This window comes from Coleofasciculus sp. A1-SPW-01, from assembly GCF_040217205.1.
Taxonomy (GTDB): domain Bacteria; phylum Cyanobacteriota; class Cyanobacteriia; order Cyanobacteriales; family Coleofasciculaceae; genus Coleofasciculus; species Coleofasciculus chthonoplastes_A.
This window is the reverse complement of the sequence record NZ_JAVJNP010000231.1, coordinates 1-48,175: the sequence shown is the minus strand read 5'-3', so window position 1 is coordinate 48,175 and position 48,175 is coordinate 1. Positions and strand designations below refer to the sequence as shown.

Genomic DNA, 48,175 nt, shown 5'->3' with positions numbered 1-48,175 from the left:
GTTGCGGTTGAGTTGTCCAGTTAGGTGTAAGGCGTAGGGTATATTATAGACGGCACTTTCCTTTTCAAACTGGTCAATAAACCACAATCGCTGTTGGGCAAAGGATAGGGGAATCTCTTTATCTCTGGTTACGGGTTGAATTGGGGTGGGAATGCTGGGATGAACTTGTTCCAGAAATGTGAGAAGTTCTGGTTTGCGCGATCGCATCTGTGCCAATATGTCAGGCGTGATGGTTCCCTGAGGCGCACTGTAGCGTAAACGATCGCCATCAAGCCATAGTTTAATCTGACGATGGCGCAGTTCGGATACAAAGTCTTTAATCGGTTTCATAGTTCTCCTTGTTCGTCATCGCTGATGGCGATGATGTTGAATTATCCTATAAAGTTATCTCCATACCCCTAATTACAAGGCTTGAGCAGCAAGGATTTTAGGCATTTTTATTAATGGGACTTGACGTAACCTGTTCTAAGTATATAACATTGATAATAATAAGACAAATATTTTACCTGTAACTTTAACTTTTACAGTTCAGTCCGAAACCAGTTATAGAAAGCATGATGGACTTGAAAAATTGTCAAGTCTAGGAGAGAAACTGGAGAACGTGCAGGACGGAAGAGGTTTTCAGCCTCTTTATGGGTGAAAAACTATATAATTAAAACGAGTAAGTGTGATTATTTTAAATGAGATTTAAAAATAAGATAGCGGTGATTACGGGAGCGTCTTCAGGGATTGGCAAAGCGACAGCAACGTTGCTAGCAAAAGAGGGAGCAACCGTAGTTTTGAATGCCCGAAAAGAAGAACAGCTAGAAGCCGTTGCAGCGGAAATTGCTCGGAACTATACATCGCCTTTGGTAATTCGGGGAGATATTTGTGAGGCTCTAACCCTGGATCGGTTGGTGCAAAAGCCTCTAGAACAGTTTGGACGCATTGATATTTGGATTAATAATGCAGGAGGGGGGGCACCAGCGAAACCCCTGGAGCAGATTACGATGACAGAATGGAATGAGATATTAAACCGCAATCTAAGTTCAGTGTTCCGTTGCTGTCAGAAAGTAGCTACCGTGTTTAAACAACAGCAATATGGGCGGATTGTAAATGTATCTTCCTTGGCTGGGCGAGATAAATCTCTGTTGGCAGGAGTAGATTATTCAGCAAGTAAAGCCGGTTTGATTGGGATGACTCGGCATTTAGCCGCACTTCTGGCGTCGGATAATATCACGGTAAATACAGTTGCCCCAGGTGCAACATTAACTGAACGCATTGCTCAGAGGTGGTTAACCTTATCCCCTGAAGCGCAACAGAAAATCATCGATACTATTCCTCTCGGGCGACTGGGTAAACCCGAAGACATTGCGCCCGCGATCGCGTTTCTCGCCTCAGACGAAGCCTCTTATATTACGGGTGCCGTGATTGATGTGAATGGAGGATGCTTTATGTCATGATTTATACCAATAGCGACTACCTTGTTGATCAGCTTACTCAAAATCAAACTCAATTCGTTTTTACAATCCCTGGAAAATTGATTGATCCGTTGTTTGAGAGCGTCGTTAATTCATCCCAAATTCAGCCCATTATCGCCAATCATGAATTGGGTGCAGGCTTTATGGCAGATGGCTATGCGCGTGCTGCTCAAAACCGGGGAGTTTGCCTATGTATCGGTGCGCCTGGTGCTAGCAATTTACTCACGGCGGCGATTACGGCTCGTCTTGATCGCAGTTCAGTATTGTTCATTGTTGGTAGTATTTCAGTTGCACAAGAGGGTTTCGGGGCATTTCAAGATGGAGGGATGCAAGGAACCAGAGATTATGAGCTTTTTCAACGCGCCGTGGACTATGCGGCGAAAGTGACTCAACCTGAACGATTCGATGAGTATTTAAAACAAGCCCTAACCGCTACGGCTTTTGAGTTACGTTGCCCAGCTTTTCTTTCTATCCCCCTTGATGTTCAGCAAGCCGTTTATTCCCCAAAAAAACCGATGGCTGAGTCGAATCCGGCGCTCCCGATACTGCCAAAGCCGTCAGACATCAATTGGACTAACCTTTGCCAATTTTTAAATCACAATCAGAACATTCTCTTGCTCGTGGGTCAACTTGCCTCTACTCAAGAAGCGCAATGGCTGCTTGCCTTAGCCGAAAAATTCTGCTTACCCGTAGCAATTGTTGCTTCGGCTAAAGGCATTATGCCAGAACACCACCCGCTTTGCTTAGGAACGTTTGGTTTCAGTGGCAATCAACGGGCAACTCACGCTTTAGCTCGTGATGATATTGATGCTATTGTGCTAATTGGTGTAAATCTGAGCGAGCCAGATTGTCTGGGCTGGACTCCTCAAAACTATTTAGAAGAGCGTTTATTTTTAATTAACCAAAACCCTCTCCAACGATTTACCCTAAGCTGTGAACGCCAATTACTGATTTCCAATTACAGTGCATTCTTACAAAACTTTTTTGAATTAGATCATCAGCAGTTAGCCGGATTGTGGCACTCAAAACCATTACGTCAACAATGGCTTCAGTCATTACAAGCGGTAGCGTGGAACCCGAATCTAGGTAGCGAAGGGTTTGACTTGGCGATTCCCCTTGAGCCGTTGTTAAACACGTTAAATCAGCAACTCCCTGATGATACCCTGCTCTGTGTTGATGCTGGTGTAGCTAGAAGAGTGGCAGGGTATGCGTGGCGATGTAAGATACCCTTTTCCTTTTTTTCAGCCCATAGTACCGCACCAATGGGCTGGGCGATCGCGGCGGGAGTGGGGGTGCAACTTGCCCATCCGGAAAAAACAGTATTAGTTGTCACCGGAGACGGTTCAATGCGAATGCACGGATTTGAAATTGCCACCGCTGCCCGCTATCAATTACCCATTATCTATGTGGTTTGCAATAATCAGGCTTACGGTAGTGTTTATGCCCGTTATGCTCCGCAATCTGCCGCTAGTCAACACACCAAACTTCCTCCAATCAACTGGGTTCAGTTGGCTCAGTCTCTAGGAGTAGCAGGAACAAAAGTTTCTACCTTGCCAGCTTTGAAGTTAGCGATTGAGCAAGCCCTATCCCGTCGTCAGCCCTTTGTCATTGAAGCGATTACCCCGATTATTCAACCCCTCTATCCCTAAACCAGAACCTATCACTAGAAAAGCATTAGCGATGAATGATCAACCGACGACACTTTGGCAAATTCTGAAAGCGCAAGCCGCAATTTACCCCGAACACCTGGCACTGAGTTCTTTAGCATCACCTCCTTTAACCTATCAGCATCTTTGGGAATTAGTTGATCAAACACAACGCCAATTGAGGCAATGGGGGATCTGCCGAGAACAGCGCGTGGTAATGGTTGCACCTGCCAATAGTGCGGTTACTCTCAGCCTGAGTTTCGCCATTGCGTCGAGTGCCATTTGTATCCCCCTCAACCCCAACTTCACCCAATCCGAATTTCTGACCTATCTCCAGCAACTACACCCCCAAGCCCTTGTCATTGTTTCTAACTGTGCTGACGCCGCCGCTAAAGCCGCCGTACAACTCGATCTACCCATTATCCTGGCAACTCCTCTCCCCAACCGCACTGGCTGGTTTCAGCTTCAAGAAACAACAGAAATTAAAACTCAGTCTGTATTGTCTCCTCCCTCTCCAGAGGATATTGCCTTTGTGTTTCAAACCTCTGGCTCAACAGCACAACCAAAGTTCGTGCCAGTGACTCACAAAGGACTCTGCTACTCTAGCTCTAACGTTAAAGATTGTCTTCAATTGGGGACAGATGATATTTGCCTCAACGTTTTGCCGTTGTTCCATGTTCATGGATTAGTCACCAATGGGGTTGTCCCCCTCATCGCAGGTAACCTGATTTGCCTTTATGGAAACTTTGAAGCGAGTGTGTTTTGGCAGTGGCTAAACCAATCACAAGCAACTTGGTTTTCTGTCCCACCCACCATCCATCAAGCCATTTTACAAGCCGCCCCCAAAATTCCCCCAAAACTCCCTTTGCAGTTCATTCGCTCCGGTTCCGCCGCCTTATCTCCTCACGTCAAAAAAGAGTTAACAGAACTCTTGAATGTGCCTTTTTTAGAAGCCTATGGCATGAGCGAAGCTTTAACCATTACCAATACACCCCTTCCTCCCTCGGTTGATAAACCTGGCTCTGTGGGAAAAGTGGTGAATGGAAACGTTGCCATTATTAACGAATCGGGTGAACCTTTACCGCCCCAACAAGTCGGTGAAATTGCTGTACGGGGAAACCATGTCACCCCAGGCTATCTTGATAATCTCGAAGCCAATCCAACCGCTTTTATCAACGGTTGGTTTCGTACAGGAGATATCGGATATTTAGACGCGGAAGGGGATCTATTTTTAGTGGGACGCTCAAAGGAAATGATTAACCGAGGTGGAGAGAAGATTTCTCCCCAAGAGGTTGATGCTGTTTTATTGAAACATCCACAAGTGCTTGAAGTGGCAACTTTTGGTATTTCTCACCCCTCCTTGGGAGAAGATATTGCGGCGGCGGTTGTTTTGAAAGAGAATGACGTATCACTTCAGCACCTGCGCGATTATCTTTTTGACCATTTAGCACCTTACAAAATTCCTAGTCAGATCCTCATCGTCGAATCAATCCCCAGAGGAACGACAGGCAAAATTATACGGCAAGAATTAGCTGCTTACTTTTCTGATAAACTGACTCCGATTTATGCGACGCCACGCACTGAGACAGAAGTGAAAATTGCCCAAATTTGCTCAGAAGTCTTGGGGATAGAGACTATCGGATTGGATGATAATTTTTTTGCCTTAGGCGGACATTCACTCTTAGCCACTCAGGTGATTTCACGCCTACGTCAAGCCTTTGGCATAGAACTCTCGTTTCTAAGTTTTTTCGCTACGCCTACGGTAGCCGGATTGAGTCAGGAAATTGAGAAATCCTATGGGGTTAAAGAGGATTACGAGGAGGGAGAGATATGACTGACTCACACAGTTACAGGGATCAGGGATTCAGTTGTGGGGTAATAGCGAACATTAGTACTATGTCATAGTTCTCCTTGTTCGTCATCGCTGATGGCGTTCTGATCCTTAGATGCAAAGGGTTGTATGACCCAACGAATTGTTTCAATGCGTTCGGCTAATTCAGCTACTGTCGGCGCTTCAAACAAAGCACGCAACGGTAACTCTACATTGAAAGCTTGGCGGATGCGAGAGATAACTTGAGTGGCTAATAAAGAATGTCCTCCCAACTCAAAAAAGTTATCGTGGATTCCTACTTGCTTGATGCCTAACACTGATGTCCAAATCTGAGCTAATTCTTCCTCTGTGACAGTGCGAGGCGGGACAAATTGAGTTGAAAGCGTATCTTCTATCTCAGGTTTAGGTAAAGCACGACGGTCAATTTTGCCATTGGGCATTAGAGGTAATGCTTCCAACCGGACGAAAACTGATGGCACCATGTAATCTGGGAGTTTTGTCTTGAGTAATGAGCGTAATTCGTCGGTAATCGATTGTTCTGAGTTAGAGACAAAATAAGCAACCAGACGTTTATTACTGAGTTGGTCTTCTGTGGCAATAACTACAGCATCCTTGACTTGATCCTGTTGACGTAATACCGCTTCAATTTCCCCTAGCTCAATCCGGAAACCCCGCAGTTTAATTTGATTATCGATACGACCAATAAATTCGATACTGCCATCAGGCATATACCGCGCTAAATCTCCAGATTTGTAAAGATTTGGAGATTTAAATTCATCAATAAATGGATTATTAATAAATCTTTCTGCTGTTAACTCTGGACGATTTAAATAGCCTCGTGCTAACTGTATTCCACCCAGATGTATTTCTCCCAAAACTCCAATGGGAACGGGTTGTAAATGGGCATCTAAAATATAAATCTGAGTATTGGCAACAGGACGACCAATGGGTACACTTGACCCTTGAGTCCCAGGTTGACAATGCCAGTAGGCGACATCAATAGCCGCTTCAGTGGGACCATAAAGATTGTGCAATTCAGCGTTGAGACGAGCAAAAAAGCGTTCTTGTAGGGCAATAGATAACGCTTCTCCACCACAAAATACCTGTCTCAAACTGCTACAAGACTCAACATTAGGAGCTTCCAGAAAAATCTGAAGCATGGATGGGACAAAACTAAGGATCGTAATTTGTTGCTCAGTAATGAGCTTAACTAAATAGTTAACATCTTTATGACCTTCTGGTTTGGCTACCACTAAATATGCCCCCATAGTTAATGTCCACCAAAATTCCCAACCGGAAACATCAAAACTAAAGGGAGTTTTTTGTAAAACGCGATCGCTTGGAGATAAGTGGTATTCATCTTGCCTCCAAATAATATGATTGACTATCCCTTTATGGGTGTTCATTGTCCCTTTAGGGTTTCCAGTGGAACCAGACGTGTAAAGGATGTAGATTAAATGATCTAGCGTTACTCTACTAACCAGATTTTCTTGACTTTCACTGGCAATACTATCCCAATCTGAATCTAAATGTAGGACACGCACTTGATACTTTGGCAAAGTTAATCTTAGATGTTTCTGAGTGAGTAAAACAGGGACTTTCGCATCTTCAATCATATAAGCAAGACGCTCAGCCGGATAAGTTGGGTCAAGAGGGACATAAGCTCCTCCCGCTTTCAAAATTCCTAACAGTCCTACTATCATTTCTAGGGAACGATCAACACAGATACCTACTAAGACTTCGGGTTGAACGCCCAATGTTTGCAGATAGTGTGCTAACTGATTGGCTCGATTATTTAAGTCTCGGTAAGTGAGTTGTTGCCCCTCAAACACTACCGCCACAGCATCGGGTGTTTTCTCGACTTGCTCTTCAAATAACTGATGAATACATTTATCTTTGGGATAATCGGTTTGAGTGTTATTCCACTCCACTAATAACTGATACCGTTGGGATTCCTTTAAAATGGGTAATCGACTGATTACCTGTACTGGCTGAGTAATGATTCCCTCTAACAAGACTTGAAAATGATTGGCGATGCGTTGGATCGTTGTTTTATTGAATAAGTTTGTGTTGTATTCAAACTGACAAAACAGTCCCTCAGTTTTATCGATAATGTCTAAGGTCAAATCAAAAGCGGCAATGCCCCGATCAAACTGGCAATCAATAAATCTTAAATCCTGTAGTTTGACAATTTTATTCGGAACATTCCTTAACTGAAACAACACCTGAAACAAAGGAGTATGGCTTAAATCTCGTTCAGGTTGCAGTTCCTCCACTAATTTCTCAAAGGGTACATCTTGATTTTTATAGGCGGCTAACGCCACTTCGCGTACCCGACTCAACAATTCCCGAAACGTTAGATTTTCCTGTATCTGCGTTCGCAAGACTAAGGTATTGATAAACACACCAATCAGTGGTTCTGTTTCCGTGCGATCGCGTCCAGCAATTGGAGTCCCGACAATAACGTCTTTTTGACCCGTGTAGCGATAGAGTAATGTTTGGAAGGCTGCTAACAAGGTCATAAATAATGTTACCCCTTCCCGTTGACTTAATGCCTTAAGTGCATCACTTAGTTGCTTGGGTAACAGTAGAGAATGCCTCGCCCCCTGAAAGGTTTGAATGGCTCCACGGGGTCGATCCGTGGGTAATTCTAGAACAGGTAATTCACCCCCTAGCTGCTGTTTCCAGTAAGCTAGCTGAGACTGTAACCCTTCTCCCTGCCACCGTTGTCGTTGCCATTGAGCAAAATCAGCATATTGAATGGGCAACTCTGGTAAAGGATTGGATTGACCTGTAGAAAACGCTTCATAAAGTGCGACAAGTTCCTGAATCAAAACCCCCATTGACCAACCATCAAAAATAATATGATGGAGGGTAATCAGTAAGATATGTTCTTCCTGGCTGAGTCGCAATAAAATGGCGTTGATTAAGGGTAATTGAGATAAATTAAAGTGCTGCTGTGCCTCTTGAATTGCCAGACGTTGAACTTCAGCCTCTCGCTGGTTTTGGGGTAAATGGCTTAAGTCTATAATAGGCAATGTTAAGGTCAATGTCGGCATAATTACCTGAGTCGGTTGCCCATTGACTGCCGGAAACCTAGTCCGTAATATGTCGTGGCGACGTATAATTTCGTTGAGACTTTGTTCCAAATCAGAGACATTCAACTGACCCGTGATGTGAATATTAGAAGGGCGATTGTAGGCAGCATTCCCCGGCTCCAATTGGTCAAGAAACCACATTCGGGTTTGCGAAAAAGACAGGGGAGCTGAGTCGCGATCGCGGAGTTGGGGGATAGACTGTGCAAAAGCCGCCTGGACTGCTTTTTGTTTCAGCCTCTGCTCTAATAATGCCCGTTTCGCTGATGAGAGTTGAGTAATATAGTTGTTAATACTGTTATTTGTCATTTGTCATTGCTCACCAAATTTTGATTCAACAGCGCCGTACATTCCCCTACCCCTATTTTGTTTTTTAGCAAAAACCCATCTTGTTCTCTCAGCCGTTTCATTGTCTCTTCTAGGGCAGTCTGAGCGGCAAATAAACAAGGGGTACTATAATTAACCAGAGACACCCCCGCTTCCTTAAGTTCAGTCAAGCTACAGATGGGTGATTTACCCCCAGCAATTTGGTTAAATACAATCGGCTTATCCAAATGACATTTAAGGGTTTTAATCACCTCTAAACTGGTAATCCCATCTGCCAATATCGCATCAGCTCCCGCCTCGGCGTAGGCTGTAGTCCTTCTAAGAATGTCATCCATATCCGTAGCATCTGTTCGCGCCACCACAACCAAATCTTGCCGAGTTGCCAAGACTCGTTTCAACTTCTGCAAAAAATCCGGCAACTCCATTAACAGTTTCCCCTCAAAGTGACCACATCGTCGCGGTCGTTTTTGGTCTTCAATAATTACACCAGAAGCACCAATCGATTCCAACAGAGACACAACATGACAAGCGACTTCAGTATCCACATAGCCGTCATCAATGTCCACAAGAAGGTAATGCTGTGGTAGCACTGTTTTTACCCGTTGGACAAAGGCAACAATATCCGACCAAGCAATAAAACCAATATCCGGTAAGCCATAATAACTGGCAGCAAAACTAAACCCACTAATAAAAATACTGTCATAATACTTCCCCGCAATTGATGCCGAAAAGACATCATAAACTCCCATAAACGGAATAATGTCTCTGGTTTTCATGTCTTGGCGTAATTGATAGCCTAAATGGTTATTCATATTCTGACTCATTTACTCGTACTGATAATGACTTAGTTGAGGTAAGGGTTTGTATTAGGCGCTCCTAAGATTTTTAGCGCCCAAGCGCAACTCTAAACAGGATTTACTGCATCTGATCCAGCAATCGTTGGGCGTCTTCATCAGAGAGGGCGTCAATATCCGCTAACATCTCCGCTAACTCCTCAGACTTCATGGCTTCTGCTTGACATTGGGCAATTTTCACCGCCATGCGAGCAACCGTAGGTTGTTGAAAAAACACCAAGAACGATAACTCAACCTGAAAAGCTTGTCGTACCCGATTGGTAATTTGAGCAGCGAGAATCGAATCGCCACCCAACTGGAAAAAGTTGTCATGAATTCCCACGGATTCCACTCCCAACACCTGAGACCAAATTTGCACTAACTCCGCTTCAATTCCCGTGCACGGGGGAGTATAGTCGGGGCGGGGTGCAATTGGATCAGAAGCAGTAAGTCCCAGTTTTTCTGCCAAACCAATTCGTTGCCGCTTACCCGTCGGTCCTTTGGGAATTTCATCAACAAATAGCACCACACGGGGAACTTTAAACTCAGCCAATCGCTCGGCGGCAAACTCTTTAATGTCTTGCTCTGTTACCGATGCATTTTCATGCAAAACGACTGCCGCTGCCACATCTTCGCCTAATAATGTGTGAGGAGCGGCAAATGTCACCACCTGATCAATAGCTGGATGATCCAGTAACACTTCATCCACTTCGCGGGGGGAAATTTTTTCGCCAGCTCGATTAATAATTTCCTTAATTCGCCCCTTAAGGAATAAATACTGATCGGCATCTAAATAACCCAAATCCCCAGTGCGGAACCAACCCTTAGTAAAGGCTTTTTCATTGGCGTCGGGATTATTTTCATAGCCTTGGGTTACATTAGCGCCACGAATCACCACTTCTCCAACGGTTTCTAACGGGAGCAAGTTACCCGTTTCATCCATAATCCCTAATTCTAGACCGGCTGCAATACCAACAGAACCTGGTTTTCGGACGTGGGGGGGTAACGGATTACTTGCCATTTGATGAGAGGCTTCCGTCATCCCATAAGACTCAATTACCGGAGCATTGAATGCCTCCTCTAACGCTGCCATAATTTGAGGGGGTAAGGGAGCCGAAGAGGAACGAATCAACCGGATGGGACAACGTGCGATGATTTCACGATTCGCTTCAACCCGTGCCAATATCCCTTGGTGCATGGTGGGAACTGCTGAATACCAGGTGGGTTTAAATTCATCCACCCAGGCAAAAAATTGAGGCGCATAAAACCCAGGGCTACAAACCACACTCGCCCCCGCACTCAGGGATGACAACAAAGCTCCAATTAAGCCATGAATATGAAACAGAGGCATAACATTCAAACCGCGATCGCCGGGTTCGAGATTTAGGGCGACACGAATGTTCTGTGCAGAGGTGCAGAGGTTACGGTGAGTCAATGGCACCATTTTGGGACGGGATGTTGTACCGGAGGTATGTAGGACTAAAGCCACATCATCGGGTTGGGCAAATCCCCCCGGATTCAGATTACCCGGTTGACCCCCTGTCAGGCTAAACAGCCCGGCGGCGGCGTCGAGTTGGGGAGACAGTTCTAGAATGGGAATTCCGCGTGCTTGGGCAACCTCTTTGGCGGGTTCAGCGACTCCTGACTGGGTAATCAGGACTTTGGCATTGAGATCCGACAGATAAAAGTCAAATTCCTGGGCGCGATAGGTTGGATTCAGGGGGGCACACGTTGCACCCGAGGCTACCCCTAAGAACGCCATCGCCATTTCCGGACCATTGGCAAGAGCGATCGCCACTCGGTCATTACGACTTATACCCATGGCGTTTAAGGTGGTGACAACTTGCTGCAGATGATGCCAAACCCCCTGATAGGTAAGGGGGATACGCCCAGGTGCAGTTATCGCGATCGCATCAGGATTTTTCTGGGCTTGATTGTTGAATAAACTGGGAATACACGGATTAGCTGAAAGCTCTGAGATATGTTGGTCAAAAGGACTCATTTTTTTTCAACTTTAATCATTGCAGAAGGCTCCAAGAAAAAAGACCCCAAGCTATAAAGGGAATTCTCAAAGCGAATTTAGGAGTACATCGGTACAAAAAAACACAAAGATAACCATATCTTGAGATGTAGAATTTATCACGTATTGGCAAATCTCTGAATTGACTAAGTTTAGAAAAAGTAATCCATTACTTTTTCTCGTTACTGTTAATCCTGCTTCATCAGACTAGCTCTGAGCCGAGTATAATGAAAAGTAGCTATACCTAATTCTTAATAAATCTTTATACATTGGACTTTGGACAAATATAGCAGTTTGCTCTGCTATGCGGTACATTGTCGATCCCCCTAAATCCCCCTTAAAAAGAGGGACTTTGATCTACTGTACTTTATTACATAGGACTTACGCAGTCACACCAGATATACTGATTAAGGTGCGTTACGCTTCGCTAACACACCCTACATATAGACCCTTTGCGTAAGTCCTATTACAGCGCAAAGCGCTGTATAGACCTATATAGGGCTTGCTGCAAACGTCGGAAACCCTTAGATTTCAATGCTTTGAGGAAGCATCCTATCAACATTGTAGAGACGTACCATGGTACGTCTCTACAGTGATTCGCTCAAACCCTTGATATACCGTAGGGTGGGTTTCGACTTCGCTCAACCCACCAGCATACCAGTCAGTACCATTGATCCTAAGAAGCCGCCTGAGCTGCTGTGCGCTGGCGACGACGCCCTACCCGTTTCACTTGGGGTTCCTCAGGATTTTGTAGTAAGAATACTACTAGAGGACGACTTTGCAGTTCGCGGCGAGTTAACCGTTCTAAATCTCCCTCAATTTTCTGTTGCAATCCTGTCCAGTCAACTTCTGGTTGTTTTTTGCCATCCAATGACTTGGCAAAGTCTGTCCACTGCTCACTCAATGTGCGTTCAATCCGCTTAATCACTAACTGCTGGAGTAGGGATTTCTCCACACTAGCCACGACACCCCGCAGGTGAATTTCGGGTTGGGCGAGGAGTTTACCCTCCCAACTTACGGCGGCGGCGACAGTTACTACACCGTCTCCCGCTAACTGCTGACGTTCTTTGAGGACTTCATGATGGACAATACCAGAGCGATCGACTAACTCAATACCGGAGGGAACTTGACCAACAACACTAATGCTATCTTCAGTTAATTCCACCATATCGCCGTTATTGGTAATCACGATATTTTCCGCCGGGATACCCATCTTTTGCGCCATTTTGCCATGTTGGATCAGCATCCGATGTTCCCCGTGAACAGGCATGAAAAACTTGGGTCGGGTTAAGGCGAGCATTAGTTTATGATCTTCTTGAGCGCCATGACCGGAAACGTGAATCCCTTGATGGCGTCCATAGATCACGTTTGCCCCTTGCATCATTAGGCGATCAATGGTATTGACAACCGCGATCGTATTTCCGGGAATGGGGTTCGCGGAAAAGACTACCGTGTCACCCTCTTGAATTTTCAGTTTCCGGTGTTCCCCTTTGGAAATACGGGTAAGAGCAGCTAAAGGTTCACCTTGAGACCCAGTGGTTAAAATTAATACTTTTTCTGGGGGTAAACTATTCGCGGCGTGGAGTGGCTCAAATAAGCTATCGGGACATTTTATATACCCCAGATTACGAGCTTGGGCAATAACATTGAGCATGGAGCGCCCGACAACAGACACTACACGGTTTTGTTTTTGTGCCAGATCTAAGATGAGTTGCACTCGATGAACTGATGAGGCGAATGTGGTGACCAGTATTCGTCCCGGTGCTTGGGAGAAAATACGATCCAGATTGGGATAAACAGACGCTTCAGATGGGGTGTGTCCGGGTACTTCGGCGTTGGTGGAATCGCTGAGGAGACAAAGGACACCTTTTTCCCCGTGTTCGGCTAATCGTTGAAAATCAAAGTATTCACCATCGACCGGGGTATGATCGACTTTGAAGTCTCCGGTGTGGACAACGACGCCAATGGGTGTGTGAATCGCGACGGTAAAACTATCGGCAATGGAGTGAGTGTTGCGAATATATTCGACCATAAAGGATGAGCCAATCCGCACCATATCGCGAGGACTCACGGAATTTAACTTGGTGCGATCGCTAACTCCAGCTTCCTCCAGTTTGCCTTTCAGCAGCGCCATCGCCAGTCTAGGTCCGTGAATGACGGGAATATCGAATTGCTTCAAGTGATAGGGAAGTCCACCAATATGATCTTCGTGACCATGGGTGACAATCATGCCCTTGATTTTATGGCGATTTTCTCGCAAATAGGTCATATCGGGTAGAACGATATTAACCCCGTGCATTTCATCATTGGGAAATCCTAATCCTGCATCCAAGAGAATAATCTCGTCGTTGAACTCGAAAATGCAGGTATTTTTGCCAATTTCATGCAGCCCACCTAAGGGAATAATTTTTAGAGCGGGTGAAGATTTTTTGCTAGTCAATTTGCCTCCTTTGAGAGTTCTATTACTCATTAATTACAACGTTAAACCTGAATTGAAAATTGCCATTTCTTAGGAAATATTTTCTGGACGATAAACTTGTCTTATTTAATCTAGACTAACTCAACTTGGTCAGAAATGGTAGCTTTTTTTATTTGAGTTATCAGTGAACCTATCGGAAAGAAAAAACATAAGATGTGATCCATCATTAAGAACGGCTATAAAAATCCAGACAATAAAGAACACGAGGTTACCATTCAAAATGGTATCCTTGGCTCAATGCCTGCTGTCATTAATTCAACTTGATTCACAAGTTTTATTAAAAAACTGAGCTGGTTTCTAGAGTTTATCGATAAAAACTATGGAATCATCGATAAATTATCTCTCTAGCACCTCAATGGGCAAGGAACAGACAATAGGCTACTTTAGCCCAAAAATCAAGAGTAGTTCATAGATAAATGTTTCGTTGTATTTATTTGACTGGAAATTTAACTCTCCTATACATCTACATCAACAACATTGATGACAATTTAAAGTAAAGAAAGGTCTTGGAGAACCGTCTTGACTTGTTGTTCCAATTCCATCGGCAGCTCACTCAAGGGTGGACGGGGTGAACCGACGTCCCATCCTTGAAGTTTTAATGCGGCTTTGAGTGGAATAGGATTGGCAGTACAAAACAAGACTTTAAATAAAGGAAAAAGCTTTAAGTGAATGTCTCTGGCTAGGTCAATTTGACCCGCTTGGAAAGCCTGGATCATCTGCCGGAGTTCTAGACCAACGAGATGGGAGGAAACACTGACGACTCCGGTTGCCCCCAATGCTAATAAGGCTAGGGTAAAGGAATCTTCTCCTGAGTAAATGACAAAATCCGGTGGCGTTAGACGCCGTACTTGACTGCCTTGATCGAAGCTACCACTCGCCTCTTTAATCGCTACAATATTGGGAATTTCCGCTAAACGGGCAACGGTTTCCGGTTGGAGGTTTTGACCCGTGCGCGTTGGTACATTGTAGAGCATCACAGGCAAGTCAGGGCTGGATTTAGCAATTGCCTGGAAATGATTATAGAGTCCCTCTTGGGGGGGTTTATTGTAATAGGGAACAACTTGTAATGAACCATCTACCCCTAGTTTAGCGACTTTTTGGGTGGCTGAGATCGCTTCTTGGGTAGAATTTGACCCTGTGCCAGCAATTACCTTGGCTTTTCCCGCCACCGCTTTCTGCACGACCTGAAATAACTGAGACTCTTCATCCCATGTCAGTGTCGGTGATTCACCCGTTGTACCACAGACGACGACGGTATCGGTACCCTGTTCCACTAAATGAGCCGCTAATTTCTCAGCAACCTGATAATTTACACTGCCGTCTTCTTTAAACGGCGTAATCATTGCCGTTAATACACGTCCAAAATTGACCACCCTTATTTCACTCCTATTTGGTCGTTAGTCATTGGTCATTGGTCATTGGTCATTAGTCATTAGTCATTAGGGATAGAGGTGACATTCTCCTACACCGACCCTAGGGGTACGGTGTAGGCTTCCTTTGGGGTTCCGTTTTAGCCCTTCGACTTCGCTCAGGGCTAAAACGACGCTTCCGGCGTTTTATAGTGGGGAATATGCCCAGCCCCACTTTCTTGATGTTAATCGCAGCGTTCCAATCTCTGTCCAGCACAAACCCACATAAACAGTGGTGAATTCGTACTGATAAATCTTTTTGTTCAACGCGATTACAACAAGAGCATACCTGGCTTGTGTTATGAGGCTTTACTTTCACCACCAATTTACCAGCTTTCGCAGCTTTGTAATTGAGAATTGAAAGGAATTGACCCCAGCCAGCGTCATTGATTGATTTGTTTAAACCTGACTTAGCGCTTTGTCCGTTTGGTAAATATTTCCCATCTTTGTCCTGTTTTGGCTTGTTTTTTCGGGACAAGTTCCCTGGCTTGATGTCTTCGACAAAGAACACCTTCTCATCCCGGCTCACCAGTCGAGTCGCCGATTCATAATGAAATTGCTTTCGCTTCCGCTGTAACTTTTGGTGATGCTTCGATATTTTTTTCGCCAGCTTTCGTCGTGATGCCGACTTATGCGGCTTCCCATCTTTGCGGTTAGCCAACCTTGCCAACTTCGCCTCGGACTGACGGTAATGTTGTTGAATAGGCTCAATTTCCCCATCCGATGCCGTCCATAATTTCTCCAAACCAACGTCCAATCCAATGGAGTTATCTTCTGTTGCTTCTATCTCTGATGGCTTAAACTTGGGGATGGATTTATCCTCTAGGGTTAAGCAAATATACCAACCATCTGCTTTGTGGGAAACTAGCGCCGCTTTGATAGTGAATCCTTCTGGGATTGGGCGATGGTAGATTAGTTTTACCTGACCCACCTTGGGTAGGTTGATATAGGCAATATCCCGTCGTGTACCGCCGTTTTTGGTCCGATGCGGGTTAACCGTAACACTCAGGCAATCAGCTTTTAGTTGAGGGATAGAAACTGTCCGGTATCGCCGCACTGATTTAAAGCGAGGTTTTCCGCTTCGCTTCCTATTTAAATCGCCTTTAATAAACCGATTAAACGTATCTTCTACCCGCTTAATTGCTTCCTGGATTACCTGGGAATAAACCCCTTCGTACAGGTGTTTATTCGATTCCCTTGACCAATGGGTTGCCCGTTTCTGTGAGTAATAGGTTGGCGGGTCTTTGAGGTCTGGTAAATAAGTTACAAAAATTGGACAAGCATTGACAGGTGAGCGATTACGCTCCCACCAGTTAAACCGTTCTTCCAACATCAGATTGTGTATCCGGCACAACTTGTACAGCCATTCATTTAGCTGATAACTTTGTTGCTTATCCAGCACAATTCTATACTGGTAGTTCAGTTTAAATGTGTCTTTGCTTCGCTTCAATTTTTATCACCTCCTTAAGTTCAATTATAACTCACACTCTACACAGGCGATTCATCTCACACCAAATCAAAGATTATGGTGTGAGGCTTCTCGCCGATCAAGCTAAAATTAACTCTGAACTAACGACAATAGACACACAACAGCTTTGCCACAGGATAGAACAAAGGAAATAAGACCAATGACAAATTAATAAGCCATCATTGCTGTTGCTGGCTTTAACCAATTTCGTTCCACCAACAACTCGGCAATTTGTACAGCATTCAACGCTGCCCCTTTGCGAATTTGGTCACCACTCAACCAAATCTCTAATCCACTGGGATGAGACAAGTCTTGTCGAATTCGCCCCACCAGTACATCGTCCTTACCCGTAGCATCTATCGGCATGGGGAAATAATTCGCCTGCCAATCTTCAACCAGTCGCACTCCCGGCGCATTAGCCAGTAACTCCTTGGCTGTGGCGACAGACATGGGTTGAGCAAACTCTAGATTAATCGCTTCCGAGTGAGCTCGTAGCACAGGAACTCGAACACAAGTGGCGCTGATGCGAATCTGGGGATCGTTGAAAATCTTACGGGTTTCATTGACCATTTTCATCTCTTCCTCACAATATCCCTGATCATTTAAGGGAGAATTGTGTGGAAACAGGTTAAATGCCAAGGGGTAGGGAAAGCTTTCCGTTGGTGGCGTTTGCTCCTGCAAAATGGCTTGAGCTTGGGCTTTAAGTTCTTCCATCGCCCGTCTACCTGCACCGCTAGCTGATTGATAGGTAGCGACGACAATCCGTTGGATAGGTTGCACCTGATGCAGGGGCCAAACGGCTACTGCCATTAATATCGTCGTGCAGTTGGGATTGGCGATAATCCCTTTATGCTTCGCCGCCGCTTCCGGATTGACCTCAGGAATAACCAGGGGGACGTCAGGATTCATGCGAAAAGCGCTGGAATTGTCAACCACCACAGCTCCCTGCTCAACGGCTTTAGATGCCCAAGCTTTGGATGTTGACCCCCCAGCCGAGGCTAAAACCAAATCCACCTCTTTAAACGAATCCTCCCCTACGGCTTCCACCGGTAGGGATTCGCCTCGAAACTGGAGAGTCCGTCCCGCCGAACGGGGTGAGGCTAAAAGCTTTAACTGGGTAAGGGGAAAGTTTCGGCTTTCTAATAATTCCAGTAACTCGGCGCCGACTGCACCCGTTGCGCCCAGTATAGCAACGCGAACTTGACTAGACAAATGATCTACCTCCAATTTTTTAACACATCGATTCCGTGGACAGTGACTTAACGCAGCCAAAAAAACAATTAAATTTTCTTAAGCTTAAAACATTATTTAAGGGAAATATGTAATCTATATTCTGACAAAACCCATAAGATTTGAACAAAGGCGATTTTTGTCTTGTGATAACACGACAGACCTAGGTTTGCGCCAATTGACTGAGATCTTACCGTTGGCTTGCCCTTAACGGGACAAATTAACGATAACAGTTCTCGTTCGGAGTTGATGAGTAGGCAGCTCAATTCATATCCTGGCTTCTAGACGTAGCTGGCTACGTCTGCTGGAACAGGCAGTCCAAGTTCTCCTGGCTTCGACAATGGAAACCTTTTGCCTAGCCTAGCTGGTTTAGGGGTAGATTCGCTGCTGTAGACGCTCTGAATGTACTATCATCAGATACGGAAACCCCGCCCGACCGACTCAATCTATGTCTCTTTTATACCCTGAAACAATGACTAGAACTCAAAATAACTCGTTGTCAGACTAGCATATCATGAGGTGTTTGCATTACCCTCTAAAAGAACTCGATGATCACAAAGCTGTTGAATCATTCGTCATTCATCTCACGCTCTACTGTTGAGTGAGCGTGATGCGTCCCCCCGAAAGAGCTAAAATTCAGTTGTCTCCAAAACAAGCGTCAGTCAACAACCCACTGTTAAATCGGAGTACCGATTATAACGGGGGCTGGTAAGATAGCCCGAGTTGACCCGACTCAGGCAGGAATGCCTACGTTAGTGGCAAGTGTTTAAGTTCTTACCTACGGATGCGTAGCTAGTCTGTAGCTCTAAAACTCAAAAGTTAAACAGTCATCTGGGAGGCAGTGCTTTTGAGAAAGTACCGACCACTAACATTGTCTAAGCTAACATTACCGGAGTAATCCGAGTTGGTTTTGTAGGTTTCCCATCAAAAAACCTGCACTGTATTTCAGTTGAAAAACCAATCAGTTATGGATATATTGCCTAGACCACTTGTATCGAGCGGAGTCGAGATCTGCCCCCCGTTTCCTCCCACCACCAAGCTGAGTACAGCTATGGTGGAGACCTCCACGGGGGAAGACAGATGAAAGTTACTCAGGAAAAACTCCCCAAGAGCCAACTCGGTCTGGAAATTGAAATTCCTGCCGAAACTACCAAGAAGGTCTACGAGAAGGTCGTGCAAAATCTTGCCCGCTCTGCCAACATTCCTGGGTTTCGCAAGGGAAAGGTGCCGCGTCAAATTTTGCTCCAGCGTCTTGGTCCTGGACGGATCAAAGAAGCGGCGCTGGAAGATTTGGTACAAAATAGTTTACGGGACGCCCTAAGCCAAGAAACCATTGAGGCACTGGGCAACTACCAGCTAGTTTCCACATTTGAAGAACTACTGAGTCAGTTCCAGCCGGGACAACCGTTAACCTTCTCGGCATCGGTGGATGTGCCGCCAGACATAAATTTGGGAGACTACGGGAATCTCAGTGTTCAAGCTGAAGAAGTAAAACCCGATCCTGACGCGGTGGATAATTTTTTAGCAGAACGCCAGGTTCAGCACGCCACGCTGATTCCAGTCGAATCGCGCCCTGCTCAAATGGGTGATGTGACGGTTGTGGATTATAAAGGTCGTTTGACACCTGAGGGAGAGGAAGCCGTTGATATTTCTGGCGGTGAGGCGACTGACTTTCAGCTAGAACTCGAAGAAGGACGGTTTCTGGCTGACATTGTTCAGGGAATTGTGGGCATGACACCGGGGGAAACCAAAGAGGTGTCGGTGACATTTCCGGAGGATTATCCGCGAGAGGATTTAGCCAACCAGAGTGCCGTCTTTACCCTTACCCTCAAAGAACTCAAGGAAAAGGAGTTACCGGAACTCGACGACGACTTCGCCCAAGATATTAGTGAAGAGGAAACCATCAGCGAATTACGCGAATCCTTAGCCAAACAATTTGCCGAAAAAGCTGAGCAAGAAACCAAAACAAATAAGGAAAACGCTTTAATCGAAGCGCTGGTGGCACAAGTTGAGATTGACCTACCCGAAACCCTGATTGGGCAGGAAATTCAGACGATATTAACCCAGACGGCGATCCAGATGGAAAACTATGGGATGGATCTGCAGAAAGTATTCACAGCGGAAATGATGCCCCAACTGCGTCAGCGTTCCCGCCCTGATGCGATCGCGCGGCTGCGCCAATCCCTTGCCCTTGAGGAACTGGCGAAACGGGAATCCCTGACTGTGGATGATGAACAGATGGATGCCAAATGTCAGGAAGTGATGAAACAATTGGCGGGGCAAGATGTCGATCCGCAACGTTTGCGGGAGTTCGTCAAGTCGGATTTGCTCAAGGAAAAAGCGATTCAATGGTTGGAAGAACACGCTACCATTGAACTGGTTCCGGAAGGCTCACTAGAGACCGAAGAAACAACGGATACACCGGAAACTGGCTCTGAGGCAAGTGAAGAAACCGCCGCTCAACCTGAAGCCACGGCTGATCAGGAAAGCGAAGCATCATCATCCCCCCCTGATGCTTCTGAACAAACCGCAGCGAGCGAATAAACTTAGGGGTTGGGGAGTTAACCCAGAACAAGCAGGAGCGATCAGTCTTGGGCAAAAGATTTAATCGCCATCTTCAGCACTTATTGATGTTGCTAAGGCATAATGGTAACTAGAAGTTAACGTGGGTAACTCCCGCCCAAGGCTTCCGGAGAACATCTGTGTTCAAACCTGCCGGGAAAACCATTCACTTGTTGACACAAATACTTTAATCCTTGTTCTATGCTGCAATCCCAGTTCCCTGACTACTCATTTACAAGCTGGAGTTCCCCGGAAATTTACTCTGTTAGTACTAGTACAAATAGTCATTCAAATTCAAGCAACATCGTCCCGATGGTGGTTGAACAGTCTGGCGTCGGGGAACGGGCGTTTGATATCTACTCGCGGCTACTGCGGGAACGGATTGTGTTTCTGGGAACAAGAATCAATGATGTAGTGGCTGACTCGATCATTGCCCAGCTTTTGTATTTAGAAGCCGAAGATCCCACCAAAGATATCCAGCTTTACATTCACTCCCCCGGTGGTCCCATTCTTGGACTCGGGGGAGTGATTGCGGGAATGGCGATCTACGATACAATGCAACAGATTCGTCCCGATATTGTCACAATATGTTTTGGTGCGGCGACGGATATGGGCGTGATTCTACTAACCGGGGGAACCCCTGGAAAACGTATGTCCCTGCCCAATGCCCGGATCATGATCAGTCAACCCCTAGGTGGCGCCCAAGGACAAGCCGTTGACATTGAAATCCAAGCGAAGGAAATTTTATATCATAAAAATCAGCTCAATGAGCTAATGGCGTATCATACGGGTCAACCTTATGAAAGAATCGCCACGGATACTGAGCGCGACTTTTTTCTGTCAGCAGCGGAAGCCAAAGAGTATGGTTTAGTAGACCAAGTTATCTCGCGAGAGAATCTCAAGAGCGAAGCCACCGTCACTTCTATTAAGTAAGAGGCTCCTTATGTCTAAATACGACTCCCATCTAAAATGTTCATTTTGTGGCAAGTCTCAAGAGCAGGTTCGCAAGTTAATTGCGGGACCGGGAGTCTACATTTGCGACGAATGTGTAGATTTATGTAACGAAATTTTAGATGAGGAGTTGCTTGATTCCAGCGCTCCGGCTCCCCAGCAAGTTCCCCGCTCAGAACCCCCACAAAAACGTCGCACTCGGGCTTCCGGTTTGTCACTGAATCAGATTCCTAAACCTCGGGAACTGAAAAACTATCTTGACGAACATGTCATCGGTCAGGACGATGCGAAAAAAGTTCTCTCCGTGGCTGTTTATAACCACTATAAGCGCCTAAGTTTTCTTGAAGCCAAGGCAAAGGGCAAAGCTGGATCAGATGATCCGGTGGAACTGCAAAAGTCTAATATTTTGCTCCTCGGACCTACGGGTTGTGGTAAAACCTTACTGGCGCAAACCTTAGCGGCTGTACTCGATGTCCCCTTTGCCGTTGCTGATGCGACAACGCTGACGGAAGCGGGTTATGTGGGTGAAGATGTTGAGAACATCTTACTGCGGTTGTTGCAGGTAGCAGATTTGGATGTTGAAGAAGCACAACGGGGAATTATTTATATCGATGAAATTGATAAAATTGCCCGTAAGAGCGAAAACCCTTCGATTACGCGGGATGTTTCTGGGGAAGGGGTTCAGCAAGCGTTACTGAAGATGCTTGAGGGAACCGTTGCCAATGTGCCACCTCAGGGCGGACGAAAGCATCCCTATCAAGACTGCATTCAGATTGATACAGGTAATATATTATTCATTTGTGGTGGGGCTTTTGTCGGTTTAGAGAAGGTGATTGAACAGCGTTTTGGTAAGCGCTCAATCGGCTTTATTCAGCCGGGAGAAGGTCAATCTAAAGAAAAACGGGCGGCGGATTTACTGCGACATTTAGAACCTGATGACTTGGTGAAGTTCGGGATGATTCCGGAATTTATCGGTCGTATCCCCATCGCGGCGGTGGTTGATCCCTTGGATGAAGAAGCTCTGATCGCGATTTTGACCCAGCCGCGCAATGCTTTGGTGAAGCAATATCAGAAATTGTTGAAGATGGACAATGTGCAGCTTGGGTTTACCGAAGACTCGCTGCGAGCTATTGCCCAGGAAGCTTATCGGCGGAAAACGGGAGCGCGAGCGCTGCGGGGTATTGTGGAAGAGTTGATGCTAGAGGTGATGTACGAGTTACCCTCGCGTAAGGATGTGACTCGCTGTACGATTACGCGGGAAATGGTGGAGAAACGCTCGACAGCGGAACTGTTGCTGCATCCGTCATCCCTACCCAAACCAGAATCGGCATAATATTGTTATCAGTGGTGGTATCGAAACGAATCAAGAATGCCTCTAGTTAACGTTCGCGGCGTCGATCATTACTACGAGTGGATGGCTACGTCCCAGCCCTTGGATGATAAGCCTGTCATGGTGTTTATTCATGGTTGGGGCGGTTCGGCTCGGTATTGGCAAAGTACGGCTGAAGCGCTGTCGGATCAGTTTAATTGTTTGCTTTACGATTTGCGCGGATTTGGGCGATCGCGTCTGCCTTCAGAATCGGTTGGGTTACTCTATGAAATGGAGGACTATGCCGAAGATTTGGCGATACTGTTAGAGATGCTCGCCCTCAATCGCGTCTATATTAATGCTCATTCCCTGGGTGCATCGGTGGCGACGATGTTCCTCAACCGCTATCCGGATCAAGTGGAACGGGCTATTTTAACTTGTAGCGGTATTTTTGAATATGAGGAAAAATCCTTTGCCGCGTTTCATAAGTTTGGCGGTTATGTGGTAAGGTATCGCCCCCGCTGGTTTCTGAACATTCCCTTTGCTGGGGCGTTATTTATGGCGCGATTTTTGCATCGTCCCCTACCGGATACCATAAGTCGGGCATTTTTAGAAGATTTTATCATAGCGGATTATGATGCTGCATTGGGGACGATGTTAACGTCGGTGAGTAAGTATGCGGCGGAGGTAATGCCATCGGAATTTGCCCAGTTAACTGTACCAACGTTATTAGTGGCGGGGGAATATGATCAGATTATTCCATCTGTGTTGGGACAACGGGCAGCGGCGTTGAGTGAGAAGGTGGAGTATTGGGAAATTCCCGATACGGCTCATTTCCCGATGTTGGAAGCCCCGGATGTTTATCTTCAAGGGGTGCGGCAATTTTTAAAGGGTTAAAATTATGCTAACACCGCTGGCAACCAATCATCGCCCCATAATCGGAATTACTGACAAGATTGTCCGGTTTAATACCGTTGTGACGATCCCGATACTTCTTCGTTAGCCTCGCTCATCCTAAAGAGTGATCAGGCAACGATGGGGAGCATCTCGAAAATCGCCAGAATTATCCTAAGAATGAGCTACTTTTGGCATGGCGAAGGATATCTACCACGAAACTGTTAAAACTGCCCTGATCAAAGATGGATGGACGATTACAGACGATCCTCTACGGTTAAAGATTGGTGGTCGCATGGCTTATGTAGATCTCGGTGCCCAGAAACTGTTTGCCGCCGAGAAAGAAGGACAACGAATTGCTGTAGAAATTAAAAGCTTTTTGAACCCTTCTCCTGTAAACGATTTAGAACAAGCCTTGGGACAATACATTATGTATTCACAAGTTTTGTCCAAGATCGAACCCGATCGTTTGTTGTATCTAGCGATTACTCAGAGTGTATTTCTGGATTTCTTTTCTGAGGAACTACCACAATTAATCATCGAACTGAATCGGCTTCAACTGTTGGTTTTTGATCCCGAACTTAAGGAGGTTGTTCAATGGAGCGCATAGAATTCTATCGGGAAACGATTGAAAAAGTCCTCAAAAAACACGCGGATATTCCTTATTCTTACGGGGAAATAGAGGAATATTTAATTATCGATCGCGCTCGCAACCATTTTTTGTTGTTGGATGTAGGCTGGCAACAGAAACGCCGTGTCCATGGCTGTATTACCCATGTTCAGATTATTGAGGGTAAAATCTGGATTCAACGGGATGGTATTGAAGACGGGATTACCGAAGAACTTGTCGCCGCAGGTGTTCCCAAATCCGATATTGTGCTAGGGTTTCAGCCACCAGAAGTCCGTCCTTATACAGGTTACGCGATCGCATGACTCACCGAAGGGATGAATTCTCACTCGATTGCATTTCATCTTGTCTATTGACCAAGAGTAAAAAAGTAACCCCCTTTGATCACGGCGATTAAAATCGCGGAACCACACCAAACAAAGTCCGCCGACGCGGACTTTAGTCAGTAGAACCTGTAGGGTGCGTTAACGAAGTAACGCACCGAACCAACCATCAGAACTCGTCGGGTACGTTTAACGAAGTCAAGGCTTACCCAGACACACCAATGATAATGATGAGGTTAAAGGTGCGTTACGCTGTCGCTAACGCACCCTACGAAAATTGTCAGGGTGATTCCAGAGGTGGCTTTAACGATGAGCGATCGCGTCATGTCTTTTCACTCTACTCTTGACCAGAATACCTCTGGAACCTCTCCCGATCAACTGATTCCCGAAGACAGTAACACCGAGATTCATGATGAAATCCACAACACTCAGGATATCGAGATGAAAATGCTCAGATTTAGTTAACAATTGATGCACCTTCATACAGATTAAGTCATCCCATAACTCGCCCACCACACATAATCACTCGCTGACGACACATAGAAACTTATTGACCACACTCAAATACTCGCTCACCACACATAATCACTCGCTGACGACACATAGAAACTCATTGACCACACATAATTACTTGTTAACGACACTCAAATACTCGCTAACAAGTATCAAAGACTCATTGACGAGAATCAAAGACTCGCTGACGAGTATTAAAGACTCGCTCACCACACATAAATACTCGTGGACGAGTATCCAAGCTTGGTTAATCAGGCTCAAAGTTTCGTTGATGAGTGTCAAAGCCTGGTTAATCCCTGTCAGACTCAGCCAACCTGAGCAAAAACCCTGGAACGAGAGGGTTAGTTGACAGAATTTGGACTTCAGCGAGGAGTGAGAGAATTGATTAGCCTGTCAGAGGAGGTTAGGTAGGGAGTGCTTGAGTGATAAATCTTGAAACGCTTATCCTAGAATTTACGCAAAGCTTCTATCTGTAACTGTAGGGTGCGTTAGCGTAGCGTAACGCACCATTGCCACCATATATTGCCACCATATATGATGTACTGCGTAAGTTTTGCCAGTCACTCCTATCAACGCCATCAGGGAGAATGGCGTAATCTATAATGCAGGAGTTGCAAATTATTACGGTAAAGAATAGTATTGGGATGATTAGAGCCTAACGTGCGATCGGCAATGGCTAAGGCTTCTAAATAAAGCGGTTCTGCTTCCTGGTAGCGTCCTTGAAAATAGTATAGATAGGCTAAATTATTCAGGCTAATAGCAACATCGGGATGATTTTCTCCCAGCAGGCGTTTTGTCAATTCTAAGGCTTCTAGATAAACAGGTTTAGCTTCCTGGTAGCGTCCTTGAGAATAGTATAGATAGGCTAAATTATTCAGGCTATTAGCAACATAAGGATGATTTTCTCCCAGCAGGCGTTTTGTCAATTCTAAGGCTTCTAGATAAATAGGTTCAGCTTCCTGGTAGCGTCCTTGAGAATGGTAGAGTCCTGCTAAATTATTTAGGCTAGCAGCGACAGAGGGATGATTTTTTCCCAGCAGGCGTTTTGTCAATTCTAAGGCTTCTAGATAAACAAGTTCAGCTTCCTGGTAGCGTCCTTGAGAATAGTAGAGTCCTGCTAAACTATTCAGGCTATTAGCAACATGGGGATGATTTTCTCCCAGCAGGCGTTTTGTCAATTCTAAGGCTTCTAGATAAATAGGTTCAGCTTCCTGGTAGCGTCCTTGAGAATGGTAGAGTAATCCTAAATTATTTAGGCTAGCAGCGACAGAGGGATGATTTTCTCCCAGTAAGCGTTTGAACAGCGCTAAAGCGTCTAGATAAAGAAGTTCGGCTTCCTGGTACCGTCCTTGAGAATGGTAGAGTCCTGCTAAATTATTCAGGCTATTAGCAACATGGGGATGATTTTCTCCTAGCCGGCGTTTTGTCAATTCTAAGGCTTCTAGATAAACAGGTTCAGCTTCCTGGTAGCGTCCTTGAGCATCGTAGAGTAATCCTAAATTATTCAGGTTGGTAGCAACATGGGGATGATTTTCTCCCAGTAAGCGTTTGAACAGCGCTAAAGCATCTAGACAAGCAGGTTCAGCTTCCTCATAGCGTCCTTGAAAACGGTAGAGTTCTGCTAAATTATCCAAGCTAGTAGCAACAGATGGATGATTGTCTCCCAGCAGGCGTTTTTTCAGTGCTAAGGCTTCTAGATAAAGAGGTTCAGCTTCTTCGTAGCGTCCTTGATAATTGTAGAGTGTTGCTAAATTATTCAGGCTAGTAGCGACATTGGGATGATTATCTCCCAAACGCTGGCGAATGACTGATACACAATCCTTACGCCAAGGTTCAGCTTGATTATAGAGTCCTTGACCTTCGTAAAAACGACCTAATCCAACAAAAGGCACAATTAAATCATTATCCGTCAACCAATCTTGTTGAGTCGTCACCGCTTCTGCAAGATGAGGAATCACCGGATTTACGGCTTTAATCTCTGCCAATGTCGGCGTCTGCGGGATTTTCCTGGCTTCCCCTACCATCACCTGACAAAATTCCCGCTTCAACTTATCCGCTATCCCTGACGCTTCCCGCTTACTGATCAAAAATTCCCGAATCAGGGGATGTAATTGATACAACTCCTTCCCTTGACGCTGCACTAAATGCAGATTCACCAACCCATAATCCCGAATTTCCTCCAACTCCTCCTCATCCATCTCCGCCAAACACGCCTCCACCAATCGCCAGGGAATTGGTGCAGCCGCAAATAAACTTAACCCTATCCCCAACTCCTGCGCCGACTCATCCAAATCTTGCCAACTCAACTCAAACGCATCTCTTACCCCCAATTGCGCCGTCATATCAGCTTCTGACTTCGGCTTTTTCAGCGCTAACTGTTCCAACCGTTTCGCCTGCAACCGAGATAACATTTCCTGTAACGATAAATCCGGTTTTCGCCGCAAATATCGCCCCACCAATTCCAAACCCAAGGGCAGATATCCCAACCAGCGACAGAGTTTTCGCCCTTCCCAGGGTTCGGGTTTCAGCCGTTCTCGTCCAATCAGCGATTTTAACAACGCCAATGCTGCTCTCGGTTTCAGCACATCCAGGGGTAACTGGCGAATCGACGCCCCCAAGTCTAACCGTGTCGTGATGAGCATCTTAAACCGAGAAGCATCGGAGGGCAAATACTGCCGCACTTGCTGATAATCGGTGACATCATCAATAATAATCAGCACCTGTCCCGGCGGTAGCCAATTTCGCCAGCAGTACGCCACCTGAAGCGGTAACTCTAACCCCTCTGGAATGGATAAGGGTAAATACGCCCTGGCAAATTGGACAATCTGAATCCCCAAATCCACACCCCGCCCATCCAACCAGCACACCCCACCCAGGTAAACGGAATCTGGAAAACCTCTCTCCCAACCTCTCTCCTGCAAGGAGAGAGGCTTTGAATTCTCCCCCTTCCCTTGCAGGGAAGGGGGCTGGGGGGTTAGGTTTGATACGGTCACGTCTGTACGATTATGGGAATAGCGCCGAGCATATTGCAGCGCCAACTCGGTTTTCCCCACACCTCCCATCCCCGCCACAGCAGAAATGGCAACTTGCTGATTATCCTGTAACTGTTGATGTAGCGTAGCCAGGGCGGTTTCTCGTCCCACAAACTGAACCACCCCACTGAGGGGAAGATTCTGGGGAATGCCTGTGGGTTGAGGCTGACGCTCTGATACTATCTCTTGTAAGATTGCCTTAATCGTCTCGGCATCAGCACCGTAATAGGTAGGATTAATTTGAATATCCCCAGCTTGACCAATGTGACCGATATTAATATTGTGATCCCCTTCTTGCGCCACAATCTGGTCACCGCGAACAATCACCGCATCCCGCAGCGCGATAATATCGGCTTCAGTGTAGGAATGGGTAGCGACTCGGTTAAGAATTGCCTGTAATTGCTCAATCTTAGTCATGGTTTGTAGTGAGGACTTTAGTCCTTCCATCAGAGGCGCTAAAGCGCCGACTACAAACGAACGAATGGGTTTGTAGTGAGGACTTTAGTCCTTCCATCAGAGGCGCTAAAGCGCCGACTACGAACGAACGAAAGAATGGGTTTGTAGTGAGGACTTTAGTCCTCCCGTCAGAGGCGCTAAAGCGCCGACTACGAACGAACGAACGAATGGGTTTGTAGTGAGGACTTTAGTCCTCTCGACTATTCTCTATCCTAATCTCTCCAGCACGGGCAATATTCCCGAAATTTACATTACCTGAACCTGAACTATCAACGGTTTGAGTTCCTGAGGCTATAGCAACATCTCTACCTGCGATAATTCTCCCCATTGTCTCAGCCACATCTGCTTCTACTGCTTCCCATCCCTTCTCCGGTAAACCCTTCCCTCCCCGCAATAATGACACGGCAAAATCTTCCGTGGCTAAATCAAAGAAGGGGATTTGTGCTTGCTGATATTCGTGCTGCACCGTTTCAGGTACAGCCTTCCCCAGATAATTCATTAAATTCGACACCCGCACCACTGTATCTCCCGGTTGATTTCCCGCCCCTTGCAGCGCTTCGATTAAATGATAGGTGTAGACACTCATCGCCCCATCCCCACGAATCCAAGACGATTGTGTGCCTCTTGAGGATGTAAAAACTACCCGCCCTTCACCCTGTTTCAGTTCCTCAATAAACTGTTTCGGTAACGCCGTCTGTGCAAAATCTGTGGGCAGTTTAATCGGTACAATTTTATCCTTTGCTGTTGCCATCCCTTGAGCATGACAACTATCAATAATTACCAGCAATCGTTTGGCACAAATCTGGCGTATTGCCTCCGTAAAGGCTTGAGCCGACACCGCCGAGTCGGGGATATCCACGGCTTCAATATCATGTTGAATCAAATAGTATTTACCCGTAGACTGATCTAGCCAGCCGTGACCAGAATAATAGATAATAATTGTCGCCTCAGTATCCGCCGCCGCTTGTTCTTTCAGCCTGGTTAATCCATCAACTATCGCCTGACGGGTTGCCCCAGCATCATACAATAAACGGATATGCTGTTCATCATTCAGATAACCACAAAGATTTGGGTCAGTGAGAATCGACTGAATGGCGTGCATATCCTTTACCGTCACCGGAAGTGACCATTTCGGGTAAGCGGATTCACCCACACCAATGAGTAAAGCGTAACCATGAGAGAATGTAGTGGTCAAAGGCTTATTGAGCATACCATTGATGTTAAGTATACACCCATACTGATATAGAGGCGAGGAGAGTGAACTAATGAGTTTAGTGCTCCCCAATGATTTTCTGCAAGTGGCACGTATATCTGAAGCCGATCTCAAGTTAGAAATTGCTATACTGCTTTTTCTACAGGAAAAGATTACCTTGGGTACAGCGAGTCAATTTATGGGGATGAATCAACTCGAATTTCAGCGAATTTTAGGTCGCCGCCAAATTCCAATTCATTATGGTGTTGAGGACTTTAGGCAAGATTTGAGAACATTGGAGGCAAACGACTGGCAATGATTGTTGTCAGTAATACCTCGCCTATTTTTTATCTTTCTACTATTGGTCAGCTTGATTTGCTGCGTCAACTTAGGTATACGCCCAGTACTGTTCGGATAAGCCTTTTTGGGGAATAGTGAACCATGATAGGTCAAGAGTTTCACCATCATCTAGTTATCTTAACCTTCCTTAACCGAGCAGTACTGGGTATACGTCTTGTTAGCCCATCACTTTCATAACTTCTTCGTACTTACTTGCAAAAATACCATTTTCAACTCTTAAGCAAGGAATCCTCCCAACAATTGGGTAAACAACCAATGCTTCTCGACTAAACAACATACCGCAAATTTTTTTTAAAGGAACCTTGAATTTTGGACAGGCAAAAACCCCTGAGGATAATTCTGTATCACAATCACTGTCTTTACGAATAATAGTTATTGCCGTTGGGTTAAGTGGATTAGAAGTAAAAGGAAATAGTTTATGCTCTAGCACATCATAGTTAAGTGAATTTGAAATTCCCTTCAAATTCTTGCAATAGCCATGAAAATCCATTCTTTGCCTTGCTTCATCATTGGCAAATTCGTAACCAGGTTCTAAAAGGATTAAGAACTTCCTGGCAACCCTATATAACTCTTGCAAAATAGGTTTTTCATTGTCTTTATTTGGTTCTATAGAATGCGAGGTATATACAATATCAATGGAATTATCGAGAAACGGAATATTGAACAGATCTCCTGAACAAAGCAAAGTGTTAGTGATGCCTTGACTATCAAGCCATTTCTGGGCATATGCGACTCTTGACCAGCTTAAATCAAATCCATAACTATAGACGTCATTTCCTAAATTTTTCAACACACCAGACAATGTAGTTGCTTCCCCAACACCAGCCTCTAATATGGATCTGGGTTGGCACAAAGAAAGTATTCTATGGGCTATTTCTCTGGAATACTCTTCCTTGTGTTTTGCCATCTCCTCATTTTCCATAGCGGTTATGTAACTTCCCGCTTGCAAATCATAGGAAATTTCAATAATCTCTCGTGTGTTATGGTCTAAACCCATTTCGTCGCGCAGAAATGCACTTATATTATGTCCTTGATCGTACAAGCTTTTTAACTGATGTGGCGTTATCATGTGTTCATCCTCCTAATAAATGTTGAATATTTTAAAAACCTTAATTAGCCTAAAATTATAGTATTTTTTTACCAAACATCAAACAATCTTAATCAATACAGCAGTAGGTAGGGGGCATTGCCCACCTACTACATTTGCTGTTTCGTCTGAGAGATTAAGCGCTGAAATATTTGGCTACGGGATGATAGGTAACGATCGCGGTGGTGGATTGTTCGGGATACAGTTGTTCACTTTCATCCATGTACAGGTTGATGCGATCGCACTTCAACAACTCCAGTTGCTTGTACTGATCCTGGATATTTGGACAAGCGGGATAGCCGAAGCTATAGCGCGAACCTTGATACCGTTGCGCTAAGACATCCCGAATCGTGTCCGGTTCCTCCCCACCAAAGCCTAACTCCCGGCGAATTCGGGCGTGTGTCCATTCGGCTAAGGCTTCTGCCATTTGGACGGCTAACCCGTGATAGTAGAGATAATCGGTATACTGATCCGATTCAAATAATTGTTTGGCGTATTCAGTCGCCACTTCCCCTACCGTTACCGCCTGCATCGGGAAAACATCGATTATTCCGGAGTCTTTCGGTGCAAAGAAATCGGCAATACAGAACCGTCGTCCCGATTTTTGGCGCGGGAATTTAAATGTGGCAATCGGTTCCCATTTCTCTGGATTCTTCTCACCCTCTTGATTCATCAGATCCGGATCAAACAGATGCAGCGAGTTTCCTTCCGATTGACAAGGAAAATACCCATAAATGATTTGCGGATGCAACAAGTTCTCCGCTACAACCCGCTGTTTCCAGTCGTCAAGAATCGGATACACCGTCTCTTCCAGAAACTGATTATACTCCTCACGGGATTGGTCTTTCGGTTTGCGGAACTGCCATTGTCCAGCAATTAGCGCCTGCAAATCTAGATACCACAATGCCTCATCGATGGGAATATCTTCGGGTTGCAATATCCGAGTTCCCCAGAATGGCGGAGTTGGGCGATTAATCTCTAAGGTAATATGTTCAGAACGGCGGGTATTTTCTACCTCTGGAACCGATTGTTTCGCCGATGACTTCTTGGTTTTCTTCTGTTTATCGGATTTGCCGTTTTCTGATGGTTCATCGGTTCCGTCTGGAATTTCATCCGTTGTAACTTCATCTAAGAAGCCTTTTAAATCATCCCACTCTTCGGCAGCTTTAGCGGGCATGAGTTTATCCATGAAGTGTAAGTCGGAAAACGCATCTTTGCCATACACGACTTTCCCTTGATAGGTATTCTGACAATCCTGATAGACGAACTTCGGTGTCAACGCTGCACCGCCTAAAATGACAGGAACCGTGATTCCCTTTTCGTTAAACGTCTCCAGGTTATCTTTCATAAATGCCGTGGATTTCACCAAGAGTCCACTCATGGCAATACAATCGGCATTATGTTCTTTGTACGCCTCGATAATATTGTCTACGGGTTGCTTAATTCCCAGATTCACCACCTTATAGCCATTATTAGTGAGAATGATATCCACCAGGTTTTTACCAATATCGTGAACATCGCCTTTCACTGTAGCAATCACCATGATTCCCTTGGCATTATTTTCCCCGTCTTCTTTTTCCATATACGGTTCTAAATACGCCACCGCTGCTTTCATGGTTTCGGCGGATTGCAAGACAAAGGGAAGTTGCATTTGTCCGGAACCGAAGAGTTCGCCGACGACTTTCATCCCATCTAAAAGGAAGGTGTTGATAATCTCTAACGGTTGATAGGTTTCTAATGCTTTCGCCAGACTATTATCCAAGCCAATCCGTTCCCCATCGATGATGTGGCGCTTGAGGCGTTCCTCAATTGGCAGATTTTCATCCACCGTGCGATCGCGCTTCGTGGTTTTGCCTTCAAATAGCTGAGTAATCTCCCCTAACGGATCATAGGTGCAGATATCGCCATCAAACTCCCGTTGATCATAAATCAGTTTCCGGCAAATCTCTTGATGTTCGGGTTCAATTTTGGCTACAGGTAAAATCTTACTGGCGCTAACAATCGCTGCATCTAACCCCACCGCCATGGCTTCATGGAGGAACATGGAGTTTAATACTACCCTGGCGGCGGGATTGAGTCCAAAGGAGATATTAGAAACACCGAGAATAATATGACATCCGGGTAATTCTTCCCGCATCCGGCGGATGGATTCAATTGTCGCTTTCCCGTTGCTTCTGTCTTCTTCAATTCCGGTGGAAATCGGTAACGCTAGGGGGTCAAAAAAGATTTCATGGGCGGGAATTCCATAATCTATCGCTTGGTGATACGCCCGTTGTGCGATCGCGAATTTTCGGTCAGCGGTTCGCGCCATTCCCTCTTCGTCAATTGTCCCCACAATTACACCCGCGCCATACATTTTGGCTAAGTCTAAGACTTTCAGGAACCGTTCCTCCCCATCTTCATAGTTGGTGGAATTGAGGATACATTTCCCCCCCGCAACTTTTAACCCCGCCTCCATCTTTTGCCATTCCGTGGAGTCCAGCACTAGGGGTAAGGTAACATTGGTGACTAAACGGGAAACCAATTCATGCATATCATGTTCGCCATCCCGTCCCACATAGTCCACATTCACATCCAGAACATGGGCACCTTCGCGTACCTGCGCCCTAGCTAAGGCGACTAATCCATCCCAGTCTTCATTATTTAATAAGGTGCGGCATTTTTTCGAGCCACTGGCATTTAAGCGTTCACCGACAATGAGGAACGAGTTATCTTGTTCGTAGGGTTGGGTGGAATAAATCGACGCGGCGGCGGGTTCGTATTCTGGGTGACGTTCTTTTGGCGTCAGGGTTTGGGCAATTTCGGCTAATTGTTGAATATGTTCCGGGCGAGTACCGCAACAGCCGCCAATTACCTGAACGCCTAAGTCTTCAATAAAATGCATTAACGCCATCCGTAGTTCCATCGGCGTTAATTTATAATGGGCTTGTCCCCCGACATTTTCCGGTAATCCTGCATTGGGGATACACGACACCACAAAGGGTGAATGCTGGGACAGATATTTGATATGATCCTTCATGCGATCGGGTCCCGTGGCGCAGTTAAGACCGAGAATATCAATGGGATAGCGTTCCAAAATTGCCAGGGCTGCACCAATTTCGGTTCCCACCAGCATGGTTCCCTGAACTTCCACCGTTACCGATACCATAATCGGGCGGCGTTCCCCTTTCTTCCGAAACACCTCTTCCACCCCATTCAGTGCGGCTTTAATTTGCAGCACATCCTGACAGGTTTCGATAATCATTAAATCGACACCGCCATCGTAGAGTCCTTCGGCTTGTTCAGCAAAGGTGGCTTGCATTGTGTCAAAATCAATATGCCCCAATGTGGGGAGTTTCGTTGTCGGTCCGATGGAACCGGCTACAAATCGGGGTTTTTCGGGTGTGGAGAATTCGGCTGCAACCTTTTTAGCGAGTTCGGCTGCGGCTTTATTCAGGGAATAGGCTTGATCCGCTAAATCATATTCTGCCAGAACAATCGACGCCCCACCAAAGGTATCCGTCTCTATCACATCCGCCCCGGCTTCCAGGAAACGGCGATGTACTGTCGCCACGGCTTCCGGTTTGGTGTGAACCAGATACTCATTACATCCTTCATATTTCGCCCCACCAAAGTCGGCGGCGGTAAGGTTTTGGGTTTGCAGGTTGGTACCCATGGCACCATCAAAGACAATAACCGGGCGTTGGGGACTATGAAGGCGAGTTAGGAAGGCACTGTTCATAACTGTCTTGGCAATCTGGATATAGATATTAGTGTAGGTGCAATGTATGACTATGCACAACCTGGGGTGAGGGGGTGAGGGGTGATTGGCAGGTTAGAATTTCGACAGTTATCCCACCGTTTTCTTTCATCTATGCAATGTTTGTTTATTCTAGACCATTAACCCATGCCTCTGGAGCGATCGCGATCGTTCTGAATCTTACCCTGATCCTGGGCGCGTGTAGTGCTTCAACCTCCGAACCGGAAGCCACTCGAATCCCTGAGTCCACGGGAAATGCAACGATCTCCGATGCGACCCAAACTGATGCAATACTCTCCACCCCCCAATTTGCCACCCCCAGTGGTAAGATTCAGTGTTTGGCAATGGATGAACACTTACGGTGTGAACTGACTACAGGTAAGCCTATCCAGCCTCTACCCCCGCAACCTGACGATTGTCCCCTCGATTGGGGAAACGGCTTAGTGTTAAATGCTGCGGATGAGGTAGAAATCCTTTGTGCTGGAGACACGATTCAGTTACCGCCGGAGGAGATCTCGACCTTACCCTACGGTCAAACTTGGGCGTATGGTGGGTTTCACTGCACCGTAGAACCGATCGGTCTAACCTGTTTTAATCAGCGTCAGCAAGGCTTTTTCTTAAGTACGCAAAAATGGAAAGCGATCGCCAATACCAATAGGTGAGTAAACACGTAAAGAGTTCAAAAGTTTGCCATTAAAGTTCAATCTGTTGAGTTAAAGTATTTCAAAAAAATCAGAAATACGTCGGTATTGAATTTTACAAATGCGGCAATCATTTTACCCTTTTTCAGCTACATTTTTGGTTTGATGACGGCTAAATCAGAGGAAGACAAAAGGACAAAAGATAAGTCGCTCTTGTAGGGTGAGGAGAGCGAAGCGTAACCGATGCAAATTGACTTGGTGAATTTTTATTCTCATCCTAACTCGTTATTGGTGGGTTACGGCGGACATCAAATTAAAGGGTAACCATTGAAATGGCATAACCGCCTAACCCACCCTACTAGCGTGGTACACCTTATTTGGTCGATTAGCCTTGGTTCGTAGTGAGGGCTTCAGCCCTCTCCAGATAGGCGTTAGAGAACTAAAGTTCTCACGACAAATAAAGTCCTATTTTTAGTTGGGTCACGCCACTACCTGTTTGAGAAAGAGGGCGGATGAGGAAGACAAAAGGACGAAAGATAAGGCAGAATGAACAGATAAGGTAAATTCTCCTCTCTCAAATCATCCAACATTAAACTATGTGGGCAGACGGTCAACTCTTACACAATGGACTACATCGCATCAAGTCAACCTTGGGACGAGGTGCGTTCGACTGGACTAATATCCCAATCGTTAAATTTGAGTGTTTCAGAACATGAAGTTACCCAATGGATACAGAGCCAAACTGGGAGATAAACTGGAGAGGTATTCACTGAATATGCAGCATCCGAAGGGTAAAGACAAAGCTAACCTATTTAGAAATAGATTAGGGATTACGCTAGAAAACAAAGAGTTATTAGAAACGGCTCTATTAGAATCTGCTGTCAATAATGAGGCAACCCTTCACAAAACGGATGAGTATGGAACCCAGTATGACGTAAAATTTTTGATGACGACGGACGTGGGAAGCTCTTTGGTACTTGGATGTTGGATCATTCGCACAGGTGAAGAGTTTCCAAGACTAACAAATACCTATCCTGTAGATCAGTGAGGATACAACCATGAATTTTAAAGAATATGATGTTGTGGCATTAACCGAAGAAATTCAGGCACTCCATAAAGAAACTCAACAGCCAATCCGACTAATACCTGGGCAAGTCGGCACTATTCTGATGGATTTTGAGGGTCGAGCCTATCTTGTTGATTTTGCTGATGCTCACGGCAAAACCTATGCTATGGAAACCATCCCCAGTGAAAGGTTGATGCTCCTTGTCTATGAACCCCTTCTAGCTGTTGCCTAACATTGAAATGAACCTAATTAGGTGGACACAATTAAAGTTAACGGTTGAGATTAGGGAACTGGGAACTGGGAACTGGGAACGGTAAGGCTTTGAGGGCTATTTACAAAAATTAATACAGTGCCGTTTTCTTTTGTCTGACTACTTAATACCTGGTTAATATTTACTCAAGCTTGGTTGTTGGTGGGTTACGGCGGATATTAAATTAAAGGGTAACAATTGAGATGGTATAACCGCCTAACCCACCCTACTTACTGGTGATTGTTTTTGAGGAGTTTAGGTTGGGTTTGTTAGCGTTCGTGTGGCGTTTCCAACGGTAGCGTAATGTATTCTATCGTCAAACGTTAGACATCGGCAAGTTATTACACCGATGCAAACTCAGCAAATACTTGCTCAATCACCTTTTGCGCCTTAGTATCCAGAGAATGCCAATCTACTTCACCGTCTTCATCAATTAGGCTGGTATCAATGTCAACCTCTTGGCTTTCTATTTCCGCATGAACTGGGGCGTACTCGCGAAAACAGACTTGAAAGCATAACTCCCACAAGTTAATACAGACAGAATGATCGGGTTTTTCTAAACATACCTCATGACCCGGTATCGGCGTCTGTACATCCTTATACGTGGCTTTCCAGGTGGTTTTCTCAAGCTGTTGGCGAATATGATCAACGATACGGATTAACGCGGGTTGCATTAATAGTCCCGCTTGTTCCCACGCCTGAGTTGTTTTAAATTTGGGTTTCATTCTAAATGTCGAGAGGGAGGAATTCAGCAAGCAACAATGTTAAGACTACTGAGTGGATTTGGATTCGTGACGGGAGCAACTTACCCGTTGCGCGTGTTGGCAGTTTTCCGGCGCACACCCCGTCTGTGGGGATATATGATTACTCCGATTCTGGTGAATGTGTTCATCGGTATTGCTTTGTATGCCGGATTACTGCTGTTGGGTTGGCAACAGGTTGACCGGATTACGCTTAGTTTATCGCAATGGTTGAATAATGCGATCGCGAGTCTTCCCCCTTGGCTGAGTTTCCTAGGCGTCTTGGCGACGGGGATTAATTGGGTGCTGGATGTCGTCTTGGTGATTGGCTTACTGCTGATTACGGGATTTTTGCTCGTCCAATTTGGCGTCTTACTGGGTGCGCCGTGGTATGGTCAACTCTCGGAACAGTTAGAAGAAATCCGCACGGGTCAAATTCATACGGTAGAGGTGGGATTTATCCAGGATATTTGGCGGGCGATTTTATTTGAGTTGAAGAAGCTGGTACTAGGAATCGGCGTGGGCATTTTCTTATTAATGCTAAATATTCTACCCGGAATTGGCACTTTAGCCGCCGCAATTGGTGGGATTATCCTCACCGCAACAGTAACTTGTCTGGACTTTATCGACGCGCCCTTAGAACGTCGCCGTTTACGATTTCGCTATAAGTTAGGAATTGTGTTTAAAAGTTTACCTGCCAGTGCGGGGTTTAGTTTAGTCTGTATGGTGTTGATTACGGTGCCATTAGTGAATCTTTTTACCATTCCTCTATGTGTCGCCTCTGGGACATTGTTTTTTTGCGATCGCGTGTTACCTAAGTTACCGCAATCTTTGAGGTTCGAGCATTAGTCTAAATCTCAATTATGACTGGGCTGCGTTTACGATATCTAGTTATAATGAGGCATCATGTCTGCTTAGGGTCTAAGTTCTTTCATCCTATTTGCCAACTGAGAATCCAGAGTTAGAAGTTCTAGATTTTCCTCCAGAGCCATGGCTGCGATGATAGCATCTGGTAATTTCAGAGTATACTGGCGACGGATAGTAATGGTGGTATTTTCAATTGCTGGAGTCATGGGTAGGTATTGCATGGCGTTGAGTAGATTTTTAATCTCAGCGATTTCAAACTCGGTGATGCGGGAATAACTCAAGAGTTCAATACGGGTGATAAAGCTGTAAGCACATTCACTCACCTTAATAGAATGTTTCGTAAGGTAGTTAACGACTTGCTCATTTCCTTTGAGCAAGCCAATTACAAAATTGGTGTCAAGTAAAAATTTACTCCCACTCACGGCGTAGTACCTCCTGAATTTCGACGGGATCTTCGTTGAAATTGGGGGAGTCTCTCAAAATGCCCAAGTAGTTAGAAAGCAATAGTGATGTATGGTATGGGCGCGACTGAACTTTTAGGCGCAAAAACTCAGCAAAAGCCAACACCATATTGGCTTGGTCTTCGGGCAAAGCTTTGACAAGTTGGTAAACAGCTTCCGCAGTGGTCATTGGCAGGTGAGTTGTGTCGGGTGTTGCTTAAATCAGGTTATGACTTCAGTGTAACGAAAAATCAGTCGTTTCTAGTCTTTAATTTCGATTCAGTGACTCGAATTCACATCCCTATAGTTTTTTGCGATCGCGTGTTACCCAAGTTACCTCAGTCTCTGGCAACGCCCTAGTCGGATTAAACTATAAATTTAAACGGAGCCGACTTTTGCTATAAGTCAATTACTGCTCAACAAATGGGCTTTGTCAACCTTGAATTTATCCTTTATATAGCCGAGTATTTCCAATTCCCGACCTGCAATTTCATGAAACTGCTTTACTTCCGATTCCGTTAACTCTTTTTTCCAGCGCCCTTGACTCAACTGATCAATGGATTTGGATAGTTTGCGAAACTCTTGGCGAGTATCTTGAGTGATTGTGTTCTGGGAATAGTATTGAGGCTCGATCTGTCTAGCATCATACTCTTCCCCAATAAAATTCATGATTTGCCTAACTACCTGTTCCGGGTTATTGGTTAAGTCTTCATACTTAACGTCAAATATATTGTCATTCTCTCCCTGGTTTAGTCTCGCGTTTACACATTTTTTCCAGTAGGACGCATAGCGGACAATACTTTTTCCTTGGGGAACATTTTGGTGATGACGTGCTGAACAATAGCCGTCTCGACCATCACGGAACATATTGATAAACTTGGCGTTGGGAAAGTGCTTTAATAAAAACTTTAGCCTCAAAACATGCTGGGGAGTTTTTTCAATAAAACGCTGACCTCCTGTTTGTTGAGTGATCTGTTGAGTGAATTTATCGTAAAATTGCACAATATCTGGGGACTGCTCAATTAAATATGCTATGTCTGTAGGGGTAAATCCTTCATAAGTAAATCCATAAATATCTCGGTACATAAACAAGCCAGTTTCATACCCAAAACTACTCAAATTAGGATGAGCGCCTAAGATTAATTTCATCAGGGTTGTGCCACTGCGAGGCGCACCAAACACGAAAATATGGGGTTCGTGAGAAATTGTCTTCGGTAGGCGCATAAAAATATTTTTAGGAATGGCTTGGGGATGTTTTAAAAAAGAGCGAATGGCTGTAATAAGAGGCATGGAGTTAACCTTTGAGTATTTTTATTTGACCTGATAATAATAAAATATTACTCGATGATAATTAAGATTTAACCTAGACTCAAAAAAAATTAATAATTCCTGGATTTGAATAGCATCTTAATATTTTGTATTAATATAGAAGGATGACAATTATTTAATAATCAGGTATGGAGTACAAACAACTGGGGGAAAGCGACCTACGGGTTTCAGAAATCTGCTTGGGAACCATGACCTATGGTCAGCAGAACACGATAGACGATGCGAGAGAGCAACTGGACTACGCGATTTCCCAAGGAGTGAATTTTATTGACACCGCAGAAATGTATCCTGTACCGGGACGGGCGGAAACTCAGGGGAAGACGGAAGAGTATATTGGCGAGTGGTTAGTTAAGCAACAGCGCGATCAGCTCATTGTGGCGACTAAAATTGCGGGTCCCACGTCTCGGATGAGTTGGATTCGGGGCGAAAACCACCGGATTGACCGTCCGAATATCGAGCAGGCACTAGAAGACAGTCTTAAGCGCCTGCGTACTGACTATATTGACCTCTATCAAATCCATTGGCCCGATCGCTATGTTCCCTTATTTGGCGCACCTGATTATGATCCCAAGCATGAACGGGACACCGTACCCATTGCTGAACAACTGGAGGTATTCGCTGATTTCATCAAAGCTGGGAAAATTCGCTATTTGGGGTTGAGTAATGAAACCCCTTGGGGCGTATGTGAGTTTTCCCATGTTGCCAAGCATCTAGGATTACCCAAAGTGGTATCGATTCAAAATGCCTACAGCTTGGTTAACCGCATCTTTGATATTCACCTGGCGGAAGCCTGTCGATTTAATCAGGTTGGGTTACTCGCCTATAGTCCCTTAGCCTTTGGCTTGCTGACGGGTAAATATCTCAACGGTATCCCAGAAAAGTCACGGCTAGCCCTATTTCAAGGATTTGGGGGGCGGTATGAGAAATTCAATCTAACCGAAGCGGTGAAGGAGTATGTGAACATTGCCCATAAGCACAACCTGACACCCGCCCAGTTAGCTTTAGCATTTGTGCGATCGCGTTGGTTTGTCACCAGTACAATTATCGGTGCAACTACTATCGAACAACTTAAGGAAAATCTGAGTGCGGCTGAGGTGACATTAGATCAGGATATCTTGGCAGAAATTAATGCTATTCACGCCCGCTATCCAAATCCTACACCTTAAGGAGAATAGGACTGAAATTTTGGTTGGTGGGCATTGCCCACCCTACGGTATATCTACACCTTAAAAGGTAGAGACGCGCCACGGCGCGTCGGGGAGATGGGGGAATTTTCTGGTGCTTACCTGGCAATTCTGCCTAAAATCACTAGCAGATATGATAGTATTTGAACATTCTAAATTGTATAAGGGAGTAATGCATTGACAATTGTTCAAGTAACCCAGGAGAATCTTGGTTCCCAGGACGAGCGTGAAGATCGTCTGGAAATTAATTACCTTAATAATAATTTAAACCTGCCGACCAATAGTATAGATGGACAAGATATTATTAGCGGATTAACCCAAACGCCTAAATCTTTACCGCCGCGATACTTCTATGATGACCGGGGTTCGCAGTTATTTGAGAAAATCTGTGAGTTACCAGAATATTAACCCACTCGCACAGAAACCTGGATTCTCCGCCAGTATGCTGGTGAAATAGCCCAGAAGACGGGAGCGTGCGAACTTGTGGAACTCGGGAGTGGGAGTTCAACTAAAACTCGCCAGTTGCTTGATGCGTAGGAAGTACATTAGGAAATTTGACACCACAGGAATGCGATCGCTTTTTCTGCCAAATTCTTGAGGCTTTGGATGTGGGGGAGTATTTCTTACTGGGAGTCGATTTACAAAAGCCCAAACAGGTATTGGAAGCGGCTTACAATGATGCTCAGGGAGTAACCGCCCAATTCAATCTGAATATGTTGGATCATCTGAACTACCGCTTTGCGGCTAACTTCGACAATGTATGGCGGTATCGAGATAAAGCCAAAGCCGAAGTTACAGACTTTATCCACAATACACCACTAAATTTCCCCATTAACCAAAATCATCCCCTCTGGGCGCTGATCATGGGAATGGAACACAACCGGATTCATTTTGAAACCTCCTCCATGTTGATTCGACAACTGCCCATCGAAAGGCTAAAACGTCCGGACTCTTGGCAGTATGCCACATTTCATGGTAAGATTTGCGCCAATAAAATGATTCAGATTCCAGGTGGGGTCGTTAAACTGGGCAAACCCAAAGATGCTCCGACTTATGGCTGGGATAGCGAATATGGCAGTCGAAACGTGGAGGTGAAACCCTTTTTAGCCAGTCAGTATCTGATTACCAACGGAGAATTCCTCAAGTTTGTCGAAGAGGATGGCTACGACAATCGGGAATTTTGGGATGAAGAATCCTGGAGTTGGAAGAGTGACTATAACATCAAACATCCTAAGTTCTGGATACCGAGTAATGGAAGCTACAACTATCGAGCCATGTTTGATGAAATTGACTTACCCCTTGATTGGCCCGTAGAAGTTAATCACGATGAAGCCATGGCTTACTGTCGCTGGACGGGTAAGGGAGTTCGCTTAATGAGTGAAGCTGAGTGGACTATGGCGGCGGCTAACTGTGAGGACGATCAGGATTTCAATCTTCATATTAAGTTTAATTCCCCTACTTCAGTGGGTAGTGTAGAAACAGCTAAAAGTCCTTCTGGACTCTATGATATTCGAGGTAATGTTTGGGAGTGGCTGAGTGATGATTTCAAACCTCTACCAGGATTCAAACCCCATCCCCTTTATGAAGATTATTCGGCTCCCTTTTTTGATACTCAGCATAAAATAATGCGAGGCGGGTCTTGGGCAAGTACAGGAACCTACGCCTCGACTTCCTGTCGGAATTGGTTCCGCCGCAATTTTTATCAACATGCAGGGTTTCGGATTGCTCAAAACTTAGAAGAGGAAAAATAGATGAGATGAACAATTGTAAAGAATAAATCAACCGTTTCAGCCCATTATAAATTAAGTCAAACTATCAAAGATTAACCGGAGACTGTGATGACCTTAACATCCGACAAAGCGCCAACAATTGGACTGGTAGAAGTTCCCACCCTGGGACTGTACGATCCCAATGGCAAGAATTGGACTCCGATGTTCAAACGCAACCCTCTACTCAGCAAACAAGTTCTACTGGCTCACCTGCAAGCCGGGGGATTTGATGCTCAAATGGTGCATCTCAAAGATGGAGATTACGAAGAAGAATTTGGTCATGTGACTTGGAAGGGAGCGACACTAAGAAAGGTGTATTCGGGCAAAAGAATTTGGGATGTCGATCCAAAGGCTTACGAAGCCTGGGGTGTTACCGCTAACTTTATGCAGGAGCAGCAGATCGCCTGTATGGTAATTAAACACCTGGCAAAGGGAGGAAAGCCCATTGTTGTCGGGGGTTCTGATGCGATCGCGACACCTGAACCCTATTTCCAAGCTGGTGCAACAGTCATTGTGTTAGACAAATCTGGTGGTGCGAATTGGGCGATTTTCGATCATGTCCTGGGTAAACCACCTCGTGAGCCACTCAATGGGGTTCTCTTTGCCGATGGGACGAAATATGCGAAGCGAAATCCAGCCTTGAATCCCCAAGATTGGCCCTTACCCTCCTTAGAAGTTGCTAGGCAATGTTTCGGTACAGAGTATTCTGGAGAGCGTTTTCTCGAAGACTTACTGCCTATCGGCTCGATTTTCTCAGATATTGGTTGCGATCGCACCTGTGATTTTTGTCAGACACCCACCTACGGTACAGGTTATCGCCGGATGACACCCCAAAGGGCGCTGGAGTGGCTGGCAATCCAGAAAGAAGCGGGAGCCAAGTCAACGGTGATGGTTGCTGATCAATTCCTGGGGCGTATTCTTTTTCCTGGTGGACGAGACGAAATCCTGGAAATTACCCGAGGAGCCAGGGAGATCGGGATGCCCTTATTATGGCCCAATGGTTTGGAACTCAGGAAAGCAACCCTTGGTCGTGGACGCAACTACGATCATAGTGACCTAACTCCCGATGAAGAGTTAGTGGAAGCACTCTGGGGTTGGGATGGCAAAGTGGGTAGCTTTCTCGCCTATGTTCCGGCTGAACGCCCTGTTGTTGGCAAACAGCCTTATGCCAAAATTCTGCCTTGGCAACAGCATGCTAATATGCTGCGGTCTATTGTCAGAGCCGGTTTACCTGTGTTGATCTATGGTGTGATTGTGGGATTAGCCCAAGACTCTCACGAGGAATTGTCATATCTTGAGGACTCCATATTAGACCTTCGTCAAGATTTAAAATCGATTAATCCCGATCTGGAATTTCAGGTGGCTTCTTATTCTATCTCTCCCATACCAGGAACCCCCCAATGGAACTATTTAACCAAGTCTGGTTTGCTCCGCATTCAAGATCCTTCGGTTGTCGGAGAGTTTTGGACAGCGAGTTGTGATACTCATCACCTCAGCTACGAGGAAGTTTCCGATTGGCAAGTGCGTCTGGCTGAGATTGGCAAAGATGACTCCAAGTTACTCAACTATCATGGGGGACTCACTATGGTATCAAAAGGGAATCCTCAAGAAACGTTAGTACAATCTTAGACATCAAAGATAACGCGGTTTTGAACGTCAAGGAGTTACAGTTAATTCCTCACGAACCTTTTAAGGAGGAGGATTTACGTAATGCCATCGATCTGATCGCACCTATTCCTCCTTGTCCTTACTAATACTAAGTTGCAGTAAGCATGTAGAATCTAGTTCTACTTGAGAGGGAGAGGGGGGATAAGTTACCTGTTTGAATGCAACTTAGTATAAGACTAGCTAACCTGATATACCCAAACTCGATAATAGCCATCAGGTTTAGCTGTGGATAGAGGTGAAAACTTTTCACTAATTTCTACTAACGTCCACTTACCAGACTCTTCTAATGCCGTCAATTTTTGTTTGAAATCGCTGTTCTCATAAAAATCAAGACGCAAGGTAAAAATAATGTATCCTCCAGGCTTGGCAATCCGGAGTAGCTCGTCAAAAGAACAGCTTGGTGCATGTCCATAGGTAAACACACCAACGCTGACAATAGCATCAAAGGAGTCAGAGGGAAAGCCTAGGGGTTCACCCATAACTTTTTGGTAGAGCGCCGTGTAGACATTCTTTTTTTCCGCCTGCTCTAACATTTCGGCAGAAATATCTATCCCCTCTAGATTAGAGTAACCCTTCTGGTATAGAATCTTTCCAACCAAACCTGTACCAGCACCAGCGTCCAAAATCTTGGCATCTTTGGACACAAACTGAGATAATACTGCTAGGACTTTCTCAGGAGCGATGTAGCGACAATCATCGACCAGTTCTTGCTCGTAGTCTTTTGCCCATTTATTATAATAGTCAGTCAATTCTTGACAAGTTTGAGAACCATATATCTCTTTTTGTCTATTTTCTAAGTTCATTGTCAACAACTATAATTTTTTGCAAAATATAGCAAATCTCCTTTATCGTAATACAAAATCTGTCTTTTTACCCCCTAAGCTATAATCAAATTTGTTCTGCTTCTGCTTTCCTATCCCTTGTAGACACGGCAATGCCCACCCGTGTCAACTTAAGCTCAATCCCTTAACCCAATCAACTGAACGACTGAACATGAAAAGAGAAACCATAAAAGTACATCAATTAACCATTCATGACCATCATCTGGATATTATCTATAGTGCAGATGATTTTAAATTTGCAACTAAAGTTTTTTATCATGATCTGTCTTTCAACATATTGACCCGCAAATATTCTCAACCATTAATCGCTCGAATCGCCGCTTATATTGCCTTGTTTGAAGGAATGAAGCTGTGTTCACTATTTCCCAACTATTATGATATTAGTCTTATCGCTAAAAATTTAGACAAACCCGTTTTAGACTTATTTACCACGATATATCAAGGAGTCTTTGGTCAACATTGGTATGAAAACAATATAACCGACTACCCAGGTCCAGAAATTATCTATCCCGGACTTAGTTTAGCCAACAGTCAACCCATCCCTATATCGGGTAACAACTCTACCGTACTTACTGGCTGTGGTGGTGGAAAGGATAGTATTGTCGCTCTAAAATTACTACAAGAAGCCGATATTCCCTTTGCCTCAATGCAATACTCTCACACTGTTTATGGCAAAGCCGATATTCAACATCATTTAATATCGGGAGTTTTAGAACATGTCACCCCGATTAAAAAGCATAAAATTTCTATCTATGATGACTTTCTTGACTATCCCTTGCTTGAGCTATATTTCCCCGACACTTCAGGAATTACCGTTCCCGAAACTCCTGTGTCTATCTTTGAGGCTCTCCCGCTAATGCTGAATCACGGATATAACGACTTGGCATTAGCCCATGAAAAAAGTGCCAATACGGGTAACTTATTCTGGGATAAACTCGGCAAAGAAGTCAACCATCAATGGGGGAAAGGCTACGAAGCCGAGAAAGAGTTGAATCAATTTATTCAAGCCAATCTCTTATCTAACTTCACCTATTTTAGTATCTTACAGCCGATATATGACTTCCGCATCTTCAAGAATCTGACCAAATATCCGGAGGTGCTGCCCAAAATACATTCTTGCAATATCCAAAAGCCTTGGTGCAAAAAATGTCCTAAGTGTGCTTATGTGTGGCTAGGTTTAATGGCGGCATTCGAGCCAGCCTCTGTCGATGCCGTATTTGGCTCAAATCTATTTGATGATGATGATTTACTCCCCATTTTTCGAGAAATGGTTGGACTTGGCGAACATACACCTTTTGAATGTATTGGGGAAATCGATGAAAGTCGATTAGCGATGAAAAAGTGTTTAGAGAAAGGCTTGTCTGGCAAAGCCATAGAGATGTTCAAAACTGACGTTTTAGTCGATCATTCAATTAATTGGCAGCAGATTGAACAAAAGTATGACAATGTATATGACACAGAACATGCTATTCCCGATTGGATTTTTAGTAAAATTAGGGGACACCTTTAGAAGCGCTAAAGTTAGTGCCGTTCCCTTTGAATTCATGACAAATGACCAATGATCATCTATTGCATTTGTTGCAACTCGCGAGTCCCACTTTACCCGTTGGTGCCTATAGCTATTCAGAAGGATTAGAAATTCTGGTAGAAAAGGGGATAATTGATAACTCACAACGATTGAAAGCCTGGATTGACCAAGAATTGAGGTATGGAGCGATTCGTTTAGAAGCCGCTATGATGGTACGAGCGTATCAGAGTCTCCAGGCTGACGATTTAGAGGCGTTGCCGTATTGGAATGCTTGGGCGAGTGCGGCGAAGGAAACCTCAGAGTTGCGATCGCAAAGTTGGCAAATGGGCAATTCCCTGATCCGTTTACTCGTGGAGTTAGAACCGGAACTTCAGTCTGTGGCGGGGGTAGTGGGAACCCCCTGCAATTATGCGATCGCCTTTGGTATTGCAGCCGCGTACTGGCAAATTAACCTCATGGATGCTTTATTGGGCTATTTACACAGTTGGGCATCCAATCTAATTAATACAGGTGTCAAATTGATTCCTCTGGGTCAAACCGCCGGACAACAACTGCTGCTGGAGCTTGCCCCTCAGCTATCGGGTGCTAGCCAAAACATTTTAGCCCTAGAAGATGATGAACAGTTACACAGTTGCACTTGGGGATTAGCGCTCTCTAGCATGGCTCATGAAACTCAATATACGCGATTGTTTCGCAGTTGACCATAGTAGGGGCACGGCATTGCCCCTTGGTATCAACTTAAGCGCTAAAAGCAATATTGGCAAGCATTTCACCCTCATCCCCTAACCCCTTCTCCCATCAAGGGAGAAGGGGTATAAAGAAGCTTCTGGCATAACATCTCGAACCCCTCTCCCCGGCGTGGGAGAGCTCACAAGGGTAGGTTTTTTAAGATGGGGGTTTAGGCTAGACTTGGAAGACAGGTAGACCATCACTTCGACTTCGCTCAGCGACCGTAGACAAGGAAGAGTGAGAACGAAAAATAGGGCGTTTCGGCTTTTAGAAGTTAG

Annotated in this window: 37 protein-coding genes and 1 pseudogene; 21 read left to right on the top strand and 17 right to left on the bottom strand. The window is 45.1% G+C overall.

Annotation, left to right across the window (positions count from 1 at the left end; genetic code table 11):
• A partial coding sequence (locus RH949_RS32395; RefSeq protein ID WP_446359003.1) for a TubC N-terminal docking domain-related protein occupies nucleotides 1-330 on the bottom strand: 330 nt, incomplete at its 3' end.
• Between the two features lie 350 nt (nucleotides 331-680).
• Between RH949_RS32395 and RH949_RS32390 the strand changes: the two genes are divergently transcribed.
• From RH949_RS32390 to RH949_RS32380, 3 genes are read left to right on the top strand one after another with little or no spacing between them, the layout of a single operon-like run.
• The gene (locus RH949_RS32390; RefSeq protein ID WP_446359001.1) at nucleotides 681-1,442 is read left to right on the top strand and encodes an SDR family NAD(P)-dependent oxidoreductase; all 762 of its coding nucleotides are present in this window, start codon (nucleotides 681-683) and stop codon (nucleotides 1,440-1,442) included.
• Complete coding sequence (locus tag RH949_RS32385) at nucleotides 1,439-3,109, top strand: thiamine pyrophosphate-binding protein (RefSeq protein WP_006106038.1); 1,671 nt, start codon at nucleotides 1,439-1,441, stop codon at nucleotides 3,107-3,109. Before RH949_RS32390 ends, RH949_RS32385 begins: the two co-directional genes overlap by 4 nt.
• Before the next feature lie 31 nt (nucleotides 3,110-3,140).
• On the top strand, nucleotides 3,141-4,940 hold the full coding sequence (locus tag RH949_RS32380; RefSeq protein ID WP_446358998.1) for a non-ribosomal peptide synthetase: 1,800 nt from the start codon (nucleotides 3,141-3,143) through the stop codon (nucleotides 4,938-4,940).
• Between the two features lie 65 nt (nucleotides 4,941-5,005).
• On the opposite strand, the gene RH949_RS32375 is transcribed toward RH949_RS32380, so the two are convergent.
• From RH949_RS32375 to RH949_RS32345, 7 genes are all read right to left on the bottom strand, one after another.
• Nucleotides 5,006-8,341, bottom strand: coding sequence for a non-ribosomal peptide synthetase (locus RH949_RS32375; RefSeq protein WP_446358996.1), 3,336 nt, complete (start codon nucleotides 8,339-8,341; stop codon nucleotides 5,006-5,008).
• Nucleotides 8,338-9,183, bottom strand: coding sequence for an isocitrate lyase/PEP mutase family protein (locus RH949_RS32370; protein ID WP_446358994.1), 846 nt, complete (start codon nucleotides 9,181-9,183; stop codon nucleotides 8,338-8,340). The genes RH949_RS32375 and RH949_RS32370 overlap by 4 nt, the downstream gene beginning before the upstream one ends.
• A gap of 91 nt (nucleotides 9,184-9,274) precedes the next feature.
• Nucleotides 9,275-11,194, bottom strand: a complete 1,920-nt coding sequence (locus RH949_RS32365) for an AMP-binding protein (protein ID WP_446358992.1) — start codon at nucleotides 11,192-11,194, stop codon at nucleotides 9,275-9,277.
• 694 nt (nucleotides 11,195-11,888) lie between these two features.
• Nucleotides 11,889-13,682 carry a ribonuclease J gene (locus tag RH949_RS32360; RefSeq protein WP_006106001.1) on the bottom strand — a complete coding sequence of 598 codons (1,794 nt, stop codon included), beginning with the start codon at nucleotides 13,680-13,682 and terminating at the stop codon, nucleotides 11,889-11,891.
• 497 nt (nucleotides 13,683-14,179) lie between these two features.
• Nucleotides 14,180-15,064: a 4-hydroxy-tetrahydrodipicolinate synthase gene (gene dapA / locus RH949_RS32355; protein WP_446358989.1), complete on the bottom strand. Its 885-nt coding sequence runs from the start codon at nucleotides 15,062-15,064 to the stop codon at nucleotides 14,180-14,182.
• Nucleotides 15,065-15,164: 100 nt separating this feature from the next.
• Nucleotides 15,165-16,550 carry an RNA-guided endonuclease InsQ/TnpB family protein gene (locus tag RH949_RS32350; RefSeq protein ID WP_044209975.1) on the bottom strand — a complete coding sequence of 462 codons (1,386 nt, stop codon included), beginning with the start codon at nucleotides 16,548-16,550 and terminating at the stop codon, nucleotides 15,165-15,167.
• A gap of 186 nt (nucleotides 16,551-16,736) precedes the next feature.
• Nucleotides 16,737-17,780 carry an aspartate-semialdehyde dehydrogenase gene (locus RH949_RS32345; protein WP_446358987.1) on the bottom strand — a complete coding sequence of 348 codons (1,044 nt, stop codon included), beginning with the start codon at nucleotides 17,778-17,780 and terminating at the stop codon, nucleotides 16,737-16,739.
• A 1,098-nt stretch (nucleotides 17,781-18,878) separates the two neighbouring features.
• On the opposite strand from RH949_RS32345, the gene tig reads away from it, so the two are divergent.
• The 7 genes from tig (at nucleotide 18,879) to RH949_RS32310 (ending at nucleotide 24,930) form a co-directional block, all read left to right on the top strand.
• The gene (tig, locus tag RH949_RS32340) at nucleotides 18,879-20,342 is read left to right on the top strand and encodes a trigger factor (protein WP_446358984.1); all 1,464 of its coding nucleotides are present in this window, start codon (nucleotides 18,879-18,881) and stop codon (nucleotides 20,340-20,342) included.
• 219 nt (nucleotides 20,343-20,561) lie between these two features.
• Nucleotides 20,562-21,293 carry an ATP-dependent Clp endopeptidase proteolytic subunit ClpP gene (clpP, locus tag RH949_RS32335; RefSeq protein ID WP_044209974.1) on the top strand — a complete coding sequence of 244 codons (732 nt, stop codon included), beginning with the start codon at nucleotides 20,562-20,564 and terminating at the stop codon, nucleotides 21,291-21,293.
• Nucleotides 21,294-21,303: 10 nt separating this feature from the next.
• Nucleotides 21,304-22,644: an ATP-dependent protease ATP-binding subunit ClpX gene (gene clpX, locus RH949_RS32330; RefSeq protein WP_006104480.1), complete on the top strand. Its 1,341-nt coding sequence runs from the start codon at nucleotides 21,304-21,306 to the stop codon at nucleotides 22,642-22,644.
• A gap of 36 nt (nucleotides 22,645-22,680) precedes the next feature.
• Complete coding sequence (locus tag RH949_RS32325; RefSeq protein WP_446358982.1) at nucleotides 22,681-23,517, top strand: alpha/beta fold hydrolase; 837 nt, start codon at nucleotides 22,681-22,683, stop codon at nucleotides 23,515-23,517.
• A 193-nt stretch (nucleotides 23,518-23,710) separates the two neighbouring features.
• A complete protein-coding gene (locus tag RH949_RS32320) occupies nucleotides 23,711-24,124 on the top strand; it encodes an element excision factor XisH family protein (protein ID WP_446358980.1) in 414 nt (137 codons plus the stop codon).
• Entirely contained in the window at nucleotides 24,112-24,447 is a 336-nt protein-coding gene (locus RH949_RS32315; protein ID WP_446358978.1) for an element excision factor XisI family protein, read from the top strand. The genes RH949_RS32320 and RH949_RS32315 overlap by 13 nt, the downstream gene beginning before the upstream one ends.
• 315 nt (nucleotides 24,448-24,762) lie before the next feature.
• On the top strand, nucleotides 24,763-24,930 hold the full coding sequence (locus RH949_RS32310; RefSeq protein WP_446358976.1) for a hypothetical protein: 168 nt from the start codon (nucleotides 24,763-24,765) through the stop codon (nucleotides 24,928-24,930).
• A 626-nt stretch (nucleotides 24,931-25,556) separates the two neighbouring features.
• Here RH949_RS32310 and RH949_RS32305 read toward each other — a convergent pair.
• Both RH949_RS32305 and RH949_RS32300 read right to left on the bottom strand, forming a co-directional pair.
• Nucleotides 25,557-28,427 carry a tetratricopeptide repeat protein gene (locus RH949_RS32305; RefSeq protein WP_446358974.1) on the bottom strand — a complete coding sequence of 957 codons (2,871 nt, stop codon included), beginning with the start codon at nucleotides 28,425-28,427 and terminating at the stop codon, nucleotides 25,557-25,559.
• Between the two features lie 226 nt (nucleotides 28,428-28,653).
• On the bottom strand, nucleotides 28,654-29,676 hold the full coding sequence (locus tag RH949_RS32300; RefSeq protein ID WP_446358972.1) for a caspase family protein: 1,023 nt from the start codon (nucleotides 29,674-29,676) through the stop codon (nucleotides 28,654-28,656).
• A gap of 55 nt (nucleotides 29,677-29,731) precedes the next feature.
• On the opposite strand from RH949_RS32300, the gene RH949_RS32295 reads away from it, so the two are divergent.
• Complete coding sequence (locus RH949_RS32295; RefSeq protein ID WP_446358970.1) at nucleotides 29,732-29,977, top strand: UPF0175 family protein; 246 nt, start codon at nucleotides 29,732-29,734, stop codon at nucleotides 29,975-29,977.
• A gap of 198 nt (nucleotides 29,978-30,175) precedes the next feature.
• Here the strand turns inward: RH949_RS32295 and RH949_RS32290 are convergent, their stop codons facing one another.
• Both RH949_RS32290 and metH read right to left on the bottom strand, forming a co-directional pair.
• The gene (locus RH949_RS32290; RefSeq protein ID WP_446358968.1) at nucleotides 30,176-31,087 is read right to left on the bottom strand and encodes a class I SAM-dependent methyltransferase; all 912 of its coding nucleotides are present in this window, start codon (nucleotides 31,085-31,087) and stop codon (nucleotides 30,176-30,178) included.
• A 154-nt stretch (nucleotides 31,088-31,241) separates the two neighbouring features.
• Entirely contained in the window at nucleotides 31,242-34,826 is a 3,585-nt protein-coding gene (metH, locus tag RH949_RS32285) for a methionine synthase (protein ID WP_446358966.1), read from the bottom strand.
• A 137-nt stretch (nucleotides 34,827-34,963) separates the two neighbouring features.
• Here metH and RH949_RS32280 point away from each other — a divergent pair, with 137 nt between their 5' ends.
• The 3 genes from RH949_RS32280 to RH949_RS32270 all read left to right on the top strand — a co-directional run bounded on the left by RH949_RS32280 (nucleotide 34,964) and on the right by RH949_RS32270 (nucleotide 36,783).
• A complete protein-coding gene (locus tag RH949_RS32280; RefSeq protein WP_006104440.1) occupies nucleotides 34,964-35,506 on the top strand; it encodes a DUF6636 domain-containing protein in 543 nt (180 codons plus the stop codon).
• A 691-nt stretch (nucleotides 35,507-36,197) separates the two neighbouring features.
• A complete protein-coding gene (locus RH949_RS32275; RefSeq protein WP_044209966.1) occupies nucleotides 36,198-36,533 on the top strand; it encodes a DUF6883 domain-containing protein in 336 nt (111 codons plus the stop codon).
• A 10-nt stretch (nucleotides 36,534-36,543) separates the two neighbouring features.
• Nucleotides 36,544-36,783 (top strand): DUF4926 domain-containing protein, encoded by a 240-nt coding sequence (locus RH949_RS32270; RefSeq protein WP_446358963.1) that lies wholly within the window; start codon nucleotides 36,544-36,546, stop codon nucleotides 36,781-36,783.
• A 359-nt stretch (nucleotides 36,784-37,142) separates the two neighbouring features.
• Here RH949_RS32270 and RH949_RS32265 read toward each other — a convergent pair whose 3' ends face one another.
• Nucleotides 37,143-37,526: a hypothetical protein gene (locus RH949_RS32265; RefSeq protein WP_006104366.1), complete on the bottom strand. Its 384-nt coding sequence runs from the start codon at nucleotides 37,524-37,526 to the stop codon at nucleotides 37,143-37,145.
• Between the two features lie 36 nt (nucleotides 37,527-37,562).
• Between RH949_RS32265 and RH949_RS32260 the strand changes: the two genes are divergently transcribed.
• Nucleotides 37,563-38,390, top strand: coding sequence for an EI24 domain-containing protein (locus tag RH949_RS32260; protein WP_044209962.1), 828 nt, complete (start codon nucleotides 37,563-37,565; stop codon nucleotides 38,388-38,390).
• Nucleotides 38,391-38,455: 65 nt separating this feature from the next.
• Here the strand turns inward: RH949_RS32260 and RH949_RS32255 are convergent, their stop codons facing one another.
• From RH949_RS32255 to RH949_RS32245, 3 genes are all read right to left on the bottom strand, one after another.
• Entirely contained in the window at nucleotides 38,456-38,830 is a 375-nt protein-coding gene (locus tag RH949_RS32255; RefSeq protein WP_446358961.1) for a type II toxin-antitoxin system VapC family toxin, read from the bottom strand.
• The gene (locus tag RH949_RS32250; protein WP_044209961.1) at nucleotides 38,817-39,038 is read right to left on the bottom strand and encodes a DUF2281 domain-containing protein; all 222 of its coding nucleotides are present in this window, start codon (nucleotides 39,036-39,038) and stop codon (nucleotides 38,817-38,819) included. The genes RH949_RS32255 and RH949_RS32250 overlap by 14 nt, the downstream gene beginning before the upstream one ends.
• 215 nt (nucleotides 39,039-39,253) lie before the next feature.
• On the bottom strand, nucleotides 39,254-40,138 hold the full coding sequence (locus RH949_RS32245; RefSeq protein ID WP_006104430.1) for a sulfotransferase family protein: 885 nt from the start codon (nucleotides 40,136-40,138) through the stop codon (nucleotides 39,254-39,256).
• A gap of 167 nt (nucleotides 40,139-40,305) precedes the next feature.
• Between RH949_RS32245 and RH949_RS32240 the strand changes: the two genes are divergently transcribed.
• The 4 genes and pseudogenes from RH949_RS32240 to RH949_RS32225 all read left to right on the top strand — a co-directional run bounded on the left by RH949_RS32240 (nucleotide 40,306) and on the right by RH949_RS32225 (nucleotide 44,759).
• A complete protein-coding gene (locus tag RH949_RS32240; protein ID WP_446358958.1) occupies nucleotides 40,306-41,343 on the top strand; it encodes an NADP(H)-dependent aldo-keto reductase in 1,038 nt (345 codons plus the stop codon).
• A 195-nt stretch (nucleotides 41,344-41,538) separates the two neighbouring features.
• A pseudogene (locus RH949_RS32235) lies at nucleotides 41,539-41,898 on the top strand (L-histidine N(alpha)-methyltransferase).
• Between the two features lie 17 nt (nucleotides 41,899-41,915).
• The gene (gene ovoA, locus RH949_RS32230; protein ID WP_446358956.1) at nucleotides 41,916-43,112 is read left to right on the top strand and encodes a 5-histidylcysteine sulfoxide synthase; all 1,197 of its coding nucleotides are present in this window, start codon (nucleotides 41,916-41,918) and stop codon (nucleotides 43,110-43,112) included.
• An 87-nt stretch (nucleotides 43,113-43,199) separates the two neighbouring features.
• Nucleotides 43,200-44,759, top strand: a complete 1,560-nt coding sequence (locus RH949_RS32225) for a hypothetical protein (RefSeq protein WP_006104522.1) — start codon at nucleotides 43,200-43,202, stop codon at nucleotides 44,757-44,759.
• 215 nt (nucleotides 44,760-44,974) lie between these two features.
• Here RH949_RS32225 and RH949_RS32220 read toward each other — a convergent pair whose 3' ends face one another.
• Nucleotides 44,975-45,601: a class I SAM-dependent DNA methyltransferase gene (locus RH949_RS32220; RefSeq protein ID WP_006104392.1), complete on the bottom strand. Its 627-nt coding sequence runs from the start codon at nucleotides 45,599-45,601 to the stop codon at nucleotides 44,975-44,977.
• Between the two features lie 190 nt (nucleotides 45,602-45,791).
• Here RH949_RS32220 and RH949_RS32215 point away from each other — a divergent pair, with 190 nt between their 5' ends.
• The gene (locus RH949_RS32215) at nucleotides 45,792-47,150 is read left to right on the top strand and encodes a hypothetical protein (RefSeq protein ID WP_006104503.1); all 1,359 of its coding nucleotides are present in this window, start codon (nucleotides 45,792-45,794) and stop codon (nucleotides 47,148-47,150) included.
• Between the two features lie 41 nt (nucleotides 47,151-47,191).
• Nucleotides 47,192-47,869, top strand: coding sequence for an urease accessory protein UreF (locus RH949_RS32210; protein WP_446358953.1), 678 nt, complete (start codon nucleotides 47,192-47,194; stop codon nucleotides 47,867-47,869).
• The last annotated feature ends 306 nt before the right edge of the window (nucleotides 47,870-48,175 follow it).

Excerpts from the sequence above, each read along its gene's own strand:
- RH949_RS32390 (WP_446359001.1), top strand. The coding sequence starts at position 681 with ATGAGATTTAAAAATAAGATAGCGGTGATTACGGGAGCGTCTTCAGGG.
- RH949_RS32385 (WP_006106038.1), top strand. The coding sequence starts at position 1,439 with ATGATTTATACCAATAGCGACTACCTTGTTGATCAGCTTACTCAAAAT.
- RH949_RS32380 (WP_446358998.1), top strand. The coding sequence starts at position 3,141 with ATGAATGATCAACCGACGACACTTTGGCAAATTCTGAAAGCGCAAGCC.
- RH949_RS32375 (WP_446358996.1), bottom strand. The coding sequence starts at position 8,341 with ATGACAAATAACAGTATTAACAACTATATTACTCAACTCTCATCAGCG.
- RH949_RS32370 (WP_446358994.1), bottom strand. The coding sequence starts at position 9,183 with ATGAGTCAGAATATGAATAACCATTTAGGCTATCAATTACGCCAAGAC.
- RH949_RS32365 (WP_446358992.1), bottom strand. The coding sequence starts at position 11,194 with ATGAGTCCTTTTGACCAACATATCTCAGAGCTTTCAGCTAATCCGTGT.
- RH949_RS32360 (WP_006106001.1), bottom strand. The coding sequence starts at position 13,682 with ATGAGTAATAGAACTCTCAAAGGAGGCAAATTGACTAGCAAAAAATCT.
- tig (WP_446358984.1), top strand. The coding sequence starts at position 18,879 with ATGAAAGTTACTCAGGAAAAACTCCCCAAGAGCCAACTCGGTCTGGAA.
- clpP (WP_044209974.1), top strand. The coding sequence starts at position 20,562 with ATGCTGCAATCCCAGTTCCCTGACTACTCATTTACAAGCTGGAGTTCC.
- clpX (WP_006104480.1), top strand. The coding sequence starts at position 21,304 with ATGTCTAAATACGACTCCCATCTAAAATGTTCATTTTGTGGCAAGTCT.
- RH949_RS32325 (WP_446358982.1), top strand. The coding sequence starts at position 22,681 with ATGCCTCTAGTTAACGTTCGCGGCGTCGATCATTACTACGAGTGGATG.
- RH949_RS32320 (WP_446358980.1), top strand. The coding sequence starts at position 23,711 with ATGGCGAAGGATATCTACCACGAAACTGTTAAAACTGCCCTGATCAAA.
- RH949_RS32315 (WP_446358978.1), top strand. The coding sequence starts at position 24,112 with ATGGAGCGCATAGAATTCTATCGGGAAACGATTGAAAAAGTCCTCAAA.
- RH949_RS32305 (WP_446358974.1), bottom strand. The coding sequence starts at position 28,427 with ATGACTAAGATTGAGCAATTACAGGCAATTCTTAACCGAGTCGCTACC.
- RH949_RS32300 (WP_446358972.1), bottom strand. The coding sequence starts at position 29,676 with ATGCTCAATAAGCCTTTGACCACTACATTCTCTCATGGTTACGCTTTA.
- RH949_RS32295 (WP_446358970.1), top strand. The coding sequence starts at position 29,732 with ATGAGTTTAGTGCTCCCCAATGATTTTCTGCAAGTGGCACGTATATCT.
- RH949_RS32290 (WP_446358968.1), bottom strand. The coding sequence starts at position 31,087 with ATGATAACGCCACATCAGTTAAAAAGCTTGTACGATCAAGGACATAAT.
- metH (WP_446358966.1), bottom strand. The coding sequence starts at position 34,826 with ATGAACAGTGCCTTCCTAACTCGCCTTCATAGTCCCCAACGCCCGGTT.
- RH949_RS32280 (WP_006104440.1), top strand. The coding sequence starts at position 34,964 with ATGTTTGTTTATTCTAGACCATTAACCCATGCCTCTGGAGCGATCGCG.
- RH949_RS32275 (WP_044209966.1), top strand. The coding sequence starts at position 36,198 with ATGAAGTTACCCAATGGATACAGAGCCAAACTGGGAGATAAACTGGAG.
- RH949_RS32270 (WP_446358963.1), top strand. The coding sequence starts at position 36,544 with ATGAATTTTAAAGAATATGATGTTGTGGCATTAACCGAAGAAATTCAG.
- RH949_RS32265 (WP_006104366.1), bottom strand. The coding sequence starts at position 37,526 with ATGAAACCCAAATTTAAAACAACTCAGGCGTGGGAACAAGCGGGACTA.
- RH949_RS32260 (WP_044209962.1), top strand. The coding sequence starts at position 37,563 with ATGTTAAGACTACTGAGTGGATTTGGATTCGTGACGGGAGCAACTTAC.
- RH949_RS32250 (WP_044209961.1), bottom strand. The coding sequence starts at position 39,038 with ATGACCACTGCGGAAGCTGTTTACCAACTTGTCAAAGCTTTGCCCGAA.
- RH949_RS32245 (WP_006104430.1), bottom strand. The coding sequence starts at position 40,138 with ATGCCTCTTATTACAGCCATTCGCTCTTTTTTAAAACATCCCCAAGCC.
- RH949_RS32240 (WP_446358958.1), top strand. The coding sequence starts at position 40,306 with ATGGAGTACAAACAACTGGGGGAAAGCGACCTACGGGTTTCAGAAATC.
- RH949_RS32225 (WP_006104522.1), top strand. The coding sequence starts at position 43,200 with ATGACCTTAACATCCGACAAAGCGCCAACAATTGGACTGGTAGAAGTT.
- RH949_RS32220 (WP_006104392.1), bottom strand. The coding sequence starts at position 45,601 with ATGAACTTAGAAAATAGACAAAAAGAGATATATGGTTCTCAAACTTGT.
- RH949_RS32215 (WP_006104503.1), top strand. The coding sequence starts at position 45,792 with ATGAAAAGAGAAACCATAAAAGTACATCAATTAACCATTCATGACCAT.
- RH949_RS32210 (WP_446358953.1), top strand. The coding sequence starts at position 47,192 with ATGACCAATGATCATCTATTGCATTTGTTGCAACTCGCGAGTCCCACT.